The sequence below is a fragment of the Streptococcus pseudopneumoniae genome (genome assembly GCF_001068775.1).
In the GTDB taxonomy this organism is placed as follows: domain Bacteria; phylum Bacillota; class Bacilli; order Lactobacillales; family Streptococcaceae; genus Streptococcus; species Streptococcus pseudopneumoniae_N.
Genome location: NZ_JWAJ01000077.1, coordinates 1 through 57,671, shown reverse-complemented (window position 1 = coordinate 57,671; position 57,671 = coordinate 1). Strand labels below are relative to the sequence as shown.

At 40.0% G+C, this 57,671-nt stretch carries 54 protein-coding genes and 1 pseudogene (1 of these 55 running past the window's edge); 6 read left to right on the top strand and 49 right to left on the bottom strand.

Annotated features, from left to right (window positions below; all coding sequences use genetic code 11):
* From ADF68_RS03145 to ADF68_RS03050, 20 genes are all read right to left on the bottom strand, one after another.
* Positions 1-1,001, bottom strand: partial view of an MFS transporter gene (locus ADF68_RS03145; RefSeq protein ID WP_049548599.1) — the 5' portion only. 154 nt of this gene lie to the left of the window's left edge; the window shows 1,001 of its 1,155 coding nt (coding positions 1-1,001); the start codon lies at positions 999-1,001; its stop codon lies beyond the left edge, outside the window.
* Between the two features lie 389 nt (positions 1,002-1,390).
* Complete coding sequence (ftsX, locus tag ADF68_RS03140; protein WP_049548598.1) at positions 1,391-2,317, bottom strand: permease-like cell division protein FtsX; 927 nt, start codon at positions 2,315-2,317, stop codon at positions 1,391-1,393.
* Positions 2,310-3,002 (bottom strand): cell division ATP-binding protein FtsE, encoded by a 693-nt coding sequence (gene ftsE, locus ADF68_RS03135; RefSeq protein ID WP_049548597.1) that lies wholly within the window; start codon positions 3,000-3,002, stop codon positions 2,310-2,312. The genes ftsX and ftsE overlap by 8 nt, the downstream gene beginning before the upstream one ends.
* Before the next feature lie 15 nt (positions 3,003-3,017).
* Positions 3,018-4,113 (bottom strand): peptide chain release factor 2 gene (gene prfB, locus ADF68_RS03130; RefSeq protein WP_142995376.1). Its coding sequence is split into 2 segments (ribosomal slippage): positions 3,018-4,040 and positions 4,042-4,113, totalling 1,095 coding nucleotides; the frame shifts between segments, so codons are not numbered across the junction.
* Between the two features lie 297 nt (positions 4,114-4,410).
* Positions 4,411-6,918, bottom strand: coding sequence for an MBL fold metallo-hydrolase (locus tag ADF68_RS03125; protein ID WP_049548633.1), 2,508 nt, complete (start codon positions 6,916-6,918; stop codon positions 4,411-4,413).
* Positions 6,919-6,983: 65 nt separating this feature from the next.
* Positions 6,984-7,694 carry a LicD family protein gene (locus tag ADF68_RS03120; protein WP_049548595.1) on the bottom strand — a complete coding sequence of 237 codons (711 nt, stop codon included), beginning with the start codon at positions 7,692-7,694 and terminating at the stop codon, positions 6,984-6,986.
* Positions 7,695-7,697: 3 nt separating this feature from the next.
* Entirely contained in the window at positions 7,698-9,845 is a 2,148-nt protein-coding gene (locus tag ADF68_RS03115) for a LicD family protein (RefSeq protein ID WP_049548594.1), read from the bottom strand.
* A gap of 8 nt (positions 9,846-9,853) precedes the next feature.
* Positions 9,854-10,819 (bottom strand): glycosyltransferase family 2 protein, encoded by a 966-nt coding sequence (locus ADF68_RS03110; protein WP_049548593.1) that lies wholly within the window; start codon positions 10,817-10,819, stop codon positions 9,854-9,856.
* Positions 10,803-11,648 (bottom strand): LicD family protein, encoded by an 846-nt coding sequence (locus ADF68_RS03105; RefSeq protein WP_049548632.1) that lies wholly within the window; start codon positions 11,646-11,648, stop codon positions 10,803-10,805. Before ADF68_RS03105 ends, ADF68_RS03110 begins: the two co-directional genes overlap by 17 nt.
* A gap of 140 nt (positions 11,649-11,788) precedes the next feature.
* Entirely contained in the window at positions 11,789-13,099 is a 1,311-nt protein-coding gene (locus ADF68_RS03100; protein WP_049548592.1) for an LCP family protein, read from the bottom strand.
* Entirely contained in the window at positions 13,096-13,944 is an 849-nt protein-coding gene (gene pheA, locus ADF68_RS03095; protein ID WP_049548591.1) for a prephenate dehydratase, read from the bottom strand. Before pheA ends, ADF68_RS03100 begins: the two co-directional genes overlap by 4 nt.
* Positions 13,941-14,417 carry a shikimate kinase gene (locus ADF68_RS03090; RefSeq protein WP_049548590.1) on the bottom strand — a complete coding sequence of 159 codons (477 nt, stop codon included), beginning with the start codon at positions 14,415-14,417 and terminating at the stop codon, positions 13,941-13,943. The genes pheA and ADF68_RS03090 overlap by 4 nt, the downstream gene beginning before the upstream one ends.
* Positions 14,410-15,693 carry a 3-phosphoshikimate 1-carboxyvinyltransferase gene (aroA, locus tag ADF68_RS03085; RefSeq protein WP_049548589.1) on the bottom strand — a complete coding sequence of 428 codons (1,284 nt, stop codon included), beginning with the start codon at positions 15,691-15,693 and terminating at the stop codon, positions 14,410-14,412. Before aroA ends, ADF68_RS03090 begins: the two co-directional genes overlap by 8 nt.
* Positions 15,694-15,782: 89 nt before the next feature.
* On the bottom strand, positions 15,783-16,121 hold the full coding sequence (locus ADF68_RS03080) for a YlbF/YmcA family competence regulator (RefSeq protein WP_049548588.1): 339 nt from the start codon (positions 16,119-16,121) through the stop codon (positions 15,783-15,785).
* 11 nt (positions 16,122-16,132) lie between these two features.
* On the bottom strand, positions 16,133-17,236 hold the full coding sequence (locus ADF68_RS03075; protein ID WP_049548587.1) for a prephenate dehydrogenase: 1,104 nt from the start codon (positions 17,234-17,236) through the stop codon (positions 16,133-16,135).
* A 9-nt stretch (positions 17,237-17,245) separates the two neighbouring features.
* On the bottom strand, positions 17,246-18,412 hold the full coding sequence (gene aroC, locus ADF68_RS03070) for a chorismate synthase (RefSeq protein ID WP_049548586.1): 1,167 nt from the start codon (positions 18,410-18,412) through the stop codon (positions 17,246-17,248).
* A 9-nt stretch (positions 18,413-18,421) separates the two neighbouring features.
* Positions 18,422-19,489 (bottom strand): 3-dehydroquinate synthase, encoded by a 1,068-nt coding sequence (gene aroB, locus ADF68_RS03065; protein WP_049548585.1) that lies wholly within the window; start codon positions 19,487-19,489, stop codon positions 18,422-18,424.
* Positions 19,490-19,505: 16 nt separating this feature from the next.
* A complete protein-coding gene (locus ADF68_RS03060; protein WP_049548584.1) occupies positions 19,506-20,363 on the bottom strand; it encodes a shikimate dehydrogenase in 858 nt (285 codons plus the stop codon).
* On the bottom strand, positions 20,353-21,030 hold the full coding sequence (gene aroD, locus ADF68_RS03055) for a type I 3-dehydroquinate dehydratase (RefSeq protein ID WP_049548583.1): 678 nt from the start codon (positions 21,028-21,030) through the stop codon (positions 20,353-20,355). Before aroD ends, ADF68_RS03060 begins: the two co-directional genes overlap by 11 nt.
* A complete protein-coding gene (locus tag ADF68_RS03050; protein WP_049548582.1) occupies positions 21,027-22,190 on the bottom strand; it encodes a class I SAM-dependent rRNA methyltransferase in 1,164 nt (387 codons plus the stop codon). The genes aroD and ADF68_RS03050 overlap by 4 nt, the downstream gene beginning before the upstream one ends.
* A 258-nt stretch (positions 22,191-22,448) precedes the next feature.
* Between ADF68_RS03050 and ADF68_RS03045 the strand changes: the two genes are divergently transcribed.
* Positions 22,449-23,900, top strand: a complete 1,452-nt coding sequence (locus ADF68_RS03045; RefSeq protein WP_049548581.1) for an alpha-amylase — start codon at positions 22,449-22,451, stop codon at positions 23,898-23,900.
* A gap of 69 nt (positions 23,901-23,969) precedes the next feature.
* Here the strand turns inward: ADF68_RS03045 and ADF68_RS03040 are convergent, their stop codons facing one another.
* The 12 genes and pseudogenes from ADF68_RS03040 to cdaA form a co-directional block, all read right to left on the bottom strand.
* Positions 23,970-24,650, bottom strand: a complete 681-nt coding sequence (locus ADF68_RS03040) for a DnaD domain-containing protein (protein WP_049548580.1) — start codon at positions 24,648-24,650, stop codon at positions 23,970-23,972.
* 8 nt (positions 24,651-24,658) lie between these two features.
* Positions 24,659-25,603 carry a homoserine O-acetyltransferase MetA gene (metA, locus tag ADF68_RS03035; RefSeq protein WP_001122704.1) on the bottom strand — a complete coding sequence of 315 codons (945 nt, stop codon included), beginning with the start codon at positions 25,601-25,603 and terminating at the stop codon, positions 24,659-24,661.
* Between the two features lie 193 nt (positions 25,604-25,796).
* The gene (locus tag ADF68_RS03030; RefSeq protein ID WP_049548579.1) at positions 25,797-26,309 is read right to left on the bottom strand and encodes an adenine phosphoribosyltransferase; all 513 of its coding nucleotides are present in this window, start codon (positions 26,307-26,309) and stop codon (positions 25,797-25,799) included.
* 140 nt (positions 26,310-26,449) lie between these two features.
* A pseudogene (locus ADF68_RS03025) lies at positions 26,450-27,026 on the bottom strand (hypothetical protein).
* Positions 27,026-28,894, bottom strand: coding sequence for an ABC-F family ATP-binding cassette domain-containing protein (locus ADF68_RS03020; protein WP_049548578.1), 1,869 nt, complete (start codon positions 28,892-28,894; stop codon positions 27,026-27,028). Before ADF68_RS03020 ends, ADF68_RS03025 begins: the two are co-directional and overlap by 1 nt.
* Entirely contained in the window at positions 28,891-30,090 is a 1,200-nt protein-coding gene (locus ADF68_RS03015) for a CCA tRNA nucleotidyltransferase (protein ID WP_080979369.1), read from the bottom strand. Before ADF68_RS03015 ends, ADF68_RS03020 begins: the two co-directional genes overlap by 4 nt.
* Positions 30,087-30,854, bottom strand: a complete 768-nt coding sequence (gene dapB / locus ADF68_RS03010; RefSeq protein ID WP_049548576.1) for a 4-hydroxy-tetrahydrodipicolinate reductase — start codon at positions 30,852-30,854, stop codon at positions 30,087-30,089. Before dapB ends, ADF68_RS03015 begins: the two co-directional genes overlap by 4 nt.
* Before the next feature lie 281 nt (positions 30,855-31,135).
* Positions 31,136-31,984, bottom strand: coding sequence for a DegV family protein (locus tag ADF68_RS03005; protein WP_049548575.1), 849 nt, complete (start codon positions 31,982-31,984; stop codon positions 31,136-31,138).
* A gap of 3 nt (positions 31,985-31,987) precedes the next feature.
* Positions 31,988-32,362, bottom strand: a complete 375-nt coding sequence (locus tag ADF68_RS03000) for a DUF1149 family protein (protein WP_001050083.1) — start codon at positions 32,360-32,362, stop codon at positions 31,988-31,990.
* Positions 32,363-32,433: 71 nt separating this feature from the next.
* The gene (glmM, locus tag ADF68_RS02995) at positions 32,434-33,783 is read right to left on the bottom strand and encodes a phosphoglucosamine mutase (RefSeq protein WP_049548574.1); all 1,350 of its coding nucleotides are present in this window, start codon (positions 33,781-33,783) and stop codon (positions 32,434-32,436) included.
* 26 nt (positions 33,784-33,809) lie between these two features.
* Positions 33,810-34,601 carry a CdaR family protein gene (locus ADF68_RS02990; protein ID WP_049548573.1) on the bottom strand — a complete coding sequence of 264 codons (792 nt, stop codon included), beginning with the start codon at positions 34,599-34,601 and terminating at the stop codon, positions 33,810-33,812.
* Positions 34,588-35,445: a diadenylate cyclase CdaA gene (gene cdaA, locus ADF68_RS02985; RefSeq protein ID WP_049548572.1), complete on the bottom strand. Its 858-nt coding sequence runs from the start codon at positions 35,443-35,445 to the stop codon at positions 34,588-34,590. Before cdaA ends, ADF68_RS02990 begins: the two co-directional genes overlap by 14 nt.
* Before the next feature lie 134 nt (positions 35,446-35,579).
* Here cdaA and ADF68_RS02980 point away from each other — a divergent pair, with 134 nt between their 5' ends.
* Positions 35,580-36,548: an NAD(P)/FAD-dependent oxidoreductase gene (locus ADF68_RS02980; RefSeq protein WP_049548571.1), complete on the top strand. Its 969-nt coding sequence runs from the start codon at positions 35,580-35,582 to the stop codon at positions 36,546-36,548.
* Positions 36,549-36,581: 33 nt separating this feature from the next.
* Here the strand turns inward: ADF68_RS02980 and whiA are convergent, their stop codons facing one another.
* The 12 genes from whiA to rlmD all read right to left on the bottom strand — a co-directional run bounded on the left by whiA (position 36,582) and on the right by rlmD (position 49,024).
* Entirely contained in the window at positions 36,582-37,493 is a 912-nt protein-coding gene (gene whiA, locus ADF68_RS02975; protein WP_049548570.1) for a DNA-binding protein WhiA, read from the bottom strand.
* Entirely contained in the window at positions 37,490-38,467 is a 978-nt protein-coding gene (locus ADF68_RS02970) for a YvcK family protein (protein ID WP_049548569.1), read from the bottom strand. Before ADF68_RS02970 ends, whiA begins: the two co-directional genes overlap by 4 nt.
* Positions 38,464-39,354, bottom strand: coding sequence for an RNase adapter RapZ (rapZ, locus tag ADF68_RS02965; protein WP_049548568.1), 891 nt, complete (start codon positions 39,352-39,354; stop codon positions 38,464-38,466). The genes ADF68_RS02970 and rapZ overlap by 4 nt, the downstream gene beginning before the upstream one ends.
* A gap of 51 nt (positions 39,355-39,405) precedes the next feature.
* Positions 39,406-39,786 (bottom strand): RidA family protein, encoded by a 381-nt coding sequence (locus ADF68_RS02960; RefSeq protein ID WP_049548567.1) that lies wholly within the window; start codon positions 39,784-39,786, stop codon positions 39,406-39,408.
* 9 nt (positions 39,787-39,795) lie between these two features.
* Positions 39,796-40,383: a ribosome biogenesis GTP-binding protein YihA/YsxC gene (yihA, locus tag ADF68_RS02955; RefSeq protein ID WP_049548566.1), complete on the bottom strand. Its 588-nt coding sequence runs from the start codon at positions 40,381-40,383 to the stop codon at positions 39,796-39,798.
* A gap of 8 nt (positions 40,384-40,391) precedes the next feature.
* Positions 40,392-41,624, bottom strand: coding sequence for an ATP-dependent Clp protease ATP-binding subunit ClpX (gene clpX / locus ADF68_RS02950; RefSeq protein ID WP_049548565.1), 1,233 nt, complete (start codon positions 41,622-41,624; stop codon positions 40,392-40,394).
* 201 nt (positions 41,625-41,825) lie between these two features.
* On the bottom strand, positions 41,826-42,332 hold the full coding sequence (locus ADF68_RS02940; RefSeq protein WP_049548564.1) for a dihydrofolate reductase: 507 nt from the start codon (positions 42,330-42,332) through the stop codon (positions 41,826-41,828).
* Positions 42,333-42,459: 127 nt separating this feature from the next.
* Positions 42,460-42,978 carry a Dps family protein gene (locus ADF68_RS02935; protein WP_000229851.1) on the bottom strand — a complete coding sequence of 173 codons (519 nt, stop codon included), beginning with the start codon at positions 42,976-42,978 and terminating at the stop codon, positions 42,460-42,462.
* Between the two features lie 149 nt (positions 42,979-43,127).
* A complete protein-coding gene (locus ADF68_RS02930; protein WP_049548563.1) occupies positions 43,128-44,909 on the bottom strand; it encodes an ABC transporter ATP-binding protein in 1,782 nt (593 codons plus the stop codon).
* A gap of 10 nt (positions 44,910-44,919) precedes the next feature.
* Positions 44,920-46,656, bottom strand: a complete 1,737-nt coding sequence (locus tag ADF68_RS02925) for an ABC transporter ATP-binding protein (protein ID WP_049548562.1) — start codon at positions 46,654-46,656, stop codon at positions 44,920-44,922.
* A gap of 124 nt (positions 46,657-46,780) precedes the next feature.
* Entirely contained in the window at positions 46,781-47,539 is a 759-nt protein-coding gene (gene tpiA, locus ADF68_RS02920; RefSeq protein ID WP_049548561.1) for a triose-phosphate isomerase, read from the bottom strand.
* Positions 47,540-47,656: 117 nt separating this feature from the next.
* Positions 47,657-49,024, bottom strand: a complete 1,368-nt coding sequence (gene rlmD / locus ADF68_RS02915; RefSeq protein ID WP_049548560.1) for a 23S rRNA (uracil(1939)-C(5))-methyltransferase RlmD — start codon at positions 49,022-49,024, stop codon at positions 47,657-47,659.
* A gap of 55 nt (positions 49,025-49,079) precedes the next feature.
* Between rlmD and ADF68_RS02910 the strand changes: the two genes are divergently transcribed.
* The 3 genes from ADF68_RS02910 to ADF68_RS02900 all read left to right on the top strand — a co-directional run bounded on the left by ADF68_RS02910 (position 49,080) and on the right by ADF68_RS02900 (position 51,262).
* Positions 49,080-49,883 (top strand): aminoglycoside 3'-phosphotransferase, encoded by an 804-nt coding sequence (locus ADF68_RS02910; protein WP_049548559.1) that lies wholly within the window; start codon positions 49,080-49,082, stop codon positions 49,881-49,883.
* Positions 49,864-50,640, top strand: coding sequence for a recombination regulator RecX (recX, locus tag ADF68_RS02905; RefSeq protein WP_049548558.1), 777 nt, complete (start codon positions 49,864-49,866; stop codon positions 50,638-50,640). The genes ADF68_RS02910 and recX overlap by 20 nt, the downstream gene beginning before the upstream one ends.
* Positions 50,641-50,728: 88 nt before the next feature.
* The gene (locus ADF68_RS02900; protein ID WP_004252157.1) at positions 50,729-51,262 is read left to right on the top strand and encodes a nucleoside tri-diphosphate phosphatase; all 534 of its coding nucleotides are present in this window, start codon (positions 50,729-50,731) and stop codon (positions 51,260-51,262) included.
* Positions 51,263-51,334: 72 nt separating this feature from the next.
* Here the strand turns inward: ADF68_RS02900 and ADF68_RS02895 are convergent, their stop codons facing one another.
* The 5 genes from ADF68_RS02895 to ADF68_RS02870 form a co-directional block, all read right to left on the bottom strand.
* Positions 51,335-52,102, bottom strand: coding sequence for an epoxyqueuosine reductase QueH (locus ADF68_RS02895; RefSeq protein WP_006150335.1), 768 nt, complete (start codon positions 52,100-52,102; stop codon positions 51,335-51,337).
* 67 nt (positions 52,103-52,169) lie between these two features.
* Positions 52,170-53,369 carry an MFS transporter gene (locus ADF68_RS02890; RefSeq protein ID WP_049548557.1) on the bottom strand — a complete coding sequence of 400 codons (1,200 nt, stop codon included), beginning with the start codon at positions 53,367-53,369 and terminating at the stop codon, positions 52,170-52,172.
* A gap of 269 nt (positions 53,370-53,638) precedes the next feature.
* Positions 53,639-54,982 (bottom strand): asparagine--tRNA ligase, encoded by a 1,344-nt coding sequence (asnS, locus tag ADF68_RS02880; protein WP_049548556.1) that lies wholly within the window; start codon positions 54,980-54,982, stop codon positions 53,639-53,641.
* Positions 54,983-55,131: 149 nt separating this feature from the next.
* Positions 55,132-56,310 carry a pyridoxal phosphate-dependent aminotransferase gene (locus ADF68_RS02875; RefSeq protein ID WP_049548555.1) on the bottom strand — a complete coding sequence of 393 codons (1,179 nt, stop codon included), beginning with the start codon at positions 56,308-56,310 and terminating at the stop codon, positions 55,132-55,134.
* Entirely contained in the window at positions 56,307-56,795 is a 489-nt protein-coding gene (locus ADF68_RS02870; RefSeq protein WP_049548554.1) for a DUF5590 domain-containing protein, read from the bottom strand. Before ADF68_RS02870 ends, ADF68_RS02875 begins: the two co-directional genes overlap by 4 nt.
* A 261-nt stretch (positions 56,796-57,056) precedes the next feature.
* Here ADF68_RS02870 and ADF68_RS02865 point away from each other — a divergent pair, with 261 nt between their 5' ends.
* Positions 57,057-57,605, top strand: a complete 549-nt coding sequence (locus tag ADF68_RS02865; RefSeq protein ID WP_049548553.1) for an NADPH-dependent FMN reductase — start codon at positions 57,057-57,059, stop codon at positions 57,603-57,605.
* Positions 57,606-57,671: the final 66 nt, after the last annotated feature.

The following is a 57,671-nucleotide window of genomic DNA, read 5'->3' as shown; positions in this document are numbered from 1 at the left end:
ACAGTATAGGAAGTTGCTTTGTTGAGGAGTTTTGCTGGGATTCTTTCAGATATCAATTGAAAGACTGTCGTAAGAGCGATGCTGTAGGCAAATCCTCCTAAGACCGAACCTGCAACGACTACCCAGAGAGAAGGTGAGAGAGCAATGATGATTTGCCCGATACCAAAGGTTACACCCGTAACCAATAAAAGTTTTTCCTTAAAGGCAGAGATGAGGAAAGAAAAGCTAATTCCCGCTAGAATCCCAATCAACTGCATGGCACTGAGTACCAGACTTGACAATTGAGCATCTCCAAAGCCTGCCTCAATCATGAGACTAGGAATACGGAAGGTAATGGCTGTATTGGTACATACAATGACTGCAGCCCCGATAGCTAGAAAGAAAATCAACTGTTTCATAGAGCGAGTCAATCTTACTACTTCTTCTGTCTTTTGCTTGGACTCATGAACTTCTTCTTTGTTATAAGGGACAAAGAGAAGGAAGAGTACAAGAACCACTAAACCTGCTGCATAGGCTAGGAAGGTTGCGGTCCACCCAAAGGCCAAAAGTTGACCGACTGCCAAGGTCAAGATAGAGGCTCCCACCACCTCAGCTGAGCCACGAAAACCAAGCATCTGGATACGAGTTTTGCCGTGGTATCGTTCACTGATGATAGAGATAGCCTTGGCGTTTAGCATCCCCACACCAATCCCAAATAGCAAGCGTGTCGCAAAAACAAAGTAATAACCCTGATACCAGAAAGGAGCTGTTCCACTGATTGATAAAATCAAGAGTCCCAAGGTTAATTGGAGACGTTCTGGAAAAAGTCGTTCTAAAACTCCATTTAAGAGGAGCATGGCCATAATTCCAAAGGAAGGGAGGCTGACCAAGAGTTCGACCTGACCGGTCGAATAGCCCTGATAATAGTCAAACATGGCTGGTAGGGCACTTGATATTGAAAATGATGTGATCAATACTAACGACAGGGAAAGTATACTCACTTTTTCCAAAAATTGTTTCATTTTATCCTCATTCATTATTTATGTTAAGTCAAAAGAGCTAGATATTACTGTAGAGATAAAAGTTATCTTTCATCTAGTCCCTATCACTCTTTTATCAAAAAGGTCCTTCCCTATCATACACTGTTTCCCAAAAATTGGCAAGCAACTGATACTCAATGAACATCAAAGAGCAAACTAGGAAGCGAGCCGCAGGTTGCTCAAAACACTGTTTTGAGGTTGTGGATAGAACTGACGAAGTCAGTAACAAATATACGCCAAGACGAAGCTGACGTGGTTTGAAGAGATTTGTGAAGAGTATGATTTATAAGTTCCACATAAAAAGTAGGACCATCAGACTCGGTCAAGCCTGATGGTATCCTACTTTTATAGATTTTAGTAAACTATCTTACTTAGATTTTCAAGAATCGACGCATTGAGATTCCTGAACCAAGTGAACCGATACAGATTCCGATGACAAACAAGAGACCGATCATCAATGGAATAAAAGCATCTGGGGTAATCAGAGATAGATTTTGTCCAACCAAAGATGGGTTAACTGATTGGTAGACTCGGTTATAGATAAAGTAAACCATGATTGATGGAATAGTTGCTCCTAATAGCCCAATGAAGGCACCTTCTAGCAAGAATGGCCCACGAATGTAGCTATTTTTAGCACCAACCAAACGCATGATTTGAATTTCACGACTACGTGAAATGATAGTGATACGAATGGTATTTGAAATCAAGAAGACTGCGATGAAAATCAAGAGTCCTGCAATGACCAATCCCCAAACACGGATGAAGGAAGCCAACTTGAAGAGACGCTCCGTATTGGCACCACCGTCTTGAACCTCAGAAACTCCTTCGATTTTCTTAGCTTCTTCAGCGACTGGTTTCACATCACTTGGTGAATTGGTATCGACAATGTAGGCATCATGAAGGGGATTGGCATCTCCTTCAAAAACCTTCCACTCGTCACCCATGGTTTCAGTCAACTTTTGGTACTGCTCTTCTTTACTTGAGAAGGTTACATTTTTAACGGCTGGCATAGACTTGAGGGCATCATAAACCTTGTGGTAGTCATTGTTAGTGACTGTCTGGCCTTCTTTGACGATAGTTTCACTATTGTCTTCAACGTCTTTACGGACATAAACCATGACACGTACGTTGTTTTCGATATCCGTTGCCAATTTTGCAGTATTAAAGATAACTGAGGCAAAAATAGCAACCAAGGTCAAGGTAATCATTACTGAACTGACAGCAGCAATGGTCATCCACCCATTACGCTTTAAACTCTTTAAAGCTTCGAATAGATGGCGGAAAAATCTACTAATCATCGTATCCGTACTCTCCTTTCGCTTCGTCACGAACCACACGACCATTCTCGATGGCAATGACACGGTGGCGCAAGGTATTTACGATTTGACTGTTGTGAGTGGCCATCAAAACAGTTGTCCCTTGAAGATTGATACGTTCCAAAAGGTTCATGATTTCCCATGAATTATCTGGGTCCAAGTTACCTGTTGGCTCGTCCGCGATCAAGACCTTAGGATTGTTTACGATAGCGCGAGCAATGGCGATACGTTGCTGCTCACCACCTGACAATTCATTAGGGAATGAACGAACCTTGTGTTTTAAACCAACAAGATCCAAAACTTCCATAACACGTTTTTTGATATTGCGACGGCTTTCACCGACAACCTCCATTGCGTAAGCAATGTTCTCATAAACAGTTTTCTTTGGCAAAAGTTTGTAATCCTGAAAGACAACTCCAACACTACGACGAAGGAGCGGAATATCTTTCTTTTTAATCTTCACGAGGTTAAAACCTGCAACCTGCAAACTTCCTTTTTCAACTTTAACCTCACGATACAAGGCACGGATAAAGGTTGACTTACCTGCACCTGAAGGACCTACGATATAGGCAAATTCTCCTGGTTCAATTTTCACAGAGACGCCACGTAGGGCTGTTGTCCCGTTGTCATACTTTTTGACAACATCTCTCATTTCAATGATCGACATGTGACTTCCTTTCTTTTAACTAATACGCCATTTTAAATAGGCATCGATGAAACCATCTAGGTCTCCATCCATGACCTTATCTACCTGCGCAACTTCAAAGCTGGTACGGTGGTCTTTGACCATGGTATAAGGGGTAAATACATAGGAGCGGATTTGGCTTCCCCATGTGATTTCCTTCTTATCCCCCTTAAGGGCATCTACCTCAGCAGCTTTCTTTTCCTGCTCCATCTGATAAAGTTTTGCCTGGAGCATCTTCATCGCACGATCTCGGTTTCCATACTGAGTACGGTCTACGGTTGATGCAACGACAATCCCTGTCGGAATATGGGTCAAGCGAACACCTGTTGAAACCTTGTTGACGTTTTGTCCACCTGCTCCACCCGAGCGGAAAGTATCCATCTTGATATCATCTTCTCGGATGTCAACTTCAATAGTATCATCCAACTCTGGCATAACTTCTACAGAAGTAAACGAGGTGTGACGACGCTTAGCTGAGTCAAATGGTGAGATACGTACCAAACGGTGAACTCCCATTTCTGACTTGAGAAGTCCATAAGCATTTGGCCCTTCAAAAGACAAGGTCACCGACTTAATTCCTGCTTCATCACCAGCTTGATAGTCCAAGACTTCAACCTTGAAGCCTTTAGCATTTCCGTAACGAGTGTACATACGAAGGAGCATATCTCCCCAGTCTTGGGCTTCTGTTCCTCCAGATCCTGGGTGAATCTCTAAAATAGCATTATTATGATCATAAGGCTCTGACAAGAGCAGAGTCATCTCATAGCTAGTCATCATCTGATCTAGCTCAGCTAGCTTCTCAACCAACTCATCCTTGACAGACTCATCCTCTGCTAAAAAGTCTAGTAAGATTTCAACCTCATCCTGCAACTCTTCCATGGTATGGAAGGTATTGTAGGTATTTTTAAGTTCATTTAATTCTTGCGACGTTTTTTGGGCCGCAATATTATCGTTCCAAAAATCAGGTTCTGTCATTTTGTTTTCCAAAATGGCAATTTCTTCTTCTAACCCTTCGAGGTCAAAGAGACCCCCTAAAAGAAGCTAATTTTTCACGATTGGCGTCAATTTTTTGACGAATTTCTGAAATGTCCATATTTACTCCTTTTTTGCATCGTTTTATTATACCATAATTTTTCTTATTTATCTAATCTGTGTTTTTTAAAATTTCTTATCAAAATATTTCGATTTGAAGACGATAGGGGCTATTTTCAACAACTTAGGGTATAAAGAATCAAAAAACATCCCAAAGCTGATCAATATTCTCATTCTAAAAACATTGATCGATTCTTTGAGATGTATATAAATACTATTTCATGAGAAAACTAGTTAGTGAGTGAAAGACTAGCACAAAGGAAGTTTTCTCAAAAACTTAGTAAGAGGTAAAAAGCACTTATTCTTTATCTGCCTTCAAAGTCGAAGTTTCTTGGGCATCTGCTGATTTTTCTTCCTTATCTACTGACTTATCAGAATCCTTCTTAGGTTCTTCTGGACTTCCTTGGTCTTCTTTATCAGGATTCAAGCTCCAAATGCCATCTTGATTGACCTTGTAGCCATCAGGTGTTGTTCCATTTCTTAGAAGTGAACCATCTGCTTGGAAATAGTACCAGTTGCCATTCAACTGTTTCCAACCAGTCTCCATTGCGCCGCTAGTATTGAGATAATAACGAGAGCCATCAATCTCTTGAATACCTGTTAGCATGATGCCTTCCTTGTCTAGATAGTACCATGTGTCCTTATCTTGGAACCAACCTGTCTTCATAGCTCCGCTAGTTGCAAAGTAGTAATAATGATTGTCTAGCCATTTCCAGCCGGTCTGCATAGATCCACTTGCATTGAGATAATAACGGCTTCCATCGATTTCTTGAAGACCTGTTTGCATGATACCATCTTTATCTAGATAATACCAAAGTTCGTTTTCTTTGAGCCAGCCTGTTCTCATTGCTCCGCTGCTTGTAAAGTAGCTATAATGATTATCAAGCCATTTCCAGCCGGTCTGCATAGATCCACTTGCATTGAGATAATAGCGAGTTCCTTCAATTTCTTGTAGGCCAGTTTGCATGATACCTTCTTTATCTAGATAGTACCAAAGACCCTTATCTTTGAGCCAACCTGTCTTCATTGCTCCACTGCTTGTGAAGTAGCTATAATGATTATCGAACCACTTCCAACCTGTTTGCATGGCTCCACTTGCATTTAGATAATAACGAGTTCCTTCAATCTCTTGTAGGCCAGTTTGCATGACACCTTCTTTATCCAAGTAATACCAAGTATCTTTATCCTTGATCCAGCCTGTTTTCATCGCTCCGGAACTTGCAAAATAGTTCCAATGCCCTTCAATCAAGGCCCAACCTGTTTGCATAACTCCCTTATTATCAAAGTAGTAGGTTACTCCATTGATTTCTTTTTTACCAACTATTTGTTTTCCTTCTTCATCAAAGTAGTACCAGTTTGATTCAATCTTTTTCCAACCAGAGCCTGTCTCATCTGTCTCTAAAGCTCCGCTACTTGCAAAGAACATTTTCTTGCCATTAAAGACTTGTGAGCCAGTAAGCATTTTACCATCTTTATCAAAGAGGTACTTCTGCCCACCGATTTCAGCTAGTTCATTATAACGTCTTGCACCTGTAGAGCTGATATAGTACCATGAACCATCTTGCTTAAACCAACCCTCATACTGCATCTTCCCATTGCTATTTAGATAATACCAGTTGCCTTCCAGCTTTTCTCTGCTGTCATTCAAATGAATCCATTTGTTTGCCTGCATTTGACCTTTTCCATTAAAGAAATAATAGACATTATCGATTTTTCTCCATCCGATGGCCATTTCATTATCAGTCAAACGATACTTCCAGTAACCATCTTCTTGATACCATCCCTCAGATACTGTAGGAATATCTGGGAAAGAATCAGAAACATTTGTAAAACCAGAAGCAGCAATATTAAATACCGTCGCATCCTTAGTTAGACTAGAAGCATGGACAACCTGAATATTCTTCTGTTTTAGATAATCTCTTGTTGTAGCCAGATTTGCATCATAAGAAGACGTATGTACAACCATACTAGGTGAAAGAGAATCTAAAAAAGGAATTGTATTTGAAATTTGAGCATCATAATGATGATTCCATTTCATCATGTCTACTTTGCCAATTTCTGGACCTAATCTATCCTCAGCACCTTCAGCATTATCTAAGTCACCACCAAGATAAATTTTTTTCCCTGCAACAGTTACAACTGCAACCAATGAATTCGAATTATCATCATAGACTCTTTTCAATTTGCCATCCGGACCATACTCATTTTTATAGTTGTAGAGTTGGATATCCATATCACCCAATTTGAAGCGACTATCTTCTTCCTTAATATCTTGAACAATAGTTACTCCTTTTTCACGAGCAACATTGAGTGCATTATCATAATTAAATAGGTTATCCCACAAACGCCATTGACTGGTAATTCGTTCATCGGTATATTTTTTTAAATAAAGTTTTCCAACTGGATAACGTTTTAGAACCTCATCTGCACCACCTATATGATCACTATGGACATGGGTCCCTAAGATAAAATCAAATTTCTGAATACCAAGCCGATTTAAATGACGAAATAGTCTATCTTCTAAAACTAGTTCATTCTGTCTTGAGATACCAACTCGACTTGGATAACGCGGATCCGTTCCATCTGGAAAATCATAATCTTCCCCCATATCAATTAGGGCATAGTGACCATTACTCTCTAAAAGAATGGCATCACTTCCTGAAGCTCCCTTGGTATTGATAAAGTGGATACGGTTCCCAGAACCAGCTGAGATTGTATCTGCCTTCACTGCTTGAAGGTGATTTGTAGTAATTGACAAGAGTATAATACTAAATAAGATTGACTTTTTTGACTTTTTCAATTTTATCACTTCTTTCCTTAAAACTTCTCTAGTGTCCATTCACAAATAGACTTTGTATAAGTGTACTTAGCTTATTTCCTTAACACAACTCGGGCTAATTTTGCATCACCTTGTTTATAGATTGGATTTTCTTTCCAGTTATAGTTGGTATTCGGAGTTTCAAAATCAAGTCCATACAAGTGACTGATATATTCTCTTGTGTTCTCTGGAATCTTCACATCTACGCCCTTAAAGTTAGCGACTTGCAATTGACTGAATGGCAATTCGTAATGATAGACCTCATGACGAGTTGGTGTTCCCAATGCATTGATCATAAAGAAAATCGTATCTGAGGAGATTGTTTCCCCTTTTTTATCATAAACAATAAAATCTACATTCAAACCTTTAAAGCTGTATGATAGTTCTACCAATTGTTTATTGTAGTAAAATTCTTTGGTTCTTGAAAAACCTCTTTCCAAGAGATATTGTTCATCCTCTACAAAGCGTTGATAATCTGGAATAATGATGCCAAAATCCATATCCAGGTCATGGCTAATAAAATCATTTTCTCTAAAAAAGCCTAATAGAGTCCCAAAATCCAACCAAATATCATAATCTTTTAAAGGAGAACTATAAATAGTTTGAAGAATTTCTTCAAAGTTGTCTTTTAACAACTCACTTCTTTTGGAGTCCAATTCAACGTTCGCTTTGTCATTGAGACTTTTAATGATTGGTAAGTTCTTGATGAGATCTTTCTTGTCCCCTAAAAGACTTGCCAAACTTCTTTTTAACCATTGTAACACGTCTTACACCTCTTTTATATAAGCGATAAAATCATCATGTTTCACTCGTTTTTCAACTGGTGGAATTTCCATAAAATCATCACCGTAGATAGCTGACAAGATCTGGTGAGAAGCTTCTGGAATTTTATAAATTCTATCTTCGAATGTGCTATCCATTACTTTATCAAGCAACGTCTTCTCAAATTTTGTAGAAGTTCTCTTATTTTCCATCAAATAATCAATAGAATCATTATCATTAGCCTGCATTGAGAGAATGTTCATCTTTTTATTCCAAGTTTTAACTCTTGTTAAACGGAAAACAAGTACTAATAGATATCTGACAACATTCTTCAATCCGGCATTTTTACTATGAATACCATAGAGAGTATAAACAGAAAGTCTGCGATAGGTATCTAGTTTAACCATCTCTTTATTGACATCAGCGTAATAATCAAATGGGAATACATCCACACAAATTCCTAGATCGATATCATTTTCAATGTAATTGTTTTCATACACCGTACGAGCATCATAAACTCGATAAAATGGATAAGGATAGCGAGCATCATTTTCCCAAGATGCTACTTTATAGATAGGGTCATTGTCCCGTAGAACTGCTTGGTATAGCTTGTCATACTCATCACGTTTCAATGAGATATCAATATCATCATCCCAAGGAATATAACCCTTATGTCTAACGGCTCCTAATAGAGTTCCATAAGCCAAAGAATAATTAATATGCTCTTTTTCACAGAGATTATGAATGTAGTCCATCACTCCTAATTCTACTTCTTTAATCTCTTCTTCAGATAGTCTTCTGTATCCATCTCTCTTTTTAGAAATAACAGAGAAATAATAGCCTGAAATCATAAATAGAATACAACCCAACAATGAAATACCATAGAGAGTTGAGCTCAAGAACAAATTAGAAATTAAGATAACAACCGTCATAAGTAGACCAGAAACAAGCTCATTATCTGTTATCTTATCCTTTTTATCTTTTAGGAATTTCTTGATGCTTGCCAAGATGAATGAAATCATAAAGGCAGCGAAAGGAAGGAAACCAAGTAATCCGTTATAGAATAATAACTCTAGGTATCCATTGTGAGTTAAGTAATGTTCTTTAATGATATATGCACTTGCATCATAAGTTTTCCCTAACTCATACCAGTTACCTGCTGAGTAACCAAATAATGGTCTCTTTGGAATGAACGAGGCTGTCGATTGCCAAATTGCAAATCGATTATTGGAAATATTTTCTTCGCTAGTATCAGTTCTCTCCAAGGTTAAATTATTGTTTTTACCTTTTTCTTTATTGAGCTGAATTTCTGCAGAGTGAGCTTTCAAATACAGATCACTACTGTACTTGACACCATTATAAGATAAAAATACTAGTCCCACTGTCAACAATACGGCGACAAAAGATTTTAGCTTGTTACGGAATTCAAATTTCACTAAAGAATATAGAAAAGCGGCCACAACCAAACAGATGTAAGTCGTTCTTGAACCTGATAGAACTATATAGGCAAAGTTTAAAACAATGGAAGAAATAGCTAGAGTTTTAACAATTTTGTTTAAAGCAGAAAGTCTCATCCATAAATAGATAATGACGATTAGTGAAATAATCGAAAGATAGTTGGGACTTGCTAAAATACCAAATAAACGGGATTCAACAAATCCTTGACGAATTAACAATCCTTTATAGTCGAAAACTCTGTAACCAATCAACATAAAGAATTGAACAAGAGAAATGAAAACTCCCACAGTATTAGCTACAGTAATGACTGAGAAGAATAGGTTAAACAAAAGGCGAGATTTTTCTTTACTAAAGCTTTGAAAAATTGGGTAAATAGCAAAGAAATAGATAAAGAATACTACTAAGTTCTTGATATTCGTTGAAAAGCCATACTTAATCACCAGTAAACTTGTGATTATATTCATGGCAAAAAAGAGGATTAGATACTCAATTTTTCTCACAAATAAATAAGCTTTTTTTACAAAGAAATTATACAAACCTAGTAGAACTCCCATAAGAGTCATGCCTAGGGTAACAAATTTATTCGCAGAGATGAATTGAAGGGGAACAATAAGTCCCGCCATACAATAAAAAGATATGACTGATAAAAATACCAGATTAATTTTAAAATAGTTTTTCTCAATAATAGAAATCATTTTCTCTCCTAACGGCTATGTTGACGAAGTAAAATCTTAGTGTAGAGTTTTCTGCTGAATAGTAGAGCTAGAAAACTTATTTTTCTAGCATTGGTAAATCTAGCATCTCTTAAAATATTCACTCTATTCTGTTTTAGGTAATGTATCAATTTATCTTCCAGTAGTTTATCTTTAAAATCAGAATCAATCAACAATCTATCCAAAACATAGAAATAGGCCCAATTTAAACGCATCGTTGCAACATCAGCAAGAGCGGGATAGTGTTCCCTTATTATATTCGCATTTTGCTCATAAGCTTCAATCACATTTAAAAATTTTAATGAGAATTTTTGTGTAGTAATACTATTTTCGCGATGAACATAATAATACTTCTTCTCATTGGTCGCAACAACCTTCTGACACTGATCCAGCAAACGAATCATAATAAAAGCATCTTCAGCAATTTTTCCAACTTCAAATCTTAGATGATTAAAGAGTTCTTTTTTATATAATTTATTAACAGCAGTCACAGATAAAATCTTTGCTTCCATGACCATTTTTATGGCTTCTTCTGAAGAAAGTTCCCAAGTTTTAATCTCTGAAACTTGTTTTTCAGGAATCTGATGAAAGACATCGTAGTGGCCACACATTGACAAATCTGAATTTGACTCTCTTAAATGACGGTAGAGAGTTTCATACATATCTTTATCAATATAATCATCGCTATCAATAAAGCCAATTAAATCTGAACTTGCTTCATCAATTCCTCTATTTCGAGCATCAGACAAACCACCATTTTCCTTATGAATAACCCGAATTCGTTGATCTCTCAGCGCAAGTTGATCACATAGTTCACCACTCTTATCAGTCGAACCGTCATTGACAAGCAGTATCTCAAGATTACTATATGTCTGTTTTAAAATCGACTCAACACATCGTTCCAAATAAGCCTCCACATTATAGACTGGAACAATGATACTAATTTTTTCTTGCATTGTATTCTCCCATATATTCTCTATAACTCTTATCCATATCTGCTATTATGGCATCGTGGTGAGGCACTTGCTTGTCAGCTGGTGGTGGTGTCATGTAGTCACCAAAAGCTGTGCTGAGATAGGCATCATAACCAACTGGAATAGGCATTTCTGTTCCTTCGAAAGGAAAGAAAATGTTGTCTTCAAAGGCTTGAATTGGGTATTTCTTCTTCATGTAACCTGGACCTGAGCATAACTCTGTGATGCCATCACTTTCAGCTGGTCCATACTTGGTCATTTCTTTCTCAGCCTTTTTCCAGATACGATAGCGAAGGGCTTTAGGAGTTAATCCTAATAAAATCGTGCTGCCCCACTTCATGAGAGCTCCATGTTTTTCTGGAATGGTTTGTGCACAAAATAGAGAATAAATCAAAGCCCAGTGGACCTGTTTCTTGCGCTCTGCTGGATTTTTAGGGTAGTAGTCCAAGGGAAGAACATCCAAAGCCAAGCCGTGTGGGAGGTCCAAATCCTGCTGGTACGGCTTTATGCAAGTTGTTGACTTGTCTCGAATAGTGATAAAGAGGTTGCGATCAACAAAGTCTCTATCACTTTTTGATAGGAAGTAACGCTCATCCGCATAACGAGGCCATAGCTCTGCTAATTTTTCATAATCCTTGCGGGGCATAAAGAAGTCTAAATCATCATCCCAAGGGATAAAACCTTTATTTCGTAGAGCGCCAATAGCTCCTCCACCACACAAATAACAGAGTAAATTGTGTTCTTTACAAAAGGCGACAAAATATTCAGCCATCTCTAGGCTACGAACTTGAATTGCCTCTAAATCACTCATCTCATTCTCTTCCTCTTCTATAGAATACATCATTCTATTATACCATAAAAATAGTTTATAAATCCATCTGACCATGTAAAAAATCAAAGCCCAAGATAACCATTTTCATAGGTACCTCAAGCTCTGATTCATTTTACATTTTATCTAAATCCCATCTGGGCCAGTTTATTTTGGTAAGCTTTTTGATCTACTCGAAGTGATTGACCACCGTATACGTCAAAGTCGTCTACCCAGTCTCCAAGTTCTGGAACTGTCAATCTTTCAATACCATTCTGACCTCCTTCAAGGACTGATAAGCCATTGGTCAATAAGAAAGTATATGGAAGGTTTGTAGAGGTCATGGCGAAAACTTTCCCGAGTGCTTCTGAGCCTGTGAAAAGTTTTGTAGGATCCTTAATCTGCTGCAAGACAGCTATCATGACCTGCTGTTGTCTACGAGTACGGCCATAATCCCCTTCATCATCATCACGGAAACGTGCATAGTTCAGAAGAGTCGAACCATTCATCTGTTGTTTTCCAACTCGAATGGTTTGAGTCGGTGACTCAGTTTCCGTTGCATGCAAGTCATCTCCTACAGTCGCTTCTGTAACTGGAACCCCATTTAGAGTTGAAAACTGAGCATCAATAGTCACACCATCAGGGAAAAGCGTATCAATGGCTGTCGCAAAGGCTTGGAAATCGACAAGGGCATAATATTTTATGTCTAGATCAAAATTATCCTTGAGCACCTTGCGGACCATTTCAGCTCCTTGTTTACCTTCTTGTTCCCCTAATTCATAGGCCAAGTTTAATTTATGGTCGGTCTGTTTTTGACCATTGATGACTTGGCTATACCCATCAATATAGACCAAATTATCACGCATAAAGCTAACGAGCTTCAATTTTTTATCTTTGCCACTTACATTCAAAACCATAATGGAATCTGTCCGTGTTTCTGCACTATTCTGTCCAATACGGCCATCCGTACCCAAAATCAGAATATTAACACCATCTCGTGTATCTTGACCGTTAAAAACTTCAACTTGAGCCGCTTTGGCATCCTTAGGATTATTAGAGTTAGCAGACTGGAAGCCCTTTAGGAACATGAAGATCATTCCTACTGCTACACAAAGCAATATCATCCCTAACCAAGCAAATAAGCGTTTAAAACGAAAACCTCTTTTTTTCTTTTGCTTCTTAGCTTTTGGAATCTTCGTTTCCAGTTGATCTCCACTACTACGGCGACTAGAACGACTACGATTAGCATAGGTTGGCAGGTCGATACCAGAGTCTGAAAGAAGTTGTTCTTTGGCTTCTGGATTGAAAACTTCTGCTGAATCTTTTTGACCTTCTAACTTAGCTTGCAAAAAGTCAAATTCTCTCTTTTCTTTCTCATTCAAATAATGAATGTTTTTCAAAAGATAGTCATATCTCAGTTTTTCATGGTGTGTCAAAGGATTCTCTCTAGTCATTCCTTCTCCTTTCCTTTATCCTGTATGGTATAGATAGGATAAGCACCTAGTACTTTATACTGGATTCCAATCGTTTCTAGTTCTTTTTGAGCAAAGTAGACCAGTTCTTTATCAGTATAAGCGACATCAATGATAAAAAAGTATTCGCCCAAGGCTGTTTTTAGGGGACGACTTTCTATCTTGGTTAAGTCAATCCCTCGCCAAGCAAAGGTCGAGAGTGCCTTGTAAAGTGCACCAGGTAAATTGTCTGGCAAGGTTACTGCTAGGCTCATCTTTTCAGAACTTGCTTTCAAAGGAATTTGTGGTAAGTTAGGCCCCAAAACCCAAAAGCGAGTAAAGTTAGCTTCCATTTCTTGAATATCTTGAGCGATAAGTTCTAGAACATATTCCTCTGCAGAACTTTTTGGAGCAATGGCCGCAAAAGGCTGATCTGGATGTTCGGAAACGTACCGAGCAGCATAGGCTGTACTTGCCGTTACTTCTAATTGAGCGTCTGGGTAATGCTCGTCAATAAATTTCTTCCCTTGTGCCAATGCTTGTGGGTGAGAAAAGATTTTCTCAATTTTAGATTGCCCTGGCACTGCCATCAATTGTTGGTGGATTGGCTGAACAATCTCTGCCACAGCTTGAATGCGAGCCTGATGGAAAAGATAGTCTAGGGTCTCATGAACACTACCTTCAATAGAATTTTCGACTGGCACCACTGAATAGTCTACCAAACCTTGTTCATAGGCCTTGATAACGTCCGTAATATTTGAAAAAGGCTCTAGTTCCTCATGTGGAAAAGCCGTCTGCACAACATGGTGCGAAAAAGATCCTTTGGGTCCTAGATAGGCAATTTTCATTTCAGTTCCTCTATAATTTCCTCTGGGCTTAATCTTGATACATCAACAATCTGACTAGCCACTTCCTCATACCGAGACTGTCTTTCTTCAAAAATCGCAGCTAAACCTTCCTTGCTATTGTTTAGAAATAGCGGACGTTGATTGTCCTCATCGGCTGAAATTCGCTGGTACAGGGTCTCAAAATCTGCTTTAAGGTAGATGTTGTCTGGATTTTGCTTTAGCAAGGCACGATTACGCGGAGAAATGACTACTCCTCCCCCAGTTGACACGACTTGGTCTGTTTTTAATAAATCAGCTAAAATTTCTGATTCTACCTGACGGAAGGCTGCTTCTCCTTTTTCTTCAAAGAAACGAGCAATCGGCATCCCCAGTCGGTCTTCGAGCAAGGAATCCATGTCTACAAAGTCAGGATCTAATCCTCTAGCAATAGTAGATTTTCCTGCACCCATAAAACCTAGTAAAACCTTAGCCATGAATCAAAGTCTCCAAATCATCAAAGAAGCTTGGGTAGCTAGTATTAATAGCTTCAGCTCGATCCAATTCAACTTCTCCATCTGCCACTAAAAGAGCTGCAATGGCTGTCATCATGCCGATACGGTGGTCACCAAAGGTATTTACTCTGGCTCCATGAAGAGCAGATTTCCCTTTGATAATCATGCCGTCTGCTGTAGGAGTAATAGCTGCTCCCATGCTATTTAAGGCATCTGCGACAACTTGAATACGGTCAGTTTCTTTAACCTTGAGCTCTTCTGCATCTTTGATGACTGTTTGACCTTGAGCTTGGGTAGCAAGAAGGGCGATAATTGGCAATTCATCAATCAAACGTGGAATCAAAGCTCCGCCAATCTCAGTTCCTTTTAGGTCTGATGTCTCAACAGTCAAAGTTGCAGACTTAGCAATCGGGTCAACATCAGTAAGTTCTAATTTCCCACCCATAGAGCGGATAACATCGATAATCCCTGTACGAGTTTCGTTAATACCGACATTCTTAAGCACTACACGAGAATTTGGAACAATCAAACCTGCGACTAGCCAAAAGGCTGCACTGGAAATATCTCCTGGTACGACCACCTTTTGTCCAGTCAGTTTTTGAGGCCCTTGGACTGTGATTTTCTTACCGTCCACACTTAAATGACCACCAAATTGTTGGAGCATATCTTCTGTGTGGTTACGAGTGCACTCCTTCTCAATGATGACAGACTGACCTTGAGCCTGCAAAGCCGCAAAAATCAAGGCTGACTTGACTTGAGCAGAGGCAATTGGCAATTCATAATGAATAGGTGTTAAATTTTTCGTTCCTTTTAAGTGTAGCGGTGGCAAGTCTCGCTCTGTCTGACCAGAAATGCTAACTCCCATTTTTTTCAAAGGAAGGGTCACACGGTCCATAGGACGTTTAGAAAGACTGTCATCTCCAAACATCTCTACTTCAAAGTCTGCACCAGCAAGGACGCCTGAAATCAAACGAATAGAGGTCCCAGAATTCCCCATATCGAGAGCGTTCTTAGGGACTTTCAATCCATCCATCCCAACACCTTGAATGGTAACGACACCGTCTTTGTCCTCTATCTCAACGCCTAGGTCACGAAATACTTGTATGGTTGATAGGACATCTTCACCACGCAAGATATCATAAACTTTAGTCTCACCCTCAGCCAAGCTTCCAAAAATAATAGAGCGATGACTGATGGATTTGTCACCTGGTACGCGAATGCTACCATTTAAATGGTTAACGTTTGTTTTTAACTTCATACTAGACCTCATACTGACAATACTTTTTCTTATTTTATCACAAAAAGTCAGAAATTTCTTAAAAATTCCTGACTTTATGAGGTAAATTCTTATTTTAAAAGTTCTGAAATTGGTTCAAATACGATTTTTTCAATATCAGATAGATAAATAGAAAGTTGTTGCTGTTTGGCAAAGAATTCTGACAAGAGAGAGTTACCTTGAATCTGCTTGCCAAAGCTTTCCATTTTTTCTTGGAAAGAAGCATCTGAAATTTGACCAGTTTGTGCCATGATTTGGATTTCATGTTGAAAAGCAATATAATCTGCAAAAATTTTGCTAGCTTCTGCATCGGCTTGGATAGCATCTCTAGCTTCCTTAACTGCCTTGTATTCAGGCAATTCGCGTAGTCCACGACTAAGTTCGTTTGCACTATCATAAATATTTGACATAATTGTCCTCCTTATTTAATAATGACTGTGTAGTCAGTATTTTCTGTAATGACTTGCTCAGCACGTTTTAAATCCTGAGCATTCTTAAAGGAAATTTGCAGAATTCCGTGAATATCTTCTCGGTTTTCCTCGTTGATATGGATATTGACCAAGGAAGTTCCTCTTAGCAATTCCAAGATGCGTAAAATCACATCTTCCTCATCGGGAACATCTACATAAAGGTCAAATGAGCTATCTACTCCTCCGCGTTTATGGATTTCCATAGCTTGACGTTGCTCACGCGCTTGATTGAAAAAATTCCAGATTTGGCTTTCATCACCCTTACTGATAGCTTGTCCAATCTCATCCAAACGTTCCTTAAAATCCTCGATGCGGTCAATAATGGTATCCCGATTGGATAAGAGGATAGAAGTCCACATGCCTGGCTCACTTTCGGCAATCCGAGTCATATCTCGAAATCCACCGGCCGCAAAGCGTCGCGCCATTTCATGCTCTTCAGCATAACTTGCAGTTTGTTCCATCAGGCCTGATGCTAAGATATGCGGAAAATGGCTAATCTGAGAAGTCACTCGGTCATGCTCTTCAGCATCGATTTCGATGAAACGAGCATGGAGTCCTGAAAGTAGGTCTTTCATTTCTTCAAGCGTATCTGGAGTCGTTAGGCTCGAAGGCGTAAAGATATAGTAGGCATTTTCAAAAAGATTAACATCGGCAGAAGCCGCTCCTGTCTTATGACTCCCTGCCATGGGATGAGCTCCAACAAAGCGAACGGACTTATCAGCAAAACACTTCTCAGCTGTAGCCACGATAGCTGACTTGGTCGATCCAGCATCGGAAATAATGACACCTTCTTTCAAGTCCAAGTTGGCCAATTCCTTAATAAAGGCAATGGTTTGCTTGATTGGTAAGCTGAGGATAATAACATCTGCAAGTGGAGCAAAACTAGCAAAATCATCCGTCGCACGATCAATCATTCCTCGCTCCAAAGCAATATCTCTAGACGCTTGACTACGATTGTATCCTAAAATTTCATAATCAGGATGATCCCGCTTGATTCCGAGTGCCATGGAAGCACCAATCAAACCTAGTCCTGCGATATAGATGGTTTTTGCCATAAGAACTCCTTAATAATTCTTTGTATACTCTCGATGTTTTGCAACAGCTTCTTTTAATTCTTCCAGATTATCAGAGGAGAATTTCTCTAAAATTTCTTGAGCCAAGACTGTTGCTACGACTGCTTCCATAACAACACCTGCTGCTGGAAGAGCGGTTGGATCACTTCTCTCCACCGTTGCCTTATAAGGCTCATGGGTTTCAATATCGACACTCATTAATGGCTTATAGAGAGTCGGAATTGGTTTCATGACCCCACGGACAATAATCGGTTGGCCATTGGTCATACCACCTTCGAAACCTCCGAGATTATTAGTACGACGAGTATAGCCATCTTCTTGTGACCAGAGAATTTCATCCATGACTTGGCTGCCCTTGAGATAACCTGCTTTAAAACCAAGTCCAAACTCCACACCCTTAAAGGCGTTGATTGAAACAACTGCTTGAGCTAATCTTGCATCTAGCTTTCTATCCCATTGGACATAGGAACCAAGACCAACTGGAACTCCTCCAACAACCGTTTCTACCAACCCACCGATGGTATCACCATCTCTCTTGACTTGGTCAATATAGTCCTTAATCTCCTGCTCACGTTCTTGGTTGACAATAGAAACCTCTGACTGGGCAGCCAGTTTTTTAATCTCTGCGACTGTTAAGTTTTCTGGAACATCGATTTCCTTGCCACCAAAAACAACAACATGGTTGGCAATTTCGATATTAAGCTCAGCTAAAAGCCGCTTGGCTACTGCTCCAACTGCAACCCGCATAGTTGTTTCACGAGCAGATGAACGTTCCAAAGAATTTCGCAAATCATCAAAACGGTATTTAATCCCGCCAACTAAATCTGCGTGACCTGGGCGAGGATGTGTGATTTTTCGTTTACTTTTAAGTTTATCCTCAATATCCTCAGCAGACATGATATCTAGCCATTTTTGATGGTCTTTGTTAATGACATCCATGGTAATAGGAGCCCCTGTCGTCTTCCCGTGGCGAACACCAGAAGTAAAGACAACTTGATCACTTTCAATCTTCATACGACCACCACGTCCGTATCCACCCTGGCGACGTTTAAGATCCTCATTGATATCTTCTGCAGTCAAAGGCAGTCCTGCTGGAATTCCTTCAATAATTGCTGTCAGACGAGGACCATGTGATTCTCCTGCTGTTAAATATCTCATACATTCTCCTTATTTTACTAAGTAATCTTTCATTTCTTCGAGAGAAACTGGGTGAATCCTTGCTGAACCAAGTTCTGGTACCAGGACTAATTTCATAGTGTTGCCACGCGCTTTTTTATCATGAATCAAAGCCTGATAAAGCTTATCAAGATCCCAGTTTTCATAATCAACAGGAAGGCCAAATTTTTGACACATTTCTCTGATAGACTGAGTGATTCCAGCTGGCATAAGGCCTTTTTGTTCTGCTACCTTAGAAACCTGAACCATTCCCATCGCTACTGCCTCACCATGCATGACACGTCCATAACCAGCAGTTGCTTCAATAGCATGGCCGATTGTATGACCAAAGTTGAGATACAGACGAATGCCATTGTCCAATTCATCCTCAACCACCATCTTTCGCTTCACCTGGCAAGAATGCTCAATCAAACTTTCTGAATGCTCCAAAATACTCTCTACAGAACCATCCATTTCAGATAATAAGTCCCATAGTTCTGGATCTTCAATTAAGCCATACTTGATGACTTCACCCATTCCTTCAATCAATTCTCTCTTCCCTAAGGTTTCAAGAACGTTTGGGTCAATCAAAACACCATCTGGCTGGGCAAAAGTTCCCACCATATTCTTGGCAAAAGGAGTATTCACTCCTGTCTTACCCCCGATTGAAGAGTCAACTTGAGCTGTCAAGCTAGTCGGAATTTGAACAAAGTGAATACCTCGCATATAGGTTGAGGCTACAAAACCAGCTAAGTCTCCGACCACTCCACCACCGAGTGCAACGATGCCATCACTGCGAGTCAAGTCTTGCTTAACTAGAAATTCATAGACTTTTTGAACTGTAGTCAGATTTTTTCGTTCTTCGCCCTCTAAAAAGTCAAAAACTGCCACTTGAAAGCCAGCATCCTCCAAACTCAATTTGACCTTTTCTGCATAGAGAGAAGCCACATGGTTATCCGTAATGATAACGACTTTTTGCGGTTGCCAAAGTTTCCTCAACCATTTTCCTGCTTGAGACAGGCATCCTTTTTCAATCTGAATATCATAAGGATGGTGGGGAAGGTCTATTCTGATTTTCATCGCAGTTCTCCTTTTTTCATTTTTGATACTTTTGTTTTAGTAATTCCCAGATTTGATCGGTTGGCATTTCCTTTCCGGTCCATAACTGAAAAGCTTCAGCGGCTTGGTAAAGCAACATGCCCAAGCCATTAACAGCATGATTGCCCTGGTTTCTTGCCCAATTTAAAAATGGTGTCTCAAAGGGTTGATAAATCACATCAGCTACCAAAAGCTTCTCTGGTAAAACGACACTTGCTGGGATTGGCAGAGATACTCCATCCATGCCAACACTGGTCGCATTTACCAGTAAATCCGAATCAGTAATCCTTGCTTGCAGTTCAGAAACATCTTCTAAAGCAAATAAATCTACTTTAAACCCTGTTTCATTTTGTAGTTTTTCTAAGTAAGGTCTTGTTTTTTCTATTGAAGCCGAACGTACAGAGACAGAAACTTGACTGACTCCATCCAAGATTGCCTGCGCCAAAATTGCCTTGGCTGCACCGCCTGCTCCTAACAATACCATTTTTTTCCCAGATATTTTAAAAGAAGGCAAGCTCTTAAAAAATCCCTTGCCATCTGTGTTATATCCGATTAAAGTTCCCTCTCGATTCACAACTGTATTAACTGCACCAATAAGACAAGCTTCCTCACTCAACTGGTCCAGATAAGGAATCACTTGCTCCTTGTAGGGCATAGAAAGATTGATTCCATACATCTGATAGCGACGAATATTTGCAACTGTTTCTGCCAAGTCAGTCGCTTCAACCTCCCAGGCTAGATAGACACCGTTTGTATCTGTTGCCTCAAAAGCACTATTATGAATGAAAGGAGAAATGGAATGTTTGATAGGATTTGCGACCACAGCTGCCAGACGTGTGTAGCCATTAATCTTCATTCAAAATCTCCCGAATTTTTACCATATTGGAGAGTGAGATTTGTCCTGGGGCACTTGCTGCATCTAAACTTGCAAATGACCAACTTGAACCCGTTACATCTGAAGTGATACGAGATACCTTACCCACTTTGCCCATAGAAATAGTTACATATTCTTGTTCAGGGTTGAGAGTTTTAAATCCTCGTGTGAAATTCATGAGGTCTAATACATCTTGTGCTGTATGTGCCATTACAGATACCTTAACTACTTTCGGAGTTAGGCTAGTTAGTTCTGACAAAATTTCCATCATATTATCTGGAGTTTCCTGGAAATTATGGTAACTCAAAACCAAATTTGGAAAATCTAGCATCTGCTCAAAAACATCCTTGTGAGCAAAATACTCAAAATCAAGGTATTCAGGTTGATAGAGTTGGGCCACATCCTTGATGATCTGAACATAGTCTTCCGATGACAGGTCAATCTCTCCTCCTTCAGCACGAGTGCGCAAGGTAAAGAGAAGTTCGCGACCTGCAAACTTTTCAAAAATGGCAGGCGCCACCTGTAAAATAGCTTCCTTTGGTAGAAAATCGGCACGCCACTCAATGATATCAGCATCAATATACCGCATGGCATCGATTCCTTGCGCCTCTTCCAAACTCTTTGGCATTACTGAAACGACTAATTTCATTTAGTTACCTTCATGCTAATCACCTTGAGGTAATTACTACTTTCATCTTTTTCATTGTAGACAAAGTCTGCTGGAAGTCCATACTTTTGAAGAACCTGATATTTTCTTCCTGCGAATCCTTTGTCGATTTGTTCTATAAATTTTTGACGGGAAACATTAGCAGCATTGGTGCTAGCAATAATCATACCTCCCGGATTTAAAATCTCTAAACTCTGGGAAATCAACTTGTGATAGTCCTTAGCTACAGAGAAAGTTTGCTTTTTATTACGGGCAAAGCTAGGTGGATCCAGAACGATCACATCATAAGACAAGCCCTTACGTTTAGCGTATTTAAAGTATTCAAAGACATCCATGACGATGAAACGATGACTGTCAAGACTGAGTCCATTGGCATGAAAATGAGCTTCTGATAGTTCTCTTGAACGTTTGGCTAGGTCTACAGAGGTTGTTTCACTAGCTCCCCCCATAGCTGTAGCAACTGAGAAAGCTGCTGTATAGGAAAACATGTTTAGCAAGGACTTGCCCATGGCTAAACCATCAACCAAGCTACCACGCACTTCATGTTGGTCCAAGAAGATGCCTGTCATAAGACCGTCGTTCATAAAGACTTGATAGAGGACACCATTCTCAAGAACTGTAAAATTTTCTGGTGCTTCTTGACCATAGATATGGGCAGACTCATAGTCTAGATCTTTAAAACGAATCTTTTCATAGGCACCTAAGACTTCAGGGAAAACCTGAGCAAAAGCTGCTAAAATCTGTTGGCGAAGTCCATGGATATAGGAGTTATACCAAGAAAAAACAACATAATCTCCATAGAGATCCAAAGTCATTCCACCAAAACCATCGCCTTCTTGATTAAACAAACGAAAGGCAGTTGTCAACTCATCTTGATAGTAAGCAGAACGTCTTTGTTTGGCTTTTTCAAACAAACTTTCAAAGAATTTTTGGTCAAAAGAAACTTTCTGATTAGTTACGAACCAACCAATCCCTTTATTTTGACGAGATAGATAAGCCTTACCCAAAAACTGTTTATCTTGACTAAATAGCTCGACTTCCTGATCAGTTTCAGATAGAGCTGGAAAGTCAATTTCCTCCAAAACTACCTGACCCTTATTTAGCTTTTTTTCAACACGTCGGCTGACGAATACTTTTTTCATAAATACTATTATAACAAATTTTGTGACAATTCACAAAATAGAAACCATTTACAGCTTTTATCCCATCACTCTTCATGACAAGAGCAGGATGTAAATCTTTCTATAATTCTTTTATAGTATTTCAATTTTTGCAGGTCTCTGCCCATTCTTCAAAAAATAGACAGAACATTCAAAGAGTTTAATTTAAGCGCAAACGTTTGCGCAGAAGCTGACTTTATGCTACAATAATTCTCAACACTGTAAGTAAGAGGATAAACTATGAAAAATCAAACCCTAATGCAATATTTTGAATGGTATCTCCCCCACGATGGAAAACACTGGATGCGCCTAGCTGACGACGCTGAACACCTAGCTAACTTAGGCATTAGTCACATTTGGATGCCACCTGCTTTTAAAGCAACAAATGAAAAAGATGTTGGTTATGGCGTCTATGACCTATTTGACCTTGGAGAGTTCAATCAGAAAGGTACTATACGTACCAAGTATGGTTTTAAAGAAGACTATCTTCATGCCATCCAAACTTTAAAATCTCACGGGATTCAACCCATGGCCGATGTGGTACTCAATCATAAGGCAGCCGCTGACCATTTAGAATCTTTTCAAGTTATCGAAGTGGATCCAGAAGATAGAACTGTGGAACTAGGAGAACCTTTTACCATCAATGGCTGGACTGGTTTTACTTTTGATGGACGAAAAAATACCTACAATGACTTCCACTGGCACTGGTACCACTTTACTGGAACTGACTACGATGCTAAACGCCGTAAATCTGGAATCTATCTGATACAGGGAGACAACAAAGGCTGGGCTCATGAGGAATTAGTCGACAATGAGAATGGCAATTACGACTATCTCATGTATGCCGATCTAGATTTCAAACATCCTGAAGTGATAAAAAATATCTATGACTGGGCTGATTGGTTCATGGAAACGACTGGTGTAACTGGTTTCCGTTTGGATGCAGTCAAACACATTGACTCTTTCTTTATGGGGAATTTTATCCGTGACATGAAGGAAAAATATGGTCAAGATTTCTATGTCTTTGGAGAATTCTGGAATCCAGACAAGGAAGCAAATCTGGACTACCTTGAAAAAATTGAAGAACGCTTTGATCTTGTCGATGTTCGCCTTCACCAAAATCTCTTTGAAGCAAGCAAAGCTGGAGAAAACTATGATTTGGCAACCATATTTGAGGATAGTCTAGTACAACTCAATCCAGACCGAGCTGTAACCTTTGTCGATAACCATGATACTCAACGTGGCCAAGCACTTGAATCCACTGTTGAAGAATGGTTTAAACCAGCAGCCTATGCCCTCATTCTTTTGCGTGAGCAGGGGCTCCCATGTGTCTTTTATGGAGACTACTATGGTATTTCTGGTCAATATGCTCAAGAAGACTTCAAGGATGTCCTCGACCGTTTGCTAGCTATCCGAAAAGAGTTGGCTTATGGAGAGCAAACCGACTACTTTGATGACCCTAATTGTATCGGTTGGATTCGTTCAGGAGCTAACAATCAATCACCACTTGCCATCGTGATTTCTAATGCCAAAGCAAATTCCAAAATCATGTTCGTCGGTCAGGAATGGGCTGACCAAACCTTTGTTGATTTGCTTGGTAACCATCCTGACCAAGTAACCATTAATGCTGAAGGTTATGGAGATTTCCCAGTTACAGAACGCTCTCTTAGTGTATGGGGACTGGCTAACTAAGTTCTTATAGAAAAATGCCCACAAGCTAGATTTTCTTTCTAGCCTGTAGGCATTTTTTATTATCAATACTTAAAATTGGTCTTTCCAAAGATCCATAGCATTTTGAAAATCTGCAGAAACTTGAACATTTTGAGGATTAGTCGCTTCTCTCTCCTGACGCTTCGCCTCTACCTGAACTACACTCTTAACGCCTTCATGACGCCAGTTTCGTAGGATAGCCTGGATGTACTTCCAATTTGGTTTTCCATTCAAAACGGCTTCACGTAAGGCTTCTTTGATCAGGTCAGCACTGGTTCCGTCTTCTTTTAAACTCTTCTCTAAATCTTCAATTTCAAAAGGACTCAGGAGACGACCTAACTCTTGTTGGAAGGTTTCCACCAAGTCTTTCAAATCATTTTTAGCAGGTACAGCTTGGCTTGGTTCTTGTTTTTCAAAAAGCTGGTCCAAACGTTCCAAAGCAAGGGTCGCATCAAAAATAACTTCTATTTCTCCATTGAGTTCAATCGTACGATATTGGAGTAAGCCTTTTTCTGTCAATCTGGAAATCGCTTGATTGACTTCATAGACTTGCTTGCCTATTTTCTCAGCAATTTGGCTTGGGGACAATTCCCCTAAAACTGTTGTATTTTGTAGGTAAAAGAATTGCCAAACTAAGAAATCATCGCTTGATGAGAAAAGTTGATTGTAGTTTAAGAACAGAGCACTTGGTAAGACCAAATTCCCTGATTTGAAAGCATCTAAATATGTCATAATTCCTCTTATAAATATCCAAAATGAGACACATCTTCTTCTGCACTCTTCCACTCAAAAGGCGTTTCTTGGTAAACTGCATAATTTACCCAGTTACTAAAGAAGAGGGCTGCAGATGAACTCCACCTCATACATGGGAGTTCATGAATGTCATCATTTTTGAAATAATTTTCTGGTATATGGGGATCTAAACCAGCATCTAGATCTCTAAAATATTCCTTGGCTAGCGTATCACGATCATACTCCAAATGCCCAAAGCTATAAACTTCTCTTAAATCTCGGCTTGCAAGGATAGAGATTCCCACTTCTTTTCCAGATGCTAAGATCTCTAAATTTGTTTTATTTACAATGTCTTCTTTGAGAATTTCTGTGTGACGAGAATGGGGAGACACATACAAATCATCAAAACCTCTCAGCAAAAGATGACCTTCTTTTAAAACATCCTGAGGATAAATTCCCGAAAGTTTTTGAGCCATCTGGTGTTTATCTACGCCGTAACGATAGTAGAGGCCAGCCTGTGCTCCCCAGCAAATATGCAGGGTTGAAAAGACATGAGTCTTGGACCAATCAATGACTTGAGTAAATTCCTCCCAGTAGTCCACTTCTTCAAAAGGAAGATGTTCGACTGGTGCTCCTGTGATAATCAAGCCATCAAAATACTGGTCTTGAACTTCCGAGAAAGTCTTATAAAAAGTCTCCATATGTTCAGAACGAGTTGTTTTCGACTGATGACTTTCCATATATAAGAAATCAATATCTAACTGCAAAGGAGTATTAGCTAAATGTCGTAAAAGCTGAGTCTCTGTAACCATCTTCTGTGGCATCAAGTTTAAAATCAGAATTTTCAGTGGTCGAATATCCTGATGAGCCGCCCGCTGGTCATCCATGACGAAAATATTTTCCGTTCGTAAAATCTCAACTGCTGGTAATTTTTTATCTATTCGAATCGGCATGGAAATCTCCTTACTGTATCAAGTTTAGGCTCAAGTGAACATACAGTCATCAAATGAAAAAATCAGCTGACGAAAGTACTTCCCTTTATTATACTGTAAGAAGATATAGTTTTCAATTATAGTTTTTCTCTAACTAGATATAGCCTTTTTTTATATCAGATGAAGAGAAAACAGCCCTAGGGACTGTTTTTCATTAATAATGCATAAGCACCTTGTAGTCGTAATCTCCGATAGCTTCACGACCTTTAAGCTCATCAAGTTCGATCAAGAAGGCACAACCTGCTACGACTCCACCTAATTTTTCAATCATTTCGATGGTAGCCTTAACAGTACCACCTGTTGCCAAGAGGTCATCTACGATAAGAACACGTTGTCCTGGTTTGATAGCATCTGCGTGCATAGTCAAAGTATCAACACCATATTCTTTTTCATAGTCAGCTGAAACAACTTCACGTGGTAGTTTTCCAGGTTTACGAACAGGCGCAAAACCGATTCCCAATTCAAAAGCGACTGGACATCCAACGATAAATCCACGCGCTTCTGGTCCAACAATCATATCGATTTTTTTGTCAGTAGCGTATTGGACGATTTCACGAACAGCATAGCTGTAGGCATTACCATCAGCCATCAAGGGACTGATATCACGGAAGACAATTCCTTCCTTAGGGTAGTTTTCAATACTTGCAATGTAATCTTTTAAGTTCATAGCATTTCTTTCTTTTAAAATTTTTACTCTCTATTATAACACATTTCTTAGAAAAGAGAAATAGAAAGAAGCCTTGACACTTGGTACAAGACTTCTCATTTTTTTCTTCAATTGTTGCTATTATTGACTGAATGAAGTTCTTACTTCTTTTTGCTTTTAGATTTGTGATTGCCTTGACGATTTTGTTGGATACGCCATTCTCTTTCAAAGTAGGTCATTGTTTCAAATACTCTGCCTGGTAAACCGACATCCAGTAAGTAGATTGGAATTTTTAAAACGTTAGAATGTTTACCAACCGTAAATCTACTTCGTAGACGATTCCATAGAGATTTCGTTTTTACAAGGTCTTTGTCAAAAAAATAAACTTCAATCTGATAAAAGTCTCTCGAACTTCTACCACCCTTAATTCTCATAAGAGAAAATGTTTCTACTTGTCCCCAAGAATAAAACTGACTTTCTTTTTTTGGATGAGGCTTATAGGAAAATCCTTGAGGCGTACATTTCAAATACTCTTTATCTGACAGAAGAATTTGAAAACGTTCATACAAAAACCATCCAACAATGATGATTAAGAATAAGACAAAGAGTATTAATACCACCAATCCCACAGGTGCCTCCTTGGGATAGGATCCAAAGAAGAAAAGATAACTCAACTAAGCAGAGAACAATAGTCCAAATGATTTTCTTACTGCTCCATTTGATGATTTTCTCTTCCATTAAGCCAACTCACTTAAATATTCATAGCGTTCATATTTTTCCAGCAAGGCTTCATTCTTTTCATCCAGCTCTTTTTGAAGGGTAGCTAGTTTGCCAAAGTCAGAGCCATTTGCCTGCATCTCTTCTTCAATCTCAGAAATACGGTTCTCCAAGTTTTCGATATCGCCTTCAATACTTGCCCACTCTTGCTTTTCTTGGTAGGTCATGCGTTTCTTTTCTTCACGGACTTTGACGACTTTTTCCTTCTCAGCCTTTTGAACTTGACTTGTTGCTTCTGCTTCGAAGGCTTTTTCATCTAGGTAGTCGGTATAATGCCCAAAGAAGGGACGGATGGTGCCATTCTCAAAGGCAAGGATCTTAGTCGCCACCTTATCAAGAAAATAGCGATCGTGACTAACTGTCAAGACTGGACCTGCAAAACCTTGTAAGAAATTTTCTAGAACAGTTAAGGTCGCAATGTCTAGGTCATTAGTTGGCTCATCCAAGAGGAGAACATTTGGTTTTTCGAGGAGTAGTTTAAGGAGGTAAAGACGTTTCTTCTCTCCACCTGATAGCTTTTCAATCAAGGTGCCGTGTGTTGAACGTGGGAAAAGGAACTGTTCTAATAACTCCGCGATAGAGGTCGTAGAGCCACCACTGGTCTTAACCTCTTCTGCCACTTCTTGCAGGTAATTGATAACCCGCTTACTTTCATCTAAACCTTCGATTTGTTGAGAGAAATAAGCGATGCGAACCGTTTCCCCAATCACAACTTGACCTGCTGTCGACTCAAGACTTCCCGCAATGAGATTGAGAAGAGTTGACTTACCAACACCATTGTCACCAACGATTCCGAGACGGTCTTTGGCTTGGACCAAAAGGTTAAAATGTTTCAGAATCGGCTTGTCGTCATAGGCAAAGGAAACATCCTTAAACTCGATGACCTTTTTACCGATACGGCTAGTTTCAAAATTCATGCTTAAGTCTGTCTCAACACTATTATCTGAAACTTCCTTCTTCAAGTCATGGAAACGATTAATACGCGCCTGTTGCTTGGTTGCACGAGCTTGTGGTTGTCTACGCATCCAGGCCAATTCTTGCTTGTAAAGCTGTTCTTTTTTGTGAAGAAGCGCTGCGTCGCGCTCATCCTGTTCCGCCTTGAGACGAACATAGTCTTGATAATTTCCTTGATATTCGGTCAAACCAGCTCTGTCCAACTCGAAAATTCTCGTTGAAAGCGCATCTAGGAAGTAACGGTCGTGGGTGATAAATAACACTGTTTTCTTGGAATTTTTCAAGAAGAGGGTTAGCCACTCAATGGTCGCAATATCCAAGTGGTTGGTTGGTTCATCTAGTAACAAGAGGTCATGGTTGCCCAGAAGGACTTGCGCCAACTGAACCCGTCTTCGCAAACCACCTGATAGGGCTCCAACGGGAGTTGATAAATCCTGAATTCCCAACTTGCTGAGAACGGTCTTGACCTGACTCTCAATTTCCCAAGCTTGGAGAGAATCCATCTCCGCCATGACACGTTCCAAACGTACCTGCTTGTCCTCACTGTAGTTGAGCATGAGCAATTCATACTCACGGATCAACTGGATTTCTTTCAAATCACTCGATAGAACAGTATCCAAGACAGTCTTGTTATCATCAAAATCTGGGTCCTGAGTCAAGTAGCCAATCTTGTAATCATTTTTTGCCGAAAAAGGGCTTACGTCACCATCAAAACCTGAAACTCCTGAAAGAACATCTAAAAGAGTCGTTTTTCCAGTTCCATTGACGCCGATAAGACCGATTCTGTCCAAGTCATGAATGATAAAGGAAATATCCTTAAAGACGGTCTTGTCCCCAACGGATTTACTTAGTTTTTCAACAATAAAATCACTCATTTTTTCTCCCTCAAGTAGGCATGAATAGCTTCCAAGTTATTTTCCAAATCTCCATCCACAATAGCATACTCAATCTCTGCTAAAATTTCTCCCATTTCTGGTCCTGGTTGATAACCGTATTCCTTGATCAAAATCCCACCATTGATTTGAATTTCTTTCTTATCATGGATGGTTAGGCTGTGGTAAGTCTCTTCGATAGCTCGTGGATTGACTTCTTTCCCTTGAGCCTGACGAAGATTTTCAGCCTGTATAAGCAAATCTAGATCAAAGCGGTAACAATCGCGCTTGCTTAGTTCTCCTTCTTCACGAAGTTCTAAGATTGTTAGCAAATCTTGAACTTGCTTGGCAAATTGACGCGAAGTTTTCCAATGTTTCAAAAATTGTTGAGCATCTTCCACTTCTAGACCCCATAAAAGTGCTGCCCAGGCTTGCTCAGAAGATTCAAAGGTAAAATCAGCCTCTAAGTCAAACAAAGATTGGAGTTTGTCCTGACTACCAGCCATATCTGGAAGATAATCATAAGCTTTACTTGTAATCATAGAAGACAGACCTACTCGCCAATGAGGAGCTAGTAGAAGTTTATCAAATTCAACAAAAGTACGTTCCACAGAAATTTTCTCTAAGAGTGGCGTTAAGGTCTTCATCGCTTCAAAGGTTTCTTGCTCGAGTTCAAAACCAAGACTGGCTTGGAAACGAAATCCGCGCATAATTCGTAGGGCATCTTCGTTGAAACGCTCACTAGCTACACCAACTGCTCGTAAAACTTGATTTTCTAGATCTTGTAAACCATCAAATAAATCAACGATTTCCCCTTCTTCATCCAAGGCAAAGGCATTGACTGTGAAATCTCGGCGCTTGAGGTCCTCTTCTAACGAACGAACAAAAGAAACTGAACTTGGTCTACGGTAGTCTACATAGACATCTTCTGTTCGAAAAGTGGTCACTTCGTACTCTTCATCTCCGTCTAAAACCAAGACAGTTCCGTGCTCAATCCCGATATCAGCTGTACGAGGGAAAATCTGCTTGGTTTCTTCTGGATAGGATGATGTCGCGATATCCACATCATGGATAGGACGATTGAGTAGAGCATCCCTAACAGAGCCTCCAACAAAATAGGCTTCAAAGCCTGCTTCTTTAATTTTTTCTAATACTGGTAAAGCCTTCTGAAATTCAGAAGGCATTTGTGTTAATCTCATAATAAGTGTTCTAATCCATAGACAAGCTCATGACGCTTGACAACTTCTTTGATTCCCAAATTCACCCCTGTCATGAAGGAGCTACGATCATAGGAGTCATGACGTAGAGTCAATCCTTCTCCCTGATTTCCAAATATAACTTCCTGATGAGCTACCAAACCTGGCAAACGGACTGAGTGGATTCGCATACCATCAAAGTTAGCTCCACGTGCCCCTGAAATGAGTTCTTCCTCATCACTAGCACCTTGTTGGATAGACTCACGAACTTCTGTCATCAATTCCGCTGTTTTGATAGCTGTTCCGCTCGGAGCATCTTTTTTCTTGTCATGGTGAAGCTCAATAATCTCTACATTTGGGAAGTATTTTGCAGCTTGTGCCGCAAATTGCATGAGCAAGACAGCACCCAAAGCAAAGTTAGGAGCAATCAAGCCACCCAAGTTTTTAGAACGAGAAAATTCTTTTAGTTCTTCAATCTCTTGACTAGTGAAACCTGTTGTTCCAACTACTGGAGCAAAGCCATTTTCAAGCGCAAAACGGGTATTCTCATATGCAACTGCTGGTGTTGTAAAGTCAACCCATACATCTGCCTCAAAGCCTACTAAGGCAGCCTTATCATTAAAAATCGGAACTCCCTGCCATTGGGTCTCAGACTCGAAAGGATCTACAACTGCTACTAGTTCTAACTCAGAATCTGACAAAACCATCTGACAAGCAGCTTGGCCCATCTTTCCCTTAAAACCAGCAATAATTACTCGAATACTCATCTCAATCTCTACTCCTGTTTAAGATACAAAGGACGTTAGCTGCCCATGAAAAATAGGGAATGGCGCTGACTCTCCACGAAAGGCAAGACAGGCATCTTTTTTCAAGAGGCAGGTAGTCCGTGTTCAATTTCTAAGATACAAAGCCTGTAAGAACAAAAGGTGAAAATAGGAGGTCTAAGCAAGGAGTATCTACTCCTTGGAAGAACTATCTTTTTCACACAGGGTTTCAGGCGTGTTGAATTTCAAGATACAAAGGACCTTAGTTACCCCTAAAAAATAGTCTAGATTATGGGTGTATAGCCTAAAGCAATACTTCCTTCTCCCAAGTGAGTCCCAATAACACTACCGAAGGTTGCAATTGAAACATCTGTAGCCACTCCACCATCGATCAAAAGTTGACGTAAATCTGCTGCTTTTTGAGGAGCATTCCCGTGAATGACAGTAATCTGGTAATTCCCAATAGCTGTTGCTTCTTTAACAATTTCAACCAAGCGTTTGGTAGCCTTTTTCTCTGTACGAACCTTTTCATATACTTCTATCACACCTTGGTCATTGAAGTATAGGATTGGCTTGATACTAAGGAGATTCCCCAAAATGGCCGCACCATTTGAAAGACGCCCCCCCTTAACTAGATGGTCAAGATCATCCACCATAATAAAGGCTGAGGTATTTTCAATCTGTTCAGTTACTTTATCTAAGATAGACTCGAAACCATCTCCCTGTTCTGCCCATTTAAAGACACTCTCAGCCATATAGCCTAAAGGAGCACTTGTAATTCGAGTATCTGGAAAAGCAATGGTCAAACCTTCAAACTCATCCTTCATGTATTGGATATTTTGGTAAAATCCTGAAATTCCAGAAGATAGGAAAAGGCCTAAGGCATGTGTATAGCCTTTATCTTTTAATGATGATAAAATTTCATCTAACTTGGCAATACTTGGTTGGCTCGTTTTTGGCAATTCGCTTGCTGAAGCCATTTTTTCATAAAATTCTTGAGCGGTTAGATTTACACCTTCAACATACTCCTGTCCATCGATATTCACAGGAATGTCTAGCACAAATAAATCTTCTTTCCGCAAGATTTCCGCTTGTAGAAAAGCAGACGAGTCTGTTATGACCGCTAATTTCATTTCTTAAAACTCCAAATTAATTCCCGGTAAATCAAGGGCAATTTCTGTTACTTCGTAAGTCAAACGATTAAGCATATCCAAACATGGGCGAGCTAGTGTCTCAACTTCTTCTTGGTTGAAATCACTTGGTTGGTCGACAATACGACCTTCAACATGATTGACTTGAGAAATCGTTCCACTAATGACAAATCTATCAAAGACAATCATAAAGCTCAAAACAACTACCAAAGAAGTAACTTGATTATCTTGATCATGCTGAAGCAACTGGAAGTTTACATCAACCTTAGTTTCAGGTGCTCCATTTTCATTTTCCCATTCAAAGTTACGCGCATCAAAGTGATACTGGCTGACAAATTCTTGTTCACGTTTTAAATTCATTTTCATCTCCATTTGTACAATTACAATATAGTTGCCATTGTACCATATTTTTTTATTTTCTGCTAGATTTACTAAATACCAATCTCAGTTTTAACAACTTGGGCAATAGTATCTACATAGTAGTCAACTTCCTCAGTGGTTGGGGCTTCAGCCATGACACGCAAGAGTGGCTCCGTTCCGCTTGGACGAACGAGGATGCGGCCATTCCCTGCCATTTCTTCTTCCATCTTCTCGATAATGGCTTTGATAGCAGGAACTTCCATTGCCTTTTCTTTCATGGCATTTTCCACACGAATATTGACTAATTTTTGTGGGTAAATAGTCACTTCTGCTGCTAATTCTGATAAACTCTTACCTGTTTCTTGCATGATCTTCGTCAATTGCACAGCTGATAGTTGCCCATCACCAGTTGTATTGTAGTCCATCAAGATAACGTGACCAGACTGCTCACCTCCAAGGTTATAGCCAGACTTTCTCATTTCTTCAACTACATAGCGGTCTCCAACAGCAGTGACTGCTTTATTAATACCTTCACGGTCCAAGGCCTTATGGAAACCAAGGTTAGACATAACGGTTGTTACGATCGTATTTTGAGCCAATTGACCTTTTTCAGAAAGGTATTTCCCGATGATGTACATAATCTTGTCACCATCAACGATTTCTCCATTTTCATCAACAGCAATCAAACGGTCGCTATCCCCATCAAAGGCCAAACCGATAGCTGACCCGCTTTCTTTTACAAGTTCTTGCAAGGCTTCTGGATGAGTTGAACCAACGTTCAAGTTGATGTTAAGGCCATCTGGTGTTTCACCAATAACTGTTAATTGAGCACCTAGGTCCGCAAAAATTTGACGAGCACTTGTTGCAGCTGCTCCGTTAGCAGTGTCCAAGGCAACCTTCATCCCTTCAAGAGGAGTTCCAGTTGAAACCAGGTAGGCTTCATACTTACGCAATCCTTCTGGATAGTCAACAACCGTACCTAAGCCCTCTGCACTTGGACGTGGGAGAGTATCTTCACTGGCATCTAGCAAGGCTTCGATTTCTGCTTCTTTGTCATCGTCTAGTTTAAAGCCATCACCACCAAAGAATTTAATTCCGTTATCAAGGGCTGGGTTGTGACTAGCTGAAATCATGACACCTGCGCTCGCACCCTCTGTTTTTACTAAGTATGCTACTGCTGGTGTTGCAAGAACACCAAGTTTATAAACATGAATTCCCACTGAAAGAAGTCCAGCAATCAAGGCAGATTCAAGCATTTGACCTGAAATACGAGTGTCTCGTCCTACAAAAACTTTTGGCGCTTCGGTCGTATGTTGGCTGAGGACATAACCTCCAAAACGACCTAGTTTGAAGGCCAATTCTGGCGTTAATTCTACGTTTGCTTCTCCACGGACTCCGTCCGTTCCAAAATATTTACCCATTTTTTATCCTTTTCTATTGTGTTTTATTAGTCTTTTTTTGAATAGTCTGGCTTGGTTTCAGAACCAGTTGAAGACGAACTGTCCGAAGATGAGCTTGTCGTTGATGAGCTAGAACTACTTGCTGATCTAGCTTGTTTCGTTGTTATCTTCATGGTTGTTTCATACGGTGTAATCACCGTTGGTAAAACTGTTCCATTCTTATCAATAGCTTGTAAGGGAACTGAACCCGTATAATTTCCAGTAATTTTTTCACTCGTTGGTAAGACAGCTACAATCTTATCAATCTTAGATAAGGTATCGACATCACTTGTAACTGAAACGCGTTCATCTGAAACAGTCACACTGTCAATGAGAATCCGTTCATCAACCTTACCAGAGTCAATCTGTGGAGTGACTGGTAAATTATCCCGTGTTGCCTTCTTCCCAATTTTAACGGTGATTTTCTGCGGTGTTGCTAGGGCTGTTAAACCGCTCGGAAGATTCTCAATGGTCAAGGGTACTTCAACCGTTCCTTCTGTCGCCTGTGTTAAATCTGCAGTAACCTTAAATTTACGAGTGCTTTCTTGCATCTCACTAGCCAAGGTCACTCGATTGGATCCAGTTAAAAATACCGTTACTTCTGAACTAAAACCGCTAATAAAATACTGCTCACTATCGTACTGAATATCAATCGGTACATTTACGACCGTATTGGTATAGGTTTCTGTTCGAGCCGATCTTGCATTATTATTATTTTGGTAATTAATAGAGGTAGCGTAGATAAATAAAACGCAAGCAAAGAGGAGTGAGGAGATGATATATAAACTATTTTTTTTCATTCTTCCAGCCTCCTAATATACGCTCTGTTAAGCTTGGCTCTTGTGAATTTTCCGGAATCAGTATACAACGTAGTTCTTCCTCAAATTCTTCCATCGTTAAATCATGCTTAAAGACACCATTATAGGTAATGGAAATGCCTCCAGTTTCTTCTGACACAACAAATGTTAAGGCGTCTGATACTTCAGATAAACCAATAGCTGCACGGTGTCGTGTTCCAAACTCCTTAGAAATATCAGTGCTCTCAGTAAGTGGAAGATAAGCAGATGTTACAGCTATACGATCGCCTTTTATAATGACTGCACCATCATGTAAAGGTGTGTTTGGAATAAAGATATTGATTAAGAGTTCTGCAGAAATCTTAGCATCTAAAGGAATTCCCGTGGAAATATATTCCTGTAAGGTTCTGACACGCTGAACTGATACAAGTGCTCCAATTTTCCGCGGGCTCATATATTCAACTGCCTTAACAAAGGCCTGAATCATCTGTTCTTCTGAACTCATTGGCGTACTTGAAAAGAAATCAGTCGCACGTCCCAAGCGCTCTAAACCTGTCCGAATTTCTGGAGAGAAAATAACTACCGCTGCGATAACACCGTAAGTAATCAATTGATTGATCAACCAGGAAATAGTTGTCAAGCCTAGGGTATTTGCTGCTATCTGAGCTAAGATAAAAACTAAAACACCTCGAACCAGGATCATAATCTTGGTTCCTGCAATTGATTTTGTAAATTGGTATAAGATATAGGCAACGATAAGAATATCAATCACATTTATCAGAATACTCCAAGGACTGGAAAATAAACTAGACCAGTATTGAAGATTAGATAATTGTTGAAAATTCATTCTAGGCCTCCTCTCCATAAAAAAGCTACTCTTCATTATATCATTTTATATGAAAATTTTCTTCCCCCTACTTCATTTTAAATTGATAGAAAATATGATAGAATAAAATGATAAAAATGAAATAAGGAGAAACCATGTCCGAACTATATGATATCACCATTGTAGGAGGTGGACCTGTCGGTCTTTTCGCAGCCTTTTATGCTCACCTTCGTCAAGCCAAAGTACAAATCGTCGATTCTCTTCCTCAACTAGGTGGTCAACCTGCTATCCTATATCCTGAAAAACAAATTCTCGATGTCCCAGGTTTCCCAAATCTTACTGGCGAAGAATTGACTAGTCGCTTGTTAGAACAATTAGACGGGTTTGAGACACCTGTTCACCTCAATGAAACTGTCCTAGATATAGTAAAAAACGAGGACTATTTTACTATTACTACCAATAAAGGAAGTCACCTGACTAAAACGGTCATTATCTCTATGGGTGGTGGTGCCTTTAAACCTCGTCCACTAGAATTAGAAGGCGTGGAAGGCTATGACAATATCCACTACCACGTTTCTAATATTCAACAATATGCTGGTCAGAAGGTAACTATCCTGGGTGGTGGCGACTCAGCCGTTGACTGGGCACTAGCTTTTGAAAAGATTGCTCCAACTACACTTGTGCATCGTCGCGATAACTTCCGTGCTCTTGAGCATAGCGTCCAAGCCTTGCAAGAGTCTTCTGTGACTATCAAAACACCATTTGTGCCAAGTCAGCTTCTTGGAGATGGAAAAACTTTAGACAAGCTTGAAATCACAAAAGTTAAATCCGAGGAGACAGAAAGCATTGAATTGGACCACCTCTTTGTCAACTATGGCTTCAAATCTTCTGTAGGTAATCTTAAAAAATGGGGACTTGATCTTAACCGTCACAAGATTATCGTCAATAGCAAGCAGGAGTCAAGCCAAGCTGGAATTTACGCTATCGGTGACTGCTGCTACTACGAAGGTAAGATTGACTTGATTGCGACAGGTCTAGGTGAAGCACCAACTGCTGTTAATAATGCCATCAACTATATCGACCCCGAACAAAAAGTACAACCAAAACACTCTACAAGTCTATAAGAAAAGAACCACGAATCACACGATTCGTGGTTTTTACAGTTCCTCTGCGATTTTGTTAATCTTTCTCAGTCGATGATTGACACCACTTTTGGTGAGTGGATTTGTCAGACTATCTGCCAGCTTCTGGATAGAATAGTCTGGATGCTGAATACGCAGACGGGCAACTTCCTGCAAATCTACTGGAAGATTATCCAAGCCAATTCTATCTTTGATTTTACTGATATTGTTAATGGTTTTCATACTCGCTGAAACCGTACGAGCAATATTAGCCGTCTCTGCATTATTAGCACGATTGAGGTCATTACGGGTTTCACGTAAGATTTTGATGCCTTCGAAAGTATCACGCGCCTGCATGGCTCCAATAACTATGAGAAAGTCCATGATATCCTCAGCACGCTGAAGATAGGTCACTGCACCTTTTTTTCGTTCAATCACCTTGGCATCCAACAAGAAATGCTGAAGAAGCGCCGCAATCCCTTGGGCATGGTCCAGATAGACTGAGCTGATCTCAAGCTGGTATTTACCAGAGTCTGGATCCCGAATACTTCCGTTTGCCAAAAAGGCTCCACAGAGATAGGCACGACCTGCTTCCTCATCTGCTAGAATTTCAGGCGCAATACCAGTCTCTAGTCCAAAGAAGGAGTCTGCCAAGTGCAAATCACTGAGTAGTTCTTGGACTCGCTCATCCGTAAAAACAGTATAGACTCGATTTTTACGAAGATTACTTCTCTGATGGTGACGAATTTCTGATTTAATCTCATAGAAGTGCAAAAAAGATTCATAGAGATGACGGGCTAACTTGGCATTTTCTGTAATGACGGACAAGGTCAATCCAGAAGTCGATAAACCAATACTACCAGACATCTTAATAATGGCAGATAGTTCGTGGCGACTCAGATGGTGCTGACCCAAAATTTCTTCTTTTACTGCAACTGTGAAGCTCATTTTCTCACCTGTATAATGCGCATGAGCTCATCTACAATGAGATCGCCATCATGGAAGGCTCCGCCATTTTCCAAACGTAGGAAGTTGGATGAAATGACACGTGGGACTTGCTTACGTAAGCCTTCAAAATCATGCTCAACCTGTACTAAATACTCATCAAAACGGTTGGTATCCATATAGTCCCTCGGAACCTTTTCGATATTAACAAGGACAGTATCGATAAATGGACGGCCCAAATGACGATGCAAGACTTCTACGTGATCACTATCTGTGAAATGCTCGGTCTCTCCACGCTGGGTCATGATGTTGCAGACATAGGCAATTTCAGCCTTGGTTTCCAGAAGGGCCTGACCAATTTCTTCAATAACAATATTAGGCAAAATCGAAGTAAAGAGTGAACCTGGTCCCAAGACAATCATATCACTTTCGAGAATAGTGTTAACCACCCGGCGGCTAGCTTCAGGTTTCTCATCATCAAGCGTATTAGTGACGTAAACATGATCAATCATGCCTGGATGATCAGCAATGTGACTCTCGCCAGCTACCTCTGTCCCATCTTTAAAGACAGCATGGAGGGTCAAGGGATGGTCGCTAGATGGATAAATCTTGCCTGTTGTATGGAAAAATTTACTTAGTAATTGCATGGCATTATAGGTTGAGCCCTGCATTTCAGATAATCCAGCTATGAGAATATTCCCAAGGGGATGACCAGCAAAGGCACCTGCATCCTCAGAAAAACGATATTGAAAGACTTTCTCATAGAATTTTGGCATATCCGACATGGCAACGAGGACATTACGCAAATCACCTGGTGGTGTTAACTGTTGAATGTTTTTACGAAGTTCACCTGAAGAACCACCATCATCCGCAACAGTTACTATGGCTGCGATCTCGACATCCTTTTCCCTTAAACTTTTTAAGATAACGGGGATTCCAGTTCCCCCACCAATCACCGTAATTTTGGGTTTTCTCATGAACGGTTTACCGTTTCCTTTCTTCGATCTTTATCACGATGACTTTCATTTACTGGCCAATTTTTAGACAAATCATTTGCTAAACGCTTGGCAAAAGCCACACTTCGGTGTTGACCACCCGTACAACCAATCGCAATGGTTAAAACTGATTTGCCTTCTTTTTTATAGCCTGGTAGGATTGGTTCAACCAAGGCTGATAAATGGCGGTAAAAGTCTTCGGATTCCTCATGTTTCATGACATAGTCGTAAACAGCTTGGTCCTCACCTGTCTGATTGCGAAGTTCTGGTAGATAGTAGGGATTTGGGAGGAAACGGACATCAAAAACTAAGTCGGCATCAATGGGAATTCCATATTTGAAACCAAAGGACATAACTTCAATACGAAATGACTGCGTTTGTTCTTGGTCTGAAAATTGCTCAGCAATCGTTTTACGAAGTCCACGAGGTGTCAATTCAGTTGTATCTACTACATTTTGACTCATGTTTTTTAAGGGAGCCAAGAGCTCGCGTTCCAGCTTGATACCGTCCAAAATACGACCATCTGCTGCAAGAGGGTGACTTCTTCTAGTTTCCTTATAGCGTGCCACCAATTCCTTATCCGCTGCATCCAAAAAGAGGATTTTGAAGTCCAAATCATCTTGATTTTCCAATTCATCCAAGACAGCCTGAATCTCTGAAAAGAAGGAACGGCTACGCATATCCACTACCAAAGCTAATTTGTGGTCATCATCCTTAGTCTCAACCAACTGCAAAAACTTTGGCAATAGAGCTGGTGGCATATTATCAATGGTAAAATAGCCTAAATCTTCGAAGGATTGAATGGCTACAGTTTTCCCTGCACCACTCATCCCTGTTACAATCACCAGGTGAAGTTGTTTCTTTGTCATCTTTGTCTCCTTATATCAAAAGAAGTTTGGAAAAACCAAACTTCAAATAACTCACCCAATCTCTGCGATGACTTCAATTTCTATTTTTACATCGCGAGGTAGACGAGCTACTTCTACAGCTGAACGAGCTGGAAATTCCTCTTTAAAGGCTGTTTGGTAAACCTCATTGAAGGGTACAAAATCGTTCATATCGCTTAAGAAACAGGTTGTTTTGACCACATGGTCAAAATCAGTTCCTGCTTCAGCCAAGATAGCGCCAATGTTTTTCAAAACTTGCTCTGTCTGTTCTTGGATGGTCACTCCTACGATTTCTCCAGTTTCAGGAGATAGGGGCACTTGACCGCTAGCAAACAAAAGATTGCCAACGATTTTTCCTTGAACATAAGGTCCGATAGCCTTTGGAGCCTTGTCTGTATGGATTGTTTTAGCCATTCAATTTCCTCAAATTTTCTCTAAAATAGCATCCCAAGCCTGGTCCATTCCTGCTTTTGTTACGGATGAAAAGAGGATAAAATCATCACTTGGATCAAAGTTTAATTTCTTTTTAATTGCTGATTCGTGCTTGTTCCATTTCCCACGCGGAATCTTGTCTGCCTTGGTCGCCACAATGATGACAGGAATCTCATAATATTTAAGAAATTCGTACATCTGTACATCATCTGCCGATGGATCATGGCGAAGGTCAACGAGACTAACAACCGCTCGTAGATTTTCTCGAGTAGTTAAATATTCCTCAATCATACGACCCCATTTTTCACGTTCCTTTTTGGAAACACGGGCATAACCATAACCAGGCACATCCACAAAACGCATCTTATCATCAATATTAAAGAAATTGAGTAGTTGTGTTTTTCCTGGTTTCCCAGAAGTACGAGCTAGATTCTTACGATTAAGCATGGTATTGATAAAGCTTGATTTACCAACATTTGAGCGACCTGCAAGAGCAATCTCAGGAAGTTCATCTTGCGGATAGTGGGACTTGTTAGCTGCACTCAGCAAAATCTCAGCATTGTGTGTATTGATTTCCATAGTCACCTCTAGGCTGTCTCTAGGATTGGCTTAGCCGTTCCATTGACTGCTTCTTTTGTAATACGAACAGTTTTCACATTTTCTTGACTTGGAACTTCAAACATAACGTCTAGCATGGTTTCTTCGATGATTGAGCGAAGACCACGCGCACCAGTTTTGCGTTCGATGGCTTTGTTAGCAATTTCCTGGAGGGCTTCGTCGTCAAATTCTAACTCAACATCATCATAAGAAAGCAAGGTCTGGTATTGTTTGACCAAGGCATTTCTTGGTTCCTTCAAGATGCGAACCAAATCATCTACGGTCAACTGCTCCAAGGTTGCAAAGACAGGCAAGCGTCCAATTAACTCAGGAATAATTCCGAACTTTTGAATATCTTCTGCGATGATTTCTTGCATATAAGAGCTGTTTTCGTCAATAGCCTTGTTGTTTTGTCCAAAGCCGATAACTTTTTCACCAAGACGCTGTTTGACAATCTCTTCGATGCCATCGAAGGCACCACCCACGATAAAGAGGATATTCTTAGTGTCCACTTGAATCATTTCTTGTTGTGGATGTTTGCGTCCGCCTTGAGGTGGCACGCTAGCTACAGTTCCCTCGATAATCTTGAGGAGGGCTTGTTGCACACCTTCACCAGAAACATCACGTGTGATAGAAACGTTCTCGCTCTTCTTAGCAATCTTGTCGATTTCGTCTACGTAGATAATTCCACGTTCTGCACGTTCGATGTTAAAATCAGCTGCCTGCAAGAGTTTGAGGAGGATATTTTCCACGTCCTCACCTACATAACCAGCCTCAGTAAGGGCTGTTGCATCAGCAATAGCAAATGGTACATTCAAACTTCGAGCAAGAGTTTGAGCAAGGAAAGTCTTCCCTGAACCAGTTGGACCAATCATCAAAATGTTTGACTTTTGCAAATCCACATCTTCTGATTCTTCACGAGTGTCATGGAAATTGATGCGTTTGTAGTGGTTATATACAGCAACTGCCAAAGCACGTTTGGCACGATCTTGACCAATCACATAGTGGTTCAAGATGTTTAAGAGTTCGATTGGTTTTGGTACTTCAGACAAGTCTGCCAAGACTTCCTCAGCCAACTCCTCACGAATAATTTCCTGGGCCAACTCCACACATTCATTACAGATAAAGGCGTTGTTCCCAGCGATTATTTTTTTAACTTCTTCTTGGCTTTTGCCACAAAATGAGCAATAAACCATCATATCATTTTTCCTATTTGTAGGCATGATTCCCTTCCGTTCTAAATGATTTTTCTATCTAAAATAAGGTCATATAAAAAGCATGAATGCTATTCACCAAGTTTGTAAAAGCATTAAGCCAAAGTAGAGTAGCAAGTCCGTAGCGCTTTTTACGAAAAGCGTGTGATCCAGCCACAAGACAGACAGCACACAAAAGAGCTGTGAAAAAACCAAAAATACTACGCTCCATTAGACTTCCTTTCTCTTTCTGTATTCAATGGTAAAATCATAGACATTTTTCTCATCTTTGGAATAAGATTTGCTTGAAACAGTCTCAAAAGCAGTCAAGTCAAAATCTTCTGGGAAATAGGTATCCCCTTCAACTTGAGCATGAATTTGTGTCACAATAATCTCATCGAGATAAGGTTCAAAAAGCTGAAAAATCTGCTTGCCACCAATGATATAGAGATTCTTAGCCTGATGATGGTACCAGTCTAAAACATCCTCAACATTTTGGAAAACCAGAGTCCCCTCAATTGACTCTTCAGGATTGCGCGTCAAAATCAGAGTCTCACGTCCTGGAAGCAATCGTCGTCCCATCCCATCAAAGGTTACACGACCCATTAAAATGGCATGATTCAAGGTTGTTTCTTTAAAATGTTTTAACTCTGCTGGCAAATGCCATGGCAAGCGATCCTCTTTTCCGATCACACCCTTTTCATCTTGAGCCCAAATGGCTACGATTTTCTTTGTCATGCTTTCATCCTTTTCATTGATAGTTCTATTTTATCAAAAATCTTCAAAAAAGACTGTTTTGGAATGCCCTCCTGAATAGAAAAAATCCGTAGAAAACTTCTACGGATTTTTGACAAAATAGAGTATCTTACAAACCAGGTGCTTGTCCTAATTCTGCTGCAAGCATCCAGACTGTTTTTTCAAGGTCTGCCTTAGCACCAACGAAGATATCATTGGTTACATCATCACCTTCTTCATCTGTTACATCCAAAGCTTTTTGGAAAAGAGTGATGAGGTAACGATAAATTTCAAGAACACGTTCCAAACTTTCTTCTACATTACGGAATTCTCCAACTTCTTCTTCGATTTCACTGTGTTGAAGAAATTCTGTCAATGTAGAGTATGGTTTGCCACCAAGTGTAATCAAGCGTTCGCTGATTTCATCAAGGTAACCATCAAGGCTATCCATGTATTCATCCATCTTAGGATGCCATACTTGGAAACCACGACCACGCATGTACCAGTGTACTTGGTGAAGGGCAATGTGAGCCACATACAAGTCTGCTACTGCTTGGTTAAGCACTTCCTTTGTTTTTGCTAGCGCTTCAGGCGCTGATTTAGATAATGTTGTTACGTCTTTTAATGCATCTTTTTTCAATTCTACCATTTTTCTCACCTCATAATATTATTTTTGCAACCATATTTATTGATTACTATCTCAGTATACTACACCTAGTAGACAAAAGCAAGAAAATTAACCCATATTAAAAAAGTTCTAATTGACTGATAATTTAAGAAAATGAGTGGCTATTTATCCTAGCTATTTTCACTGTTTTTACTAGAAAATTGACTTTGATAAAGATCATAATAGAAACCTTTTGCAGCTAAAAGACTTTCATGATTTCCCTGTTCGATTATCTGTCCATCTTTAAGTACCAAAATCTTATCAGCTTCCTGAATTGTCGAAAGACGGTGAGCAATGACAAAGCTTGTTCTCCCCTTCATCAAACGTTTCATAGCCTTTTGAATCAAAAGTTCTAGACGAGTGTCAACTGAAGAAGTTGCTTCGTCCAAAATTAAGATTTTAGGATCCGCCAAGAGTGCACGCGCGATGGTTAACAACTGTTTTTGTCCAAGAGAAATATTACTTGACTCTTGGTTCATCTCCATGTTATAGCCACCAGGAAGGGTGCGGATAAAGTGATCCACATTTGCAGCCTTAGCAGCTTCAACGATTTCCTCGTCAGTTGCCTCAAGATTTCCAAAGCGAAGATTTTCCTTGATACTGCCTTCATAAAGCCAAGCATCCTGTAAGACCATCCCAAACTGGCGACGATAGTCCTGACGAGACAAGTCTCGAATATCTTGTCCATCCACTAAAATGGCACCAGCTGTCACATCGTAAAAACGCATGAGAAGGTTAATCAAGGTTGTTTTCCCTGCTCCAGTAGGTCCAACGATAGCTACCATCTCTCCAGGTTCAACATCTAAATTAAAATTGCGAATCAATGGTTTATTTTTTACATATTGGAAATCGACATTTTTGAAACTAACTTGACCTGTCAATGGTGCTAGTTCTTTCGCTTCAGCAGTTTGGACTTCTTCCTGTTCATCTAGAACTTCAAAGACACGGTCAAGCGAAGACTTAGCACTTTGTATTTGCCCTGCTAATTGAGTAATGTTTTGTATCGGTTGACTGACCTGCCACACATACTGAACGAAAGCTTGCATATTACCGATCGTCAAGCGCCCTGCAATAACCTGCAAACCACCTAAGACAGCAACTATTAGGTAAGTTAAATCAGACACGATGTGAAGGGCAGGCATCATCAATCCTGAAATAAAACTCGCCTTGAATCCGACTTGTTGCAATTCATCCGTAATCTTTTCAAATCTTTCTTGAGAATTTTCTTCGCGCCCGAAAAGTTTTAAAACATTGAAACCTGTTAAGTTTTCCTGTACAAATCCATTCATTCGTCCCAATATAGCTGCCTGCTGTTTAAAGTACGGCTGCGAACGATTCAGAATCGTTTTAGCACCAAAATAAGTAATCGGAATCGACAAGATAACAATGATAGCCAGCTGAAGATTTAGATAGAGGACCATTCCCATAACAAAAAGAATGGTAAAGACTGCGTTGACAATCTGCAAGAAGGATTGTTGAAGTGCATTAGATACGGTCTCTACATCGCTAGTAAAACGTCCCAGCAAATCCCCAAATTGGTGCTTGTCAAAGTAAGACACAGGGATGCGGTTGATTTTTTCGCTCATTTCATTTCGCAAATCCTGTATCATGGACTGCACCGCATTGGTCATGAAGTAGTTTGAGTAATAAGACCCCAACTCATAAAAAAGGCCACGCAAGAGATAGATTACCAGAATCACTGCGATATAGCTGGTATTAATCCCTGCTCCTGCAACACCATTTGCCATATCAAGAAGATTGCTGGTTAATTCTGTGATAGCAAGCCCTAATACAAAAGGCTCGATAACACTCATAATGACGCTGACTATTTTCAAGAAGACTGCAAAGAAAACAGAAAAACGGTAGGCTTTTAAATAGCTCCATAGACGAGCTAGACTAGATTGTTGTTTCATCCTTTACCTCCTATTCTTCTGTCAGAGACGCATTTTTCAACTGCGACTCAGCAATTTCTCGATAGATGTCATTTGTTTCCATCAATTCTTCATGACGGCCACGACCAACAATTTCACCCTTATCAAGGACGATAATCTGGTCAGCATCCATGATAGTTCCAACACGTTGCGCAACAATCAATACTGTAGCATCTTGCGTCACTTCCTTGAGACGACGGCGCAAGATAGCATCTGTACGGTAGTCCAAGGCTGAGAAAGAATCATCAAAAATGTAGATATCTGGACCCTTGATGACTGCTCGGGCAATCGACAAGCGTTGTTTCTGACCACCAGATAGGTTGCTTCCCCCTTCAGCCAGATGAGTTGCAAAACCTTCTTCTCGACTTTCGATAAAGTCTTTGGCTTGGGCTACATCAGCTGCTTGGTGCAAGTCCTCATGACTGGCATCTTCTTTCCCATAGCGGAGATTGTCTGCGATAGTCCCAGTAAAGAGCAAGGCCTTTTGGGGAATAAACCCAATCTTCTGGCGGAGTGATTTGAGTCGATAATCTCGAACATCTACACCATCGACCTTAATTTTCCCCAGAGTAACATCATAGAAACGTGGAATCAATTGAACCAGGGTCGACTTACCTGACCCAGTTGAACCGATAAAAGCAATGGTTTCTCCTGGTTTAGCAGTAAAGGAAATATTATGCAAAACAGGACTCTCTGTTTCTCCAGGATAGACAAAGGTTACATTATCAAATTCTAGATAACCATGAGTTTCAGTCTCTTGAATTCCGTCCTCATTTGGATCAATGGAAATCGGCATATCCATGATTTCCTTCAAGCGCTCACTAGAGACAGCGGTCCGCGGATACATGGTAAAGAGGTTTGACAAGAAAAGGAAGGACAAGAGAGCGTGGAAACTATACTCGATAAAGGCCACCAAATCCCCAATCTGCAAACTTCCCTGTTTGAGAGGATCCAAAGCAAACCAAACGATAGCTACAATCATAGCAATAATGATTTGCACAAAAAGTGGCTCCGTCAAACCAGTCAATTTGAACAAACGATTCGAATTATCCGCATAGATGGCATTTTTCTCTTCGAAACGATTTTCTTGGAAGTCTTCACGAGCAAAGGCACGAATAACACGCAAACCCATCAAATTTTCACGGACATATTGGTTAATCTTGTCCAGTGTTTTCTGTTGTTTTTCAGATAAGGGGCGCGTTTTCACTGCCACATAAAGGACTACTACAGCTAGAAAAGGAACTGAAAAAGCGACAATCCAGGCTAGTGAGGGACTAGTTAAGAAAATCATGAGAATACTCGACAGCATCATCATGGGAGTGATAACACCCAATTTAAGCGTCTGCTCTGCAAACTGCATAAGGACAAAGGCATCACTAGTAATACGAGTAACCAATGAAGAAACTCCAATTTGTTCATATTCGTGATGAGAATACTCTTGTAATTTAGCATAAACATCATTTCGCATGTCCTTAACCATGTTGGTGGTCAATTTACTAGCAGCATAGGATAGAACAACCCGCCCAAATGTCCCCAAGACGATAATAACCAACATTACGATAGCCCAAAAATAGAGTTTATCCTGGTCACCTTGGTTGATTCCCTGGTCAATCATGCGAGCAAGAACAGTCGGTAGCCCAAGATTGACAATCACAAAGAAAATAGCTCCGAAGAAGTCTAACACTAACCACTTGGGATAACGTTTGAGATAAGACCAAATATAAAGCATAATTCTCCTTTCTTTTTCATTCAAAATGCAGAAAAGAGCGTGCTTTCGCACGCCTTTTTACTAAAAAGAAGACAGGCAGTCTTAACCTCGAGTGAGGAAACTGTCTGTCTCAGATATTTGAAGCTTATTTTACAAAGTCAAGCAATGCCAAGAAGCTTTCTGGATCAAGTGATGCACCACCAACAAGAGCTCCGTCAACGTCTGGACAAGCCATGTATTCTGCAACGTTTTCAGGTTTAACTGAACCACCGTATTGAACACGTACTTTATCAGCTACTTCTTGACCAAAGTCAGCTGCTACAACGTCACGAACAACTTTACACATTTTTTGTGCATCGTCTTGCGAAGCTGATTTACCAGTACCGATAGCCCAGATTGGCTCATAAGCGATAACTGATGAAGCTACTTGTTCTGCAGTCAATCCTGCAAGAGCAGCTGAAACTTGAGCACCTACGAATTCAGCAGCTTTTCCTGCTTCGTAAGTTTCAAGTGACTCACCACAACAGATGATTGGAAGCATACCGTTTGCAAAGATTGCTTTTGCTTTTTTGTTGATATCTTCATCTGTTTCGTGGAAGTAGTCACGGCGTTCTGAGTGACCGATCACAACATAGTCAGTACCGATTTCTTTCAAAACTTGTGGGCTAGTTTCACCTGTGAAAGCACCTGCATTTTCAAAGTAGCAGTTTTGAGCAGCAACTTTAAGGTTTGAACCTTTAGCAGCAGCAAGAACAGTTGTCAAGTCAAGTGCAGGAACTGCAATACCAGCTTCAACAAGGTCTGCTGAAGGAAGTTTTGATGCTACTGCTTCAACAAATGCTTTTGCTTCTTCTGGGTTTTTGTTCATTTTCCAGTTACCAGCGATAAATGGTTTACGTGACATTTCACATACCTCTTTTTTCATTTTATTTTCTACTTATTTTATCATATTTAAAGATAGCTTGCAAATCTTACTCTGTAACTAGAAGTCTTCTTTTCAAAAACTTTCCAGTTGCCGTTTTTATTTAGAAGCTGGCTTTCTCCTAGTCAATTTGACCACTGCTTCTGTCCTAGCCGTGTGTGGAAACATATCAACAGACTGGATATAGTGTAGATCATAGACCTTTACCAAACGGACTAAATCGCGCGCCAAGGTAGATACATTGCAGGAAATGTAGACCATCTTTTCAGGAGCGTATTTAACGATGGTATCCAAGAGTTTGTCATCTAAACCGGTACGAGGCGGGTCTACAATCAAGGCATCGGCACGATAGCCTTCCTTGTACCAACGAGGGATGATTTCTTCTGCAGTTCCAGCCTCATAGTGAGTATTGGTATAACCCATGCGCTGGGCATTTTCTTTGGCATCCTCAATAGCTTCTGGAATAATATCCATCCCTCTCAAGCTTTTGACTTTCTTAGCAAAGGCAAAACCAATGGTCCCAACACCACAATAAGCATCAATCAGATGGTCGTCCTCAGTCACGTCCAAGGCCTTAACGGCTTCACTATAGAGAATTTCAGTCTGTTCAGGATTGAGCTGGTAAAAAGCTCGTGGTGAAAGAGAAAATTCATAGTCAAGAACACCCTCGCGTATACTATCTTGACCCCAAATAATCTCGGTCTTGTCTCCATAAATCTCACTGGTTTTCGCAGTATTGGTATTGACTGCAACTGTCACCACTTCTGGAAAATCCTTGACTAGGTCTTGAACTAAGAGAGTCAAGTTCAACTGGCGATTAGTGACGATAATGATTTGAACCTGCCCAGTTTTCCGTGCTCGACGAACCATGATAGTTCGAACTCCAAGAATTTTCCGTTCATCCGTAATCGGAATTTGATGATAGGTCAAGAGTTCAGCAATGCGGTTGGCAATCGCTTGTGTCTCCTTGTCTTGAACCAGACAGTCTTTTAATTCAACCAGATCATGCGAATTTTGAGCATATAATCCCGCCTTAACTTGGCCTTTAAACTTTCGAGTTTGGAATTGCAGTTTAGCCCGATAATACTTAGGCTCCTGCATGCCAATGGTTGGTCTAATTTCATAGTTTTCGTAGCCTGCAGGTTCAAATTTCTTCAGAGCTTGATGAAGGAGATCTGTTTTGAACTCCAGCTGCTTGTCATAATGCAGATGCATGATTTGACAGCCACCACACTCATTATAGATAGTACAGTCTGGGACTACTCGAAACTTAGATTTTTTATTAACCTCAAGCAGTTTGGCCTCAACGTAGTTACGCTTAACAGAAGTCACCTGACAATAGATATCTTCTCCCTTGAGGGCTCCTGGAACAAAAACGAGGGTTTTCTGGAAAAAACCAATTCCTTCCCCGTTAATCCCCATGCGCTTGATTTTTAATGGAATTTTTTGTTTGACTTTTAGATTCATAAGTCTATTATACCACGTAGTTTCTCAATGGTTAAGAATATGTTACAATAAAACCATGAATACAAAGATATCTTTTTCCTCATTGGATTTCCCTGAGCAATTACGAACTTATATAAAAGGGACAAGCCTTTCTGACAGCTCTTCTCATTCAGGCGCAAGGGTCCTTTATCTTGACTCAGGTTACTATTTGAAAATAGATCAAAAGGGAAGTTTAGAGCGAGAAGCTAGCATTGCAAGGTGGTTTGAAACCAAAGGACTGGGAACTCCAGTCATCCACTATCTATCTACAGATAAAGACTACTTCCTGACTAAAGAGGCTATTGGTCATGATGCTCTCGCTTTTTTAGACCAACCAGAAAAAATCTGCCGAACAATGGCAGAAGCTCTTAAAAAGCTTCACAACTTAAACCCACACAATTTTCCATCAGAAAATCATTTACAGACCTATAAAGACAGAGCCTTTAAAAACTATGAAAAAGGGGAGTTCTATGCCAAGGCACTCCTACCCCAATTCCAGATTAACAGTCGCGAAGAGGCCTTCCAACTCATCCAAGAACAAGGGCACCTTTTAAAGACAGATGCCTTTATTCACGGGGACGCCTGTCTACCGAACTTTATTCTAAAAGATGCTGACCATTTCTCTTGCTTCATTGATCTTGGTTTGGCTGATTTCAGTGATCGGCATATCGATCTCTTTTGGGCAATTTGGTCCCTCAATTACAACTTAAAAGACCCCAAATATGCTGAACTATTTCTCGACTGTTACGGGAGAGAGCTGGTTGATAGCAACAAACTTCGACTCGTTGCTGCCTTTGAAGCATTTGGACAAGAGGTAAACCATGAAAATCACAAAACTTGAAAAGAAAAAACGACTCTATCTGCTCGAACTTGATAACGACCAAACCTGCTACATTACAGAGGATACCATTGTTCGCTTTATGTTGACTAAAGGGAAAGAGATCTCAGCTGAAGAACTAACTGAGATTAAATCCTTTGCACAATTTTCCTACAGTAAAAATCTAGCTCTCTACCACTTATCCTTCAAGGCCCGTACTGAAAAAGAAGTTAGAGATTATCTTGCCAAACATGAAATTGATGAGAAAATCATTCCCCAAGTCATTCAGTCTCTAAAGGACGACAACTGGATCAATGACCGCCAATATGCACAAGCTATCATCAATTCCAATCAGCTTTCAGGAGATAAGGGAAGCTATGTGCTGATGCAGAAGATTTCTCAAAAAGGGGTTGCTAAGTCCGTTATCCAAGAAGTTTTACAAGAATTTGATCTGACGGAAGTCGCAGAACGTACAGCTGAAAAACTACTGAAAAAATATCAGGGAAAATTGCCAGCCCGCGCCTTGCAGGACAAGATTATCCAAAATCTGACCAACAAAGGGTTTTCCTACTCAGAAGCCAAGGCTGCCTTTGATCAACTAGATAACCAGGTCGATGAAGAAACTGTCCAAGAGCTAATTTTTAAAGAGTTGGATAAGCAATACCCCAAATACTCACGAAAGTATGAAGGATACGAACTCAAGCAACGTTTGACCCAAGTTTTAGCTAGAAAAGGTTATGATTTTTCGGATATAGCCAGCGCTCTAAGAGAATATCTTTAATTTTTTCATAAAAAAACTAAGAACTTTAAACAAAAATGTGATACAATAGTAAACGATAAACTTATAAATTGTAGAAAGTTGGTTAGTTATGAAACTTCCAAAAGAAGGCGACTTTATTACAATTCAAAGTTATAAGCATGATGGGAGTCTTCACCGCACTTGGCGAGACACCATGGTACTAAAAACAACAGAGAACGCTATTATCGGCGTCAACGACCACACACTTGTTACCGAAAGTGACGGTCGTCGTTGGGTAACTCGAGAACCGGCTATTGTTTACTTTCACAAAAAATATTGGTTTAATATCATTGCCATGATCCGTGATAATGGGATTTCCTACTACTGCAACATGGCTAGCCCATACTATCTAGACGAAGAAGCTTTAAAATACATCGACTATGATTTAGATGTTAAAGTTTTTACAGATGGCGAAAAACGCCTCTTGGACGTCGAAGAGTATGAACGTCACAAGCGCAAGATGAATTATCCTGATGATTTAGACTATATTTTGAAAGAGCATGTTAAGATTCTTGTTGATTGGATCAACAATGAACGTGGCCCCTTCTCAGAAGCCTATGTCAACATTTGGTACAAACGCTACGTAGAACTAAAGAATCGGTAAAGTTGTCAAACTAGGGTGTCTGCCCTAGTTTTTTTATAATCAAAAAACCTGCCTAATGTGGCAGGTTTTCGTTTAAATATCTAATTTTGTAACGGTGAACTTGATATGGGAATAATCTTTCTCGATATCCTTATCTACCATAAAGGCTGTTGCATCCTTCTTGACCTGCACCAAGTCGATATTCTGGGCTTGAGCTGCATAGACACAGCCACAGTAGCATTGGCGATAGATGTCATACTCTTCACACATCTCTACAGAACGTTTGTAACCTTGATTTTTCTTAAAATCACTCGGAAGATAATGAGTGGTGTAAATTTTCTGCACGTCGATCCCGATACTATTGATGGTTTGTGAATTTTTGTGAGGACTGATCGTCAGGGCCGAACCAAAGTAGTCAAATCCTAAGTCCATAGCCACCTGCGCTGTCTTGTCCAAACGATAGTCAAAACAAACCTTGCAACGATCGCCACCTTCCGGTTCTTCTTCCAAACCTCGAACCAGTTTACGGTACTCATTGGGTTCGTATGGTGCTTCTAGGTATTGGACATTGTTGCCAGTTCGTTCATTGAAATCACTAACAAACTTTTTTGTCACATAGGCACGCTTGTGATACTCAGCTTTAGGATGGATATTGGAATTAGCAAAATAAATAGTCACATCCGCATACTTGGTCAAGTACTCTAGAGTGTAGGTGCTACAAGGAGCACAACAGACGTGCATGAGAATGGTTGGTCTTTCTTCATTTTTTTCCCAAACTTGAACCATCTTTTGCATGACTCGGTCATAGTTGATCTTTTGATTGGGATTCATCTTACTTAGAATTTCTTCTACATCGATCATACTCTTCTCCTTTTCTTCTTGTTATTTTATCACAAGAAGGCTCTTTGGGCAAATAGGTTTTCGTGCTTTACTCAGTTTTTAAGTCCTTGTCCAATACCTTGCCCATCCTTTTTAGACCGATTATTAGGATAGGGTAGGTTAAAAGCAAGATAAGGCCTAGAACTAAAAAGATAGCTACAAGACCCCAACGATCAATCAACCAGCCTGTCAGTGGAAATATGACAATCATGGAAAGACTAAAGAGCATGGAATTGATACTAAGCATAGTTGCTCTTACACTGGAAGGTAAATAACCTTGTAAGTCATTAAAATAGATCGGCTGATAAACTGCATAAAGTGTATCAGTTAAAAGATATACAAGAAGAAAAGCAAAGGGGGTCCCTGAAAACACCAACAACAAGGCCAAGCCCGTTAGTGCAACAAGAGTCGGAAAAACTCGATTACTATTCCATTTTTTACCGATTTGACTAGCTACATAAACAGCTATAAGATTTAACCCACTACCAATAAGCATAACCAGTGAAACCTGCCATCCTGCTAAGTCACTTATTTTCTGCTGATAATAAAAGTAAAACATACACATGAGTGTCCCTACTAGCTGATAAGTCAGCATCCAGTAAAAGAGTACTGGTTTTTCCTGCCATTCTTTACGAACTTGCTGGACAATCATTTTAAAGGTTAAGACTTCATTTTTCTCTCTCTTAGCCATTGGTTCTTTCATAAAATAAATCAAAATGATAGAAAGAAATGAAAATCCTATGGCAATCAGATAGGTCCAGGCAAGTGCTCCGTGAATAAAGAAGCCTGCCACAACTGTACCTAGGGTTCGGGTGACTTCTGCCACACCAGACAAAAAGCTAGAAATCTGAAGATAACGGTCCTTTTGACCCGCTTCAACCGCCGAATCATATAAGAAAGCGGTACTGGTTCCTGAGTCAAAATTGTAGGACCAAGCATTAACCATCATGGCAATCGCATAAATCCAAAAATTCCCCTGACCAAACAAAATCAAGATAGAGGACACAATACTGGCCAAGCGTGCCAAATAGAGATTGGTCTTGTAACTAAATCGATCGGCCAACATACCAGATGGGATTTCACACAAGAGACTTGTCCCATGAAAGATACTCTCTAATAGACCGATTTGAAGCAAGGATAGACCATTTTGGATGAAAAATAAAATCCAAAAACTGGTAATCCCAAAATAAGAAGTGAATTCCAGACCTGCTAGGAGTGGAATATTGCGTTTGTAAGTTCTTTTAAACATTGTTTTCTCTCTTTCAATATGTAATATGAGTTTTTCTAAAAGACTTACTTAGAGTTGCCTACATTTTCTCCACCTCTTTCATTTAAAGTAATACTCAATGAAAATCAAAGAGCAAACTAGGAAGCTAGCCGCAGGCTGCTCAAAACACTGTTTTGAGGTTGTGGATAGAACTGACGAAGTCAGTAACATATATACGGCAAGGTGAAGCTGACGTAGTTTGAAGAGATTTTCGAAGAGTATAAAAACGCCAGACGGCGTTTTTATGGCTATTATGGTTTGATACGGTGCAACATACGTGGGAATGGAATAGCTTCACGGATGTGTTTAGTTCCAGCTGCGAAGGTTACCATACGCTCGATACCAATACCAAATCCACCGTGTGGTACTGTACCATATTTACGAAGGTCAAGGTAGAATTCGTACTCTGTAAGATCCATTCCAAGTGATTCCATCTTAGCGACAAGGGCATCGTAGTCTTCCTCACGCATGGAACCACCGATGATTTCTCCGTAACCTTCTGGTGCAAGCAAGTCTGCACAAAGCACACGATCCGGGTTACCAGGAACTGGTTTCATATAGAAGGCCTTGATGGCTGCTGGGTAGTTCATGACAAATGTTGGCACACCAAAGTGGTTTGAAATCCAAGTTTCGTGTGGTGAACCAAAGTCATCTCCATGCTCAAGATGTTCGTAGTCAGCATCTTCATCATTTTCATGCTCTTGCAAGAGATCAATCGCTTCATCGTAAGTAATACGTTTGAACGGCTCAGCAATATAACGTTTCAAGAGCTCTGTATCACGTTCCAAGGTTTCCAAGGCTTGAGGAGCACGATCTAGAACACCTTGGAGCAACGCTTTTACATAAGCTTCTTGCAAGTCAAGTGACTCATCGTGTGTCAAGTATGAGTACTCCGCATCCATCATCCAGAATTCAGTCAAGTGACGACGAGTCTTAGATTTCTCTGCACGGAATACTGGACCAAAGTCAAAGACACGACCAAGAGCCATAGCACCAGCTTCAAGATAAAGCTGACCAGATTGGCTCAAGTAGGCTGGTGTTCCGAAGTAGTCTGTTTCGAAAAGTTCTGTAGAATCTTCTGCTGCATTTCCTGAAAGAATTGGGCTATCAAACTTCATAAAGCCATTCTTGTCGAAGAACTCATAAGTTGCATAGATGATAGCATTACGGATTTGCATGACAGCAACTTGCTTACGAGAACGAAGCCACAAGTGACGGTTATCCATCAAGAAGTCTGTTCCGTGTTCTTTTGGAGTAATTGGGTAGTCTTGAGATTCACCGATGACTTCGATGTCTGTAATATCCAACTCATAACCAAATTTTGAGCGCTCGTCTTCTTTAACAACACCTGTTACAAAGACTGATGTTTCTTGGCTTAGGCGTTTGATGGTGTCAAATTTTTCAAGACCTACTTCTTCTCCAAATTTTTCGATAAAGTTTGGTTTGAAAGCCACGCCTTGGAAAAAGGCTGTTCCGTCACGCAATTGTAAGAAGGCAATTTTTCCTTTTCCTGACTTGTTAGCAACCCAAGCACCAATAGTGACTTCTTGACCAACGTAGTCTTTTACTTCGATAATTGTTACACGTTTTGTCATGTTTTATCTTCCTTTTTTTGTTTAACTTGTCTAAAGACATTATTACCCACTATTGTACCACAAATAATGCCTGATAGCTAGATTCTATCAGAGAAAAATCTCAGGTTTTATCCAAAAAAATCTCCGTCAAGACGACGAAGATCTTATTTTTATTTTTTCATAAATAGGTGCAAACGACGAATAGCTTCTTTAAGAGTTTCCAAGTCTGTCGCATAGCTGAGACGGACATTCTCTGGCGCACCAAAGCCTGCTCCCGTAATCAAGGCCAGACCAACTTCCTCAAGAATAGCCGTTGTAAATGCTGTTACATCTGTATAGCCTTTCATCTCCATAGCTTTTTTAACATTTGGGAAGAGATAGAAAGCTCCTTGCGGTTTGACTACTTCAAAGCCAGGAACTTGGCTCAAGAGAGGATAAATGGTATTGAGACGTTCCTCAAAAGCCTGACGCATAGTTTCTACAGAGTCTTGTGGACCAGTTAGCGCTTCGATGGTTGCGTATTGAGATACAGCGGTTAGGTTTGAAGTTGTTTGACCAGTCAATTTGCTCATAGCAGCAATAATTTCTGGATCACCTACTGCATAACCAACACGCCATCCTGTCATAGCGTAGGCCTTAGACACTCCATTGATGACAATAGTTTGTTTGCGAATAGCTTCTGACAGACTAGAGATTGGAACGAACTCATTCCCGTTATAGACCAAACGTCCATAAATATCATCTGCTAGAATCAGAATGTCATGTTCAACTGCCCAGTTTCCAATTGCTAATAATTCCTCACGAGAGTATATCATACCGGTAGGATTAGATGGTGAGTTAAGAACCAAGACTCTAGTCTTATCTGTGCGAGCAGCTTCTAATTGCTCCACAGTTACTTTAAAGTGATTGTCTTCCTTGGCTTGGACAAATACTGGAAGGCCTTCGGCCATCTTAACCTGGTCCCCATAGCTGACCCAGTAAGGAGTAGGAATGATTACCTCATCTCCAGGGTTGATAACAGCCATAAAGAAAGTATAAAGGGAAAACTTGGCACCTGTAGCAAAGGTGACTTCATTTGTCGCCACAGAATAACCATAATAACGTTCAAAATAGGTATTGACCGCTGCTTTTAATTCAGGCAAACCTGAAGCTACCGTATAGAAAGAAGCACGTCCATCTCGAATAGCCTCAACAGCAGCATCTTGAATGTTTTCAGGAGTATGGAAATCTGGCTGACCTAAAGTTAAGAAAAGAACATCTTTTCCTTCCGCTTTTAACTTCTTGGCTTTTGCATCGCTAGCCAGAGTGACGCTTTCTTCCATTTCTAAGACACGTTTGGATAATTTCATAGCTTCTCCTTTTCGAGTATGACTCCTGTTTCAAAATCAACCAGATAGTAGTCTCCACCAGACTTGATTTCCCAGACGGGCTTATCAGCGTAACGTCCAAAGGTAATCTTGTCGATTTCAGTTGCTCCTTTTTCTCTAACAACTGCTTCTGCTTTTTCTTGTGAAGTACCACTTTCTAGTTGATACACATAGATTTTTTGACTATTTTTCTCAATTAAAACAGCTATTGGCTTTTGATTTTTATCTTGGCCGAGAACACTATAGTAGCTCTCTAAACCATTAAAAAAGTCAATCTGACTATCCGTTTCCAGCTCAGCATACTGCTTGGCCAGTCTCTCCCCTTCTGTCTTTGCAGTTCGATAAGGCTTCATACCAAGCCACACCAAATAAAGAAAGGAAGAGGTCACAACTAGAGCCAGCATGGTTAAGCCAATACTGTACTGAAATAATAAGAAATTTTTTTCTTTTTTCTGTCTCATTTTCACTCGTCTATTTTACCATCTATCCAAGTGAATTACAAGTGAATAAAAGAGGAGGATTTGTCTCGGAACTTCTCTTATGACAGGAATATATGACGCTTGAATCATTGATTTCACAGACTTTTCCTAATCTCTACTCCTAAAAATAATCTTGACTATCATCGATTTTTATTTTCTGGGCAAATTTCTTGCAAATGATTTCGTTTTGTTGTAACATTGTTTATAACAACAGAGAAAGCTCTGATTAAAATATAAAGGAGACTCCCTATGTCTAAAAAAGTATTATTTATCGTTGGTTCACTTCGTGAAGGTTCCTTCAACCACCAAATGGCGCTAGAAGCCGAAAAAGCTCTTGCAGGTAAAGCTGAGGTTAGCTACCTTGACTACTCAGCAATCCCACTTTTTAACCAAGAACTTGAAGTTCCAACTCTTCCAGCTGTAGCAGCAGCTCGTGAAGCTGTTCTGGCTGCTGATGCTATCTGGATTTTCTCACCAGTCTACAACTTCTCAATTCCTGGAACAGTTAAAAACTTGCTTGACTGGCTTTCACGCGCTCTTGACTTATCTGAAACTCGTGGTCCATCTGCTCTTCAAGATAAAATCGTTACTGTGTCTTCAGTAGCAAATGCAGGTCATGAACAACTCTTTGCAATCTATAAAGACCTCTTACCATTCATCCGTACACAAGTTGTAGGTGAATTCATTGCAGCTCGTATCAATGATTCTGCTTGGGTAGATGGTAAACTAGTCCTTGAAGACAGTGTTGCTACTTCACTAAAACAACAAGCTAAAGACTTGATTCAAGCTATTCAATAATTGAATCATAACCACCCGTCTAACGGGTGGTTTGCCCCAGGGCTATAAGCCCAAATTACCAGCCAG

Bases quoted from the DNA above. Each gene is read 5' to 3' on its own strand.
- ADF68_RS03050 (WP_049548582.1), bottom strand. From the start codon at position 22,190: ATGAAAAAAGTATTCGTCAGCCGACGTGTTGAAAAAAAGCTAAATAAG.
- metA (WP_001122704.1), bottom strand. From the start codon at position 25,603: ATGCCGATTCGAATAGATAAAAAATTACCAGCAGTTGAGATTTTACGA.
- ADF68_RS03020 (WP_049548578.1), bottom strand. From the start codon at position 28,894: ATGAGTGATTTTATTGTTGAAAAACTAAGTAAATCCGTTGGGGACAAG.
- ADF68_RS03000 (WP_001050083.1), bottom strand. From the start codon at position 32,362: ATGAATTTAAAACGTGAACAAGAATTTGTCAGCCAGTATCACTTTGAT.
- ADF68_RS02895 (WP_006150335.1), bottom strand. From the start codon at position 52,102: ATGATCGATGTAGAAGAAATTCTAAGTAAGATGAATCCCAATCAAAAG.
- aroC (WP_049548586.1), bottom strand. From the start codon at position 18,412: ATGAGATATTTAACAGCAGGAGAATCACATGGTCCTCGTCTGACAGCA.
- aroD (WP_049548583.1), bottom strand. From the start codon at position 21,030: ATGAAATTAGTCGTTTCAGTAATGCCAAAGAGTTTGGAAGAGGCGCAA.
- aroB (WP_049548585.1), bottom strand. From the start codon at position 19,489: ATGAAAATCAGAATAGACCTTCCCCACCATCCTTATGATATTCAGATT.
- ADF68_RS03090 (WP_049548590.1), bottom strand. From the start codon at position 14,417: ATGGCTAAGGTTTTACTAGGTTTTATGGGTGCAGGAAAATCTACTATT.
- aroA (WP_049548589.1), bottom strand. From the start codon at position 15,693: ATGAAGTTAAAAACAAACGTTAACCATTTAAATGGTAGCATTCGCGTA.
- asnS (WP_049548556.1), bottom strand. From the start codon at position 54,982: ATGACAAAACGTGTAACAATTATCGAAGTAAAAGACTACGTTGGTCAA.
- recX (WP_049548558.1), top strand. From the start codon at position 49,864: ATGAAAATCACAAAACTTGAAAAGAAAAAACGACTCTATCTGCTCGAA.
- ADF68_RS03105 (WP_049548632.1), bottom strand. From the start codon at position 11,648: ATGAGTGATTTAGAGGCAATTCAAGTTCGTAGCCTAGAGATGGCTGAA.
- ADF68_RS02990 (WP_049548573.1), bottom strand. From the start codon at position 34,601: ATGAAAAAAAATAGTTTATATATCATCTCCTCACTCCTCTTTGCTTGC.
- ADF68_RS02960 (WP_049548567.1), bottom strand. From the start codon at position 39,786: ATGGCTAAAACAATCCATACAGACAAGGCTCCAAAGGCTATCGGACCT.
- ftsE (WP_049548597.1), bottom strand. From the start codon at position 3,002: ATGTCGATCATTGAAATGAGAGATGTTGTCAAAAAGTATGACAACGGG.
- ADF68_RS03015 (WP_080979369.1), bottom strand. From the start codon at position 30,090: ATGAGATTAACACAAATGCCTTCTGAATTTCAGAAGGCTTTACCAGTA.
- rlmD (WP_049548560.1), bottom strand. From the start codon at position 49,024: ATGAATCTAAAAGTCAAACAAAAAATTCCATTAAAAATCAAGCGCATG.
- ADF68_RS02875 (WP_049548555.1), bottom strand. From the start codon at position 56,310: ATGAAATTATCCAAACGTGTCTTAGAAATGGAAGAAAGCGTCACTCTG.
- tpiA (WP_049548561.1), bottom strand. From the start codon at position 47,539: ATGTCACGTAAACCATTTATCGCTGGTAACTGGAAAATGAACAAAAAC.
- whiA (WP_049548570.1), bottom strand. From the start codon at position 37,493: ATGAGCTTCACAGTTGCAGTAAAAGAAGAAATTTTGGGTCAGCACCAT.
- cdaA (WP_049548572.1), bottom strand. From the start codon at position 35,445: ATGAATTTTCAACAATTATCTAATCTTCAATACTGGTCTAGTTTATTT.
- ADF68_RS02865 (WP_049548553.1), top strand. From the start codon at position 57,057: ATGTCTAAAAAAGTATTATTTATCGTTGGTTCACTTCGTGAAGGTTCC.
- ADF68_RS03060 (WP_049548584.1), bottom strand. From the start codon at position 20,363: ATGAAGATTAATGGCTACACACGTCTGGCAGCTGTGGTCGCAAATCCT.
- clpX (WP_049548565.1), bottom strand. From the start codon at position 41,624: ATGCCTACAAATAGGAAAAATGATATGATGGTTTATTGCTCATTTTGT.
- rapZ (WP_049548568.1), bottom strand. From the start codon at position 39,354: ATGACAAAGAAACAACTTCACCTGGTGATTGTAACAGGGATGAGTGGT.
- ADF68_RS03080 (WP_049548588.1), bottom strand. From the start codon at position 16,121: ATGTCAAATATTTATGATAGTGCAAACGAACTTAGTCGTGGACTACGC.
- ADF68_RS02910 (WP_049548559.1), top strand. From the start codon at position 49,080: ATGAATACAAAGATATCTTTTTCCTCATTGGATTTCCCTGAGCAATTA.
- ADF68_RS02970 (WP_049548569.1), bottom strand. From the start codon at position 38,467: ATGAGAAAACCCAAAATTACGGTGATTGGTGGGGGAACTGGAATCCCC.
- ADF68_RS02930 (WP_049548563.1), bottom strand. From the start codon at position 44,909: ATGAAACAACAATCTAGTCTAGCTCGTCTATGGAGCTATTTAAAAGCC.
- ADF68_RS02925 (WP_049548562.1), bottom strand. From the start codon at position 46,656: ATGCTTTATATTTGGTCTTATCTCAAACGTTATCCCAAGTGGTTAGTG.
- ADF68_RS03005 (WP_049548575.1), bottom strand. From the start codon at position 31,984: ATGAAATTAGCGGTCATAACAGACTCGTCTGCTTTTCTACAAGCGGAA.
- ADF68_RS03110 (WP_049548593.1), bottom strand. From the start codon at position 10,819: ATGCAAGAAAAAATTAGTATCATTGTTCCAGTCTATAATGTGGAGGCT.
- dapB (WP_049548576.1), bottom strand. From the start codon at position 30,854: ATGAGTATTCGAGTAATTATTGCTGGTTTTAAGGGAAAGATGGGCCAA.
- ADF68_RS03115 (WP_049548594.1), bottom strand. From the start codon at position 9,845: ATGATTTCTATTATTGAGAAAAACTATTTTAAAATTAATCTGGTATTT.
- ADF68_RS03100 (WP_049548592.1), bottom strand. From the start codon at position 13,099: ATGACTAGAGAGAATCCTTTGACACACCATGAAAAACTGAGATATGAC.
- ADF68_RS03030 (WP_049548579.1), bottom strand. From the start codon at position 26,309: ATGAACTTAAAAGATTACATTGCAAGTATTGAAAACTACCCTAAGGAA.
- ADF68_RS02980 (WP_049548571.1), top strand. From the start codon at position 35,580: ATGTCCGAACTATATGATATCACCATTGTAGGAGGTGGACCTGTCGGT.
- ADF68_RS02890 (WP_049548557.1), bottom strand. From the start codon at position 53,369: ATGTTTAAAAGAACTTACAAACGCAATATTCCACTCCTAGCAGGTCTG.
- glmM (WP_049548574.1), bottom strand. From the start codon at position 33,783: ATGGGTAAATATTTTGGAACGGACGGAGTCCGTGGAGAAGCAAACGTA.
- ADF68_RS02935 (WP_000229851.1), bottom strand. From the start codon at position 42,978: ATGGTAGAATTGAAAAAAGATGCATTAAAAGACGTAACAACATTATCT.
- ADF68_RS03045 (WP_049548581.1), top strand. From the start codon at position 22,449: ATGAAAAATCAAACCCTAATGCAATATTTTGAATGGTATCTCCCCCAC.
- ADF68_RS03040 (WP_049548580.1), bottom strand. From the start codon at position 24,650: ATGACATATTTAGATGCTTTCAAATCAGGGAATTTGGTCTTACCAAGT.
- ADF68_RS02900 (WP_004252157.1), top strand. From the start codon at position 50,729: ATGAAACTTCCAAAAGAAGGCGACTTTATTACAATTCAAAGTTATAAG.
- ADF68_RS03075 (WP_049548587.1), bottom strand. From the start codon at position 17,236: ATGGCAAAAACCATCTATATCGCAGGACTAGGTTTGATTGGTGCTTCC.
- ftsX (WP_049548598.1), bottom strand. From the start codon at position 2,317: ATGATTAGTAGATTTTTCCGCCATCTATTCGAAGCTTTAAAGAGTTTA.
- ADF68_RS02940 (WP_049548564.1), bottom strand. From the start codon at position 42,332: ATGACAAAGAAAATCGTAGCCATTTGGGCTCAAGATGAAAAGGGTGTG.
- pheA (WP_049548591.1), bottom strand. From the start codon at position 13,944: ATGAAAATTGCCTATCTAGGACCCAAAGGATCTTTTTCGCACCATGTT.
- yihA (WP_049548566.1), bottom strand. From the start codon at position 40,383: ATGGAAATCAATACACACAATGCTGAGATTTTGCTGAGTGCAGCTAAC.